63 protein-coding genes, 1 tRNA gene and 3 pseudogenes (1 of these 67 running past the window's edge) are annotated in these 55,580 nt (G+C 51.5%); 10 read left to right on the forward strand and 57 right to left on the reverse strand.

Going from position 1 to position 55,580, the window contains the following annotated elements; translation table 11 throughout:
* The 24 genes and pseudogenes from FEK47_RS19470 to proB form a co-directional block, all read right to left on the reverse strand.
* Window positions 1–251: pseudogene (locus tag FEK47_RS19470) on the reverse strand (IS256 family transposase); the annotation flags it as partial.
* Between the two features lie 73 nt (window positions 252–324).
* Window positions 325–867, reverse strand: a pseudogene (locus FEK47_RS19475) (integrase arm-type DNA-binding domain-containing protein); the annotation flags it as partial.
* A gap of 851 nt (window positions 868–1,718) precedes the next feature.
* Window positions 1,719–2,318 (reverse strand): hypothetical protein, encoded by a 600-nt coding sequence (locus tag FEK47_RS19480; RefSeq protein ID WP_069924976.1) that lies wholly within the window; start codon window positions 2,316–2,318, stop codon window positions 1,719–1,721.
* The gene (locus FEK47_RS19485; protein WP_001601654.1) at window positions 2,318–3,211 is read right to left on the reverse strand and encodes a DUF4747 family protein; all 894 of its coding nucleotides are present in this window, start codon (window positions 3,209–3,211) and stop codon (window positions 2,318–2,320) included. Before FEK47_RS19485 ends, FEK47_RS19480 begins: the two co-directional genes overlap by 1 nt.
* A 332-nt stretch (window positions 3,212–3,543) precedes the next feature.
* Window positions 3,544–3,723, reverse strand: coding sequence for a hypothetical protein (locus FEK47_RS19490; protein WP_138183328.1), 180 nt, complete (start codon window positions 3,721–3,723; stop codon window positions 3,544–3,546).
* Window positions 3,724–4,027: 304 nt separating this feature from the next.
* Window positions 4,028–4,555, reverse strand: a complete 528-nt coding sequence (locus FEK47_RS19495; protein ID WP_105455205.1) for a hypothetical protein — start codon at window positions 4,553–4,555, stop codon at window positions 4,028–4,030.
* Window positions 4,556–4,561: 6 nt separating this feature from the next.
* A complete protein-coding gene (locus FEK47_RS19500; protein WP_004027511.1) occupies window positions 4,562–5,233 on the reverse strand; it encodes a DUF2213 domain-containing protein in 672 nt (223 codons plus the stop codon).
* Between the two features lie 64 nt (window positions 5,234–5,297).
* Window positions 5,298–5,882, reverse strand: a complete 585-nt coding sequence (locus FEK47_RS19505; protein WP_138183329.1) for an NUDIX hydrolase — start codon at window positions 5,880–5,882, stop codon at window positions 5,298–5,300.
* A gap of 39 nt (window positions 5,883–5,921) precedes the next feature.
* A complete protein-coding gene (locus FEK47_RS25150; protein WP_001224090.1) occupies window positions 5,922–6,095 on the reverse strand; it encodes a hypothetical protein in 174 nt (57 codons plus the stop codon).
* A gap of 201 nt (window positions 6,096–6,296) precedes the next feature.
* Window positions 6,297–6,584, reverse strand: coding sequence for a PerC family transcriptional regulator (locus tag FEK47_RS19515; RefSeq protein WP_138183330.1), 288 nt, complete (start codon window positions 6,582–6,584; stop codon window positions 6,297–6,299).
* Complete coding sequence (locus tag FEK47_RS19520) at window positions 6,581–7,111, reverse strand: ProQ/FinO family protein (protein WP_138183331.1); 531 nt, start codon at window positions 7,109–7,111, stop codon at window positions 6,581–6,583. The genes FEK47_RS19515 and FEK47_RS19520 overlap by 4 nt, the downstream gene beginning before the upstream one ends.
* Window positions 7,112–7,937: 826 nt before the next feature.
* Window positions 7,938–8,345, reverse strand: a pseudogene (locus FEK47_RS19525) (DNA primase); the annotation flags it as partial.
* A gap of 316 nt (window positions 8,346–8,661) precedes the next feature.
* Window positions 8,662–10,413: a phage/plasmid primase, P4 family gene (locus tag FEK47_RS19530; RefSeq protein ID WP_001601642.1), complete on the reverse strand. Its 1,752-nt coding sequence runs from the start codon at window positions 10,411–10,413 to the stop codon at window positions 8,662–8,664.
* A complete protein-coding gene (locus tag FEK47_RS19535) occupies window positions 10,410–10,724 on the reverse strand; it encodes a DUF4222 domain-containing protein (RefSeq protein ID WP_001601640.1) in 315 nt (104 codons plus the stop codon). The genes FEK47_RS19530 and FEK47_RS19535 overlap by 4 nt, the downstream gene beginning before the upstream one ends.
* A gap of 4 nt (window positions 10,725–10,728) precedes the next feature.
* Window positions 10,729–10,929 (reverse strand): hypothetical protein, encoded by a 201-nt coding sequence (locus tag FEK47_RS19540; RefSeq protein WP_001601639.1) that lies wholly within the window; start codon window positions 10,927–10,929, stop codon window positions 10,729–10,731.
* Window positions 10,922–11,287 carry a hypothetical protein gene (locus tag FEK47_RS19545; RefSeq protein WP_001601638.1) on the reverse strand — a complete coding sequence of 122 codons (366 nt, stop codon included), beginning with the start codon at window positions 11,285–11,287 and terminating at the stop codon, window positions 10,922–10,924. Before FEK47_RS19545 ends, FEK47_RS19540 begins: the two co-directional genes overlap by 8 nt.
* Window positions 11,280–12,056: a host cell division inhibitor Icd-like protein gene (locus FEK47_RS19550; RefSeq protein WP_138183332.1), complete on the reverse strand. Its 777-nt coding sequence runs from the start codon at window positions 12,054–12,056 to the stop codon at window positions 11,280–11,282. Before FEK47_RS19550 ends, FEK47_RS19545 begins: the two co-directional genes overlap by 8 nt.
* Window positions 12,049–12,849, reverse strand: a complete 801-nt coding sequence (locus FEK47_RS19555) for an antA/AntB antirepressor family protein (RefSeq protein ID WP_138183333.1) — start codon at window positions 12,847–12,849, stop codon at window positions 12,049–12,051. Before FEK47_RS19555 ends, FEK47_RS19550 begins: the two co-directional genes overlap by 8 nt.
* Window positions 12,850–12,926: 77 nt before the next feature.
* Window positions 12,927–13,124, reverse strand: a complete 198-nt coding sequence (locus FEK47_RS19560; protein WP_000072422.1) for an AlpA family transcriptional regulator — start codon at window positions 13,122–13,124, stop codon at window positions 12,927–12,929.
* A gap of 220 nt (window positions 13,125–13,344) precedes the next feature.
* Window positions 13,345–14,115: a hypothetical protein gene (locus FEK47_RS19565; protein ID WP_001601635.1), complete on the reverse strand. Its 771-nt coding sequence runs from the start codon at window positions 14,113–14,115 to the stop codon at window positions 13,345–13,347.
* A 127-nt stretch (window positions 14,116–14,242) separates the two neighbouring features.
* Window positions 14,243–15,457 carry an integrase arm-type DNA-binding domain-containing protein gene (locus tag FEK47_RS19570; RefSeq protein WP_000772649.1) on the reverse strand — a complete coding sequence of 405 codons (1,215 nt, stop codon included), beginning with the start codon at window positions 15,455–15,457 and terminating at the stop codon, window positions 14,243–14,245.
* Window positions 15,458–15,623: 166 nt separating this feature from the next.
* Window positions 15,624–15,699, reverse strand: a tRNA-Thr gene (locus FEK47_RS19575).
* Window positions 15,700–15,813: 114 nt separating this feature from the next.
* Window positions 15,814–17,067, reverse strand: coding sequence for a glutamate-5-semialdehyde dehydrogenase (proA, locus tag FEK47_RS19580; RefSeq protein WP_138183335.1), 1,254 nt, complete (start codon window positions 17,065–17,067; stop codon window positions 15,814–15,816).
* A gap of 11 nt (window positions 17,068–17,078) precedes the next feature.
* The gene (gene proB, locus FEK47_RS19585; protein ID WP_001285288.1) at window positions 17,079–18,182 is read right to left on the reverse strand and encodes a glutamate 5-kinase; all 1,104 of its coding nucleotides are present in this window, start codon (window positions 18,180–18,182) and stop codon (window positions 17,079–17,081) included.
* A 287-nt stretch (window positions 18,183–18,469) separates the two neighbouring features.
* Here proB and phoE point away from each other — a divergent pair, with 287 nt between their 5' ends.
* Complete coding sequence (gene phoE, locus FEK47_RS19590; protein WP_130218396.1) at window positions 18,470–19,525, forward strand: phosphoporin PhoE; 1,056 nt, start codon at window positions 18,470–18,472, stop codon at window positions 19,523–19,525.
* 100 nt (window positions 19,526–19,625) lie between these two features.
* Here phoE and crl read toward each other — a convergent pair whose 3' ends face one another.
* The 3 genes from crl to gpt all read right to left on the reverse strand — a co-directional run bounded on the left by crl (window position 19,626) and on the right by gpt (window position 21,880).
* Window positions 19,626–20,027: a sigma factor-binding protein Crl gene (crl, locus tag FEK47_RS19595; RefSeq protein WP_135404391.1), complete on the reverse strand. Its 402-nt coding sequence runs from the start codon at window positions 20,025–20,027 to the stop codon at window positions 19,626–19,628.
* 57 nt (window positions 20,028–20,084) lie between these two features.
* Window positions 20,085–21,329 (reverse strand): esterase FrsA, encoded by a 1,245-nt coding sequence (gene frsA / locus FEK47_RS19600; RefSeq protein ID WP_130218398.1) that lies wholly within the window; start codon window positions 21,327–21,329, stop codon window positions 20,085–20,087.
* 92 nt (window positions 21,330–21,421) lie between these two features.
* Window positions 21,422–21,880, reverse strand: coding sequence for a xanthine phosphoribosyltransferase (gpt, locus tag FEK47_RS19605; RefSeq protein ID WP_001291990.1), 459 nt, complete (start codon window positions 21,878–21,880; stop codon window positions 21,422–21,424).
* Between the two features lie 260 nt (window positions 21,881–22,140).
* On the opposite strand from gpt, the gene pepD reads away from it, so the two are divergent.
* The 3 genes from pepD to FEK47_RS19620 are packed head-to-tail and all read left to right on the forward strand — an operon-like array spanning window position 22,141 to window position 24,432.
* A complete protein-coding gene (gene pepD / locus FEK47_RS19610; RefSeq protein WP_130224106.1) occupies window positions 22,141–23,598 on the forward strand; it encodes a cytosol nonspecific dipeptidase in 1,458 nt (485 codons plus the stop codon).
* Between the two features lie 48 nt (window positions 23,599–23,646).
* A complete protein-coding gene (locus FEK47_RS19615) occupies window positions 23,647–24,162 on the forward strand; it encodes a heme biosynthesis protein HemY (RefSeq protein ID WP_138183336.1) in 516 nt (171 codons plus the stop codon).
* Window positions 24,163–24,189: 27 nt separating this feature from the next.
* The gene (locus FEK47_RS19620) at window positions 24,190–24,432 is read left to right on the forward strand and encodes a hypothetical protein (protein WP_138183337.1); all 243 of its coding nucleotides are present in this window, start codon (window positions 24,190–24,192) and stop codon (window positions 24,430–24,432) included.
* An 8-nt stretch (window positions 24,433–24,440) separates the two neighbouring features.
* Here the strand turns inward: FEK47_RS19620 and FEK47_RS19625 are convergent, their stop codons facing one another.
* The 14 genes from FEK47_RS19625 to lafA all read right to left on the reverse strand — a co-directional run bounded on the left by FEK47_RS19625 (window position 24,441) and on the right by lafA (window position 36,158).
* Window positions 24,441–24,965 (reverse strand): metal-dependent hydrolase, encoded by a 525-nt coding sequence (locus tag FEK47_RS19625; protein WP_138183338.1) that lies wholly within the window; start codon window positions 24,963–24,965, stop codon window positions 24,441–24,443.
* A gap of 61 nt (window positions 24,966–25,026) precedes the next feature.
* Window positions 25,027–25,641 carry a peptide chain release factor H gene (gene prfH, locus FEK47_RS19630; protein ID WP_138183339.1) on the reverse strand — a complete coding sequence of 205 codons (615 nt, stop codon included), beginning with the start codon at window positions 25,639–25,641 and terminating at the stop codon, window positions 25,027–25,029.
* Window positions 25,638–26,777, reverse strand: a complete 1,140-nt coding sequence (locus FEK47_RS19635; RefSeq protein ID WP_138183340.1) for an RNA ligase RtcB family protein — start codon at window positions 26,775–26,777, stop codon at window positions 25,638–25,640. The genes prfH and FEK47_RS19635 overlap by 4 nt, the downstream gene beginning before the upstream one ends.
* A 245-nt stretch (window positions 26,778–27,022) precedes the next feature.
* On the reverse strand, window positions 27,023–27,475 hold the full coding sequence (locus tag FEK47_RS19640) for a GNAT family N-acetyltransferase (protein ID WP_085459378.1): 453 nt from the start codon (window positions 27,473–27,475) through the stop codon (window positions 27,023–27,025).
* Window positions 27,472–28,527: a DNA polymerase IV gene (gene dinB, locus FEK47_RS19645; protein ID WP_001226161.1), complete on the reverse strand. Its 1,056-nt coding sequence runs from the start codon at window positions 28,525–28,527 to the stop codon at window positions 27,472–27,474. Before dinB ends, FEK47_RS19640 begins: the two co-directional genes overlap by 4 nt.
* A gap of 70 nt (window positions 28,528–28,597) precedes the next feature.
* On the reverse strand, window positions 28,598–29,521 hold the full coding sequence (lafU, locus tag FEK47_RS19650) for a putative lateral flagellar export/assembly protein LafU (RefSeq protein ID WP_135404386.1): 924 nt from the start codon (window positions 29,519–29,521) through the stop codon (window positions 28,598–28,600).
* 2 nt (window positions 29,522–29,523) lie between these two features.
* On the reverse strand, window positions 29,524–30,387 hold the full coding sequence (gene motA, locus FEK47_RS19655; RefSeq protein WP_064530473.1) for a flagellar motor stator protein MotA: 864 nt from the start codon (window positions 30,385–30,387) through the stop codon (window positions 29,524–29,526).
* A 12-nt stretch (window positions 30,388–30,399) separates the two neighbouring features.
* Window positions 30,400–31,116: a FliA/WhiG family RNA polymerase sigma factor gene (locus tag FEK47_RS19660; RefSeq protein ID WP_135404385.1), complete on the reverse strand. Its 717-nt coding sequence runs from the start codon at window positions 31,114–31,116 to the stop codon at window positions 30,400–30,402.
* Between the two features lie 19 nt (window positions 31,117–31,135).
* Window positions 31,136–31,603: a flagellar basal body-associated FliL family protein gene (locus FEK47_RS19665; RefSeq protein ID WP_000725259.1), complete on the reverse strand. Its 468-nt coding sequence runs from the start codon at window positions 31,601–31,603 to the stop codon at window positions 31,136–31,138.
* Between the two features lie 7 nt (window positions 31,604–31,610).
* Window positions 31,611–32,672: a flagellar hook-length control protein FliK gene (locus FEK47_RS19670; protein ID WP_138183341.1), complete on the reverse strand. Its 1,062-nt coding sequence runs from the start codon at window positions 32,670–32,672 to the stop codon at window positions 31,611–31,613.
* The gene (locus tag FEK47_RS19675) at window positions 32,669–32,980 is read right to left on the reverse strand and encodes a flagellar protein FliT (protein ID WP_138183342.1); all 312 of its coding nucleotides are present in this window, start codon (window positions 32,978–32,980) and stop codon (window positions 32,669–32,671) included. Before FEK47_RS19675 ends, FEK47_RS19670 begins: the two co-directional genes overlap by 4 nt.
* Before the next feature lie 4 nt (window positions 32,981–32,984).
* Window positions 32,985–33,377, reverse strand: a complete 393-nt coding sequence (fliS, locus tag FEK47_RS19680) for a flagellar export chaperone FliS (RefSeq protein ID WP_000285319.1) — start codon at window positions 33,375–33,377, stop codon at window positions 32,985–32,987.
* A gap of 22 nt (window positions 33,378–33,399) precedes the next feature.
* Window positions 33,400–34,716, reverse strand: a complete 1,317-nt coding sequence (gene fliD, locus FEK47_RS19685; RefSeq protein WP_138183343.1) for a flagellar filament capping protein FliD — start codon at window positions 34,714–34,716, stop codon at window positions 33,400–33,402.
* Window positions 34,717–35,243: 527 nt separating this feature from the next.
* Window positions 35,244–36,158, reverse strand: a complete 915-nt coding sequence (gene lafA / locus FEK47_RS19695) for a lateral flagellin LafA (protein ID WP_000949083.1) — start codon at window positions 36,156–36,158, stop codon at window positions 35,244–35,246.
* Window positions 36,159–36,643: 485 nt separating this feature from the next.
* On the opposite strand from lafA, the gene FEK47_RS19700 reads away from it, so the two are divergent.
* A complete protein-coding gene (locus FEK47_RS19700; RefSeq protein WP_135486909.1) occupies window positions 36,644–37,486 on the forward strand; it encodes a winged helix-turn-helix domain-containing protein in 843 nt (280 codons plus the stop codon).
* Window positions 37,487–37,540: 54 nt separating this feature from the next.
* On the opposite strand, the gene FEK47_RS19705 is transcribed toward FEK47_RS19700, so the two are convergent.
* The 12 genes from FEK47_RS19705 to FEK47_RS19760 all read right to left on the reverse strand — a co-directional run bounded on the left by FEK47_RS19705 (window position 37,541) and on the right by FEK47_RS19760 (window position 47,950).
* Window positions 37,541–38,518 (reverse strand): flagellar hook-associated protein, encoded by a 978-nt coding sequence (locus FEK47_RS19705; protein WP_135486908.1) that lies wholly within the window; start codon window positions 38,516–38,518, stop codon window positions 37,541–37,543.
* Between the two features lie 16 nt (window positions 38,519–38,534).
* Window positions 38,535–39,464: a flagellar hook-associated protein FlgL gene (gene flgL / locus FEK47_RS19710; protein ID WP_135486907.1), complete on the reverse strand. Its 930-nt coding sequence runs from the start codon at window positions 39,462–39,464 to the stop codon at window positions 38,535–38,537.
* Between the two features lie 14 nt (window positions 39,465–39,478).
* Entirely contained in the window at window positions 39,479–40,855 is a 1,377-nt protein-coding gene (flgK, locus tag FEK47_RS19715) for a flagellar hook-associated protein FlgK (RefSeq protein ID WP_135486906.1), read from the reverse strand.
* A 303-nt stretch (window positions 40,856–41,158) separates the two neighbouring features.
* Complete coding sequence (locus FEK47_RS19720) at window positions 41,159–41,458, reverse strand: rod-binding protein (protein ID WP_135486905.1); 300 nt, start codon at window positions 41,456–41,458, stop codon at window positions 41,159–41,161.
* The gene (locus tag FEK47_RS19725) at window positions 41,458–42,558 is read right to left on the reverse strand and encodes a flagellar basal body P-ring protein FlgI (protein WP_020219107.1); all 1,101 of its coding nucleotides are present in this window, start codon (window positions 42,556–42,558) and stop codon (window positions 41,458–41,460) included. The genes FEK47_RS19720 and FEK47_RS19725 overlap by 1 nt, the downstream gene beginning before the upstream one ends.
* 14 nt (window positions 42,559–42,572) lie before the next feature.
* Window positions 42,573–43,238 (reverse strand): flagellar basal body L-ring protein FlgH, encoded by a 666-nt coding sequence (gene flgH, locus FEK47_RS19730; protein WP_000800871.1) that lies wholly within the window; start codon window positions 43,236–43,238, stop codon window positions 42,573–42,575.
* Window positions 43,239–43,320: 82 nt separating this feature from the next.
* Window positions 43,321–44,106 (reverse strand): flagellar basal-body rod protein FlgG, encoded by a 786-nt coding sequence (gene flgG, locus FEK47_RS19735; RefSeq protein WP_000990541.1) that lies wholly within the window; start codon window positions 44,104–44,106, stop codon window positions 43,321–43,323.
* Window positions 44,107–44,384: 278 nt separating this feature from the next.
* Window positions 44,385–45,122, reverse strand: coding sequence for a flagellar basal body rod protein FlgF (locus FEK47_RS19740; RefSeq protein WP_089521214.1), 738 nt, complete (start codon window positions 45,120–45,122; stop codon window positions 44,385–44,387).
* Window positions 45,122–46,324 carry a flagellar hook protein FlgE gene (flgE, locus tag FEK47_RS19745; RefSeq protein WP_138183344.1) on the reverse strand — a complete coding sequence of 401 codons (1,203 nt, stop codon included), beginning with the start codon at window positions 46,322–46,324 and terminating at the stop codon, window positions 45,122–45,124. Before flgE ends, FEK47_RS19740 begins: the two co-directional genes overlap by 1 nt.
* 143 nt (window positions 46,325–46,467) lie before the next feature.
* On the reverse strand, window positions 46,468–47,181 hold the full coding sequence (locus tag FEK47_RS19750; protein WP_135486904.1) for a flagellar hook capping FlgD N-terminal domain-containing protein: 714 nt from the start codon (window positions 47,179–47,181) through the stop codon (window positions 46,468–46,470).
* Window positions 47,181–47,612 (reverse strand): flagellar basal body rod protein FlgC, encoded by a 432-nt coding sequence (gene flgC / locus FEK47_RS19755; RefSeq protein ID WP_000010949.1) that lies wholly within the window; start codon window positions 47,610–47,612, stop codon window positions 47,181–47,183. The genes FEK47_RS19750 and flgC overlap by 1 nt, the downstream gene beginning before the upstream one ends.
* 2 nt (window positions 47,613–47,614) lie before the next feature.
* Entirely contained in the window at window positions 47,615–47,950 is a 336-nt protein-coding gene (locus FEK47_RS19760) for a flagellar basal body protein (RefSeq protein WP_000512950.1), read from the reverse strand.
* Window positions 47,951–48,031: 81 nt separating this feature from the next.
* On the opposite strand from FEK47_RS19760, the gene flgA reads away from it, so the two are divergent.
* The 5 genes from flgA (at window position 48,032) to FEK47_RS19785 (ending at window position 53,116) form a co-directional block, all read left to right on the forward strand.
* Window positions 48,032–48,769 (forward strand): flagellar basal body P-ring formation chaperone FlgA, encoded by a 738-nt coding sequence (gene flgA / locus FEK47_RS19765; RefSeq protein ID WP_135486903.1) that lies wholly within the window; start codon window positions 48,032–48,034, stop codon window positions 48,767–48,769.
* A gap of 80 nt (window positions 48,770–48,849) precedes the next feature.
* On the forward strand, window positions 48,850–49,128 hold the full coding sequence (gene flgM, locus FEK47_RS19770; RefSeq protein ID WP_135486902.1) for a flagellar biosynthesis anti-sigma factor FlgM: 279 nt from the start codon (window positions 48,850–48,852) through the stop codon (window positions 49,126–49,128).
* Window positions 49,129–49,140: 12 nt separating this feature from the next.
* On the forward strand, window positions 49,141–49,569 hold the full coding sequence (locus FEK47_RS19775; protein ID WP_135486901.1) for a flagellar protein FlgN: 429 nt from the start codon (window positions 49,141–49,143) through the stop codon (window positions 49,567–49,569).
* A gap of 127 nt (window positions 49,570–49,696) precedes the next feature.
* Window positions 49,697–50,629, forward strand: coding sequence for a lysine-N-methylase (locus FEK47_RS19780; protein WP_135486900.1), 933 nt, complete (start codon window positions 49,697–49,699; stop codon window positions 50,627–50,629).
* 48 nt (window positions 50,630–50,677) lie between these two features.
* The gene (locus FEK47_RS19785) at window positions 50,678–53,116 is read left to right on the forward strand and encodes a glycosyltransferase (RefSeq protein ID WP_135486899.1); all 2,439 of its coding nucleotides are present in this window, start codon (window positions 50,678–50,680) and stop codon (window positions 53,114–53,116) included.
* 109 nt (window positions 53,117–53,225) lie between these two features.
* On the opposite strand, the gene FEK47_RS19790 is transcribed toward FEK47_RS19785, so the two are convergent.
* The 4 genes in view from FEK47_RS19790 to fliH are tightly spaced (at most 2 nt apart) and all read right to left on the reverse strand, a layout consistent with a single transcriptional unit that may run on beyond the window.
* The gene (locus FEK47_RS19790) at window positions 53,226–53,630 is read right to left on the reverse strand and encodes an adenylyltransferase/cytidyltransferase family protein (RefSeq protein ID WP_135486898.1); all 405 of its coding nucleotides are present in this window, start codon (window positions 53,628–53,630) and stop codon (window positions 53,226–53,228) included.
* A gap of 2 nt (window positions 53,631–53,632) precedes the next feature.
* Window positions 53,633–54,067, reverse strand: coding sequence for a flagellar export protein FliJ (fliJ, locus tag FEK47_RS19795; RefSeq protein ID WP_001248919.1), 435 nt, complete (start codon window positions 54,065–54,067; stop codon window positions 53,633–53,635).
* A gap of 2 nt (window positions 54,068–54,069) precedes the next feature.
* Window positions 54,070–55,407 (reverse strand): flagellar protein export ATPase FliI, encoded by a 1,338-nt coding sequence (fliI, locus tag FEK47_RS19800; protein ID WP_138183345.1) that lies wholly within the window; start codon window positions 55,405–55,407, stop codon window positions 54,070–54,072.
* Window positions 55,400–55,580: the 3' portion of a flagellar assembly protein FliH gene (fliH, locus tag FEK47_RS19805; RefSeq protein WP_138183346.1), read on the reverse strand. Its footprint extends 530 nt past the window's final position; the window shows 181 of its 711 coding nt (coding positions 531–711); its start codon lies off the right edge, out of view; its stop codon occupies window positions 55,400–55,402. The genes fliI and fliH overlap by 8 nt, the downstream gene beginning before the upstream one ends.

Below are 55,580 nucleotides of genomic sequence, written 5' to 3' on the forward strand. Positions count from 1 at the left end.
TACATTTCTTTGAAGGCTGAGATAATTTCGCGGGTAGTCATCCCTCTGGCATACAGCGCCAGGATCTGGTTGTCCATGCCGGTAATGCGGGTCTGATTTTTTTCATGTCCCAGATGGTGAGTCAGTTCAGCGTTGAGAGCAGCCTCAACACTGATTTTCTTGAGCAGGCGATCGAACTGACTGAGATCTTCAGGGGTTTTGAGATTTTTGGCCAGTTCGTTAGCCAGAGCCTGCAATTGTTTGTCGTCTATAATCTAACCTTCATTTGATGTTGAATTGAACATATCAAAATCAGGCAATTACACAAATCTATGTACAGGCTCCGATGGCATAGCGGAAAACTTCACCGCATCGCTGACGGACTTTCTTCGCTTTCTCCATAGCACCTCGTGCTTCTATCAACCTCAGTACTTCAAGTAGTTCAAGGGGCTGAATATCGGCTATAGGTCTGTGTCCAATATGCGGAAAAATGTCTTTCTCAAACGCCTCAATTATGTCTGAAGCATAGCCCTCAGACCATTTGGGAGATTTCATTTTGTGCCACTCTAACGCCACTTCTCTGAATGGGTTAAGTGTCTCGTTCGCTGCGTTTAAAGCATGCTTCTTTGCTTTTTTCACTTCGCCAGGATCTTCACCAGCGACGAGTAGTTTCTTTGCGTCTTCGCGTTTTTGTCTGGCATCGGCGAGGGTGACTGTTGGATAGACACCAAAGGACAAGCGCTTCTCTTTACCAGCAAAACGGTACTTCATACGCCAGTAACGCGAGCCATTAGGTTCAACCTGAAGGTACAGGCCACCTCCATCAGATAGCTTATAGCTCTTCTCTTTTCCTTTAGTGGCTTCAACCTTGCGGGCATTCAGCATCATTGGGGGCACATTTCCTAGACCGAACAGAACATGCCCCCAATTGTATGTTGATTTCAAGAGATAGGGGTTGACGTCAAATGACGAAGAATCTCGTAATATCTATGTTTTTAAAGGATTTTGTTAGTTTGAGATGACTTGGAAATACTAAGGGATGGTGCGATAATAGGAACAAAACATAAACAACAAACACATTGATATTTAATGATATTTTGACATTCCATTTTTATAGATACCCCCAAAAGTACCCCCAACTAATTTTCCATTGTCCTAAATTGTGCAAAAAAACGATTCTATTGTACTATTTTTCTTCAGGTATCTGCCTCATCAACAATCAATGATGAAGCTGGTGGATGCACACGGGTAACACGTTATTGGAATCCCTATATCGACAGCATGCCCACCAGCGTGAAGTAATTTTTAATTTCGCGGATGTAAAAATTTGACGAGGCGGGTAGTCACGAACAACTGGGTTACAGAGATTATACCCGCCACCACCTATGTTGATGAGGGCAATTATTAGTTGATATATCCACGCTCGTTTTCGCTTAATAGCAGAGCGTGCACAAAATTTGCATATTTCTATCTGCATTCCTCTATCGACACAGGAATATGAGATAGTGGACATGATGAAACAAATCTGTGCTGACATGTGAACATGTTTTCCCAGTAGGAATGATCTAAAGCAGTCCATGATGCGGCCCTGAAACGCAGAAGTTATTGAAGCCACTTTAAAATGGAGTAAAAATAGCTTATGGTTACCTTATATATTTAAAGAAAAAATAGGTATTGGAATAGTTTGGTAGAAAAGTTATGACAAAAACTGACAAATAAAAGCCCATAAAAATGAGCTTTTATTCCTCCTTATTATTTTTAGAGTTATCTTGTTTGTTTCGTAAGGTCATAAAAGTATTATACCAACTAGAAACACGAAATATAGCAAAAACGGCAGCTAACGCAGAGAATACTGAGTAAATAAATATAAAGTATGCAAAGAAGCTGAATGTTAACAGTACATACCTGTAAGCAACACCTAAATAATAATACATAAAAGCGTTATTTATGAGAATGCTACTATAGGCCTTGGTGACCAAGGCCGTTATTATAGTTAACAACTGCAATAATATAAAATGAACAAAGGTTGCATTCACAGACATATAAGGGGAATATTCTACCTCTCCATTTTCACTTTCTTCATCTCCAGTTATTATTTTTTTGAAAGCCTCATCTCCAATAGCAATCCACATAGCAAAACCACCCAGTGAAAAACCCAAAAGGTTCGGCATTAACGACAGAATATCATTCCACCACCCCTGATGAGACCAAGATGGATAAAGAATCACTGTCATAAAAAAAGCACACCAAAAATAGCGACTTTTAAATACAGCCCCAGCGCCACCATAGATCTTCCAGTATCTAGCCATTGCACTGGTTGATTCTTTTACTTTACTCATTACTTTCTCAGAAGCCTCTTAAACTCATCTGCTAAAGATTTTGCTCTTAATAACAATAGCTCAGTAACTGATGTTACGTCAGAATCATATGATTCAACCCTTTGAAGTGGTAAATCGCTTGAGGCATGAACCTCAACTAATCCCGCCTCATTAATCCTACGTATGCTAACTTCGCCATTTCTCGAAGCAATAAGAGCATCCTGCTTTAACTCACTATCAGGTTTAATTTCCTGACCACGCTCAGATTTATATGTTTTATCTTCTTCAATAACGCCAATACGTTTGAAACGCTTTTGCATAATACTTTCTGCAGAAGCGAGATCATCTGGGTTAGGACGTCGAGTAACCATATTTATACACGTAATGCCTTTTAAAGAAAGCATACGTTCTACGTTATCTGGCTCGGTTAATATTGTAACATTAATCTTCCCAAACTTCTCTATAATTCTCTCATGAGAAAATATTCCATTCAGAAAATTTTCTATTTGTTTTGATGTAAGATGCCGACCTTTGTCCTGCATCTCATAAACTAAAAGATGGCTGGCAGGTAGAAAAACAAAAGAGAATCGAGCTACATTTGGTTTTAAATTCTCAGGTATACTTATCCTTTCCTTTTGCTCATCTGAGGCAATGTCTTTCTTTACAATATCGAACCAATCTCCATCAACATCAATATCTGTATACTTTAGAATTTCCCCTTCAAAAGGTTCACTAACTACCTGATCTTTCCTGTAAGGATAAAAGTGTGATAAAGTCGCGAAAGAGTCCCCCCTCAAATTAACATTTCTCGCGTTTTTTCTTGCCATTCTGAACAATTCTACATATTTTTCTGGCGAGTGGGGATGCATTGTTATATTCACCGCCCCATAAGTTAATTTTTTTGGTCTTGCCATTTTATCAGTGTTTCCTTATTGAGTTAAAAAGCAATATATACATGAAAAACATAAAGAAAACCATGTCTTAACGCACACCACTTAATAACCAAAAGGAATAAAAAACGATAGTGTTATTCAATAACAGTACAGAATGCTCTCCCCACCATGCCAACCTATTTCGTAGTACAGCTCTCATACAAGTGAATGGCATACAAAAAAGTTACCCCGAACAGGCCGTCTCAGTAAAAATGCTCCTTAAATCAACATCCAAATTAATGCCACCTGCAACAAAAAACCTTACCCTTAGGCTTAATGTTTGGCTTGGCTGTAGCCTTACCGTAACGTTCCGCTCACCGTCGCGGCCTGTCCGGTTTCCGCCACTGATACGGCCTCACATCATCATGCTGGTGGCGTTCCTGTTGCAGCACAACGGAAACAGGCGCTGAACACCTGTTAATTTTGCTTGCTGGTTGTTTGATTCTGGCAATGCCGCGGATCATCTCCAGCAAATCGGCTTCGGTGATGGTCATGATTTACACCTTAGGAAATCTTAGGGGGCTGGTTGACACTTTCCGGCTTAAGACCTTAATAAATCTTAATATCGCAGGTTGACACACTTGACACTTTTTCGGGAAAAACCTTAACAAAACTTAACCATCCCTGGCATTTCTAAGCATGGCAACTTGACACTTTTCGCGATTTTTTCGGTTTTTTGACGTGGTGAATATGGTACAAGGCCAGTAATGGCGCGGCTTCCAGCAAGGTTGACACTTTTTCGCGTTCAGAGTGTAAAGTGTCAACCTGGCAAGCTGCTCAACTTGACACTTTTTGAGGTCATTGATGGCCTGATTTTTCCCATTCAGCCAGGGCGTTTAGTCCTGCCTCACTCCATGTGTCCTGTTCATCGGGACAATCGCTGGCAACATAGCATAGTTCACAACGCAGCATACGAATTGCCAGCCAGGCATTACCCCGCAAATTGTATTGTTCAAAGTAATGCTGTCCTTCATCATCCTCAAGGCAGATAGCACCATCATCAAGAAAGTGCACTTCCCAGCCTAATTCCCCGGCTGCATTCAGCACACGCTGCCGTATGTCATCGTCCGTTACTGGTGCAGGGATTTTACCGTCTCTGGCCTTAACTGCTTTCCAGAACTCGCCCCACGTCATTTCCAGCGTTCTCTCTGGCCACATTTCAGAAACTGTGTCTTTTCCCTGTGCTGGTGGGCTGTTCCGCTGCTCTGTCGCTTCCACATCGATTTTTTTACCGGACATGACCACTTCGCCTTTCTCGATCCAGTCGTAAACTGTCTGGCGGCTTACGCCTTTGTGTTTGGCATATTCTGCCTTACTCATCAGCATTATGACTCACCCTTCTTTTTCCAGTTGAGCCAGCCGCCCGGATATTTCTTCCAGTTTTTCCAGGGCTGGCTTGCAGGCCGCATCAATAACGTCCCGGACCATTCCGGCAAGCTGCTCTTCTGCTGTCGGCGTTGTTACCTCCACACCCGATGGTTTCCCGCCCTTATCCCAAACACCAAGCGGCACGAGTGCAACGTGATCGATAAGAAATGGCGTACCCTCAATAAAAAAATTGTCCTCGCCCATTACATCAGGAACTTCAGCCCCACCGGACGCACCACAAAACACAACCGACGGGCTGGTGGATACCTCCCCCCGTGCTTTCTGGATGTAATCGATGATTTCCTGCCCGTAAATCCGGCATACGCCCCACACCTCGTCACCGCGAATATACGGCAACATGACGGTGCCAATAATGCGCGAGCGTTCGCCCACGTCTTCAAGGGTTTTGCTTTCGGGATGGTCGATAATGACGGGTACTCCGGCGCAACGTTCCAGGAACTGCGGATTGAGATAAGTTTGCGGTGAACGCCAGACAAATTCTTTTTCTTCGGCGCGGTAGGCCATGCCAGTCCCTGTAATACGCAGGTTAACCAGCCACATGTTGGAGAACTGATAAGGCGACGGTAGCTGACCGTCCCGAATCTGCTTTGCCGCCTCAATTTCTGTTAAAAGCATAATGTCACCCGGTTATAAGCAATAAGCCCCGCCAAATCAGGCAGGGCTGAAATCAGCACGTTTTTCATGCCCCCGCGAGGCTTGCAACGTTAATTTTGACCAGGCGACGGGGAGGGATTTTGAAGGCGTTCAGCCAGACGTTCGGATCGCCCTGATATTCAGTAATACGACGACCAGCTTCATCCATTCTTACGGTTTTACCCAAATGGCCCGGCGTGTTTTCCACGGCCCACTGTGCACTCTCCTGGGCAGCCTGGTAAATCTGTTCTTCCAGCACCGCCAGCGTTGCAGAATCTGAAACGGAACGAATATCCACATCTCTGAATTTTTTCGCTATCCTCTGTGCGCCAATTAATGCGCGCTTGCGGTAATCCATCGACTTTTCACCAGCAAACGGGGCCGGAGCGCGACGGCCCATATTGCTGTATGCGGAATCCGCTTTAGCCTGGGCTTCTGCCAGTGAGGATTCATCTTCGACTGACGCGACGATGTTTTGATTCGCGTTATCCTCATCTGCTTTTGTGAAATCCTGTGCGGGGATCGCATTCAGAATTTCGATAATCTCCTGCGGAGTGCTGCCCTGCGACTCTGACAGAGCGTTAACTACCTCCATCAGTTTTAATCGCAAATCTTCTTTGCTTGCTGGCATTTTTACCACCTCTCTTTTTTCACCAAAAAATCACGACCATCAGGCCGGACGTTCTACGGGATAAAGCGCCCGCTGCATTAAACGCCGGGCGACCTCATGAATGCTCGGAGCAATCCCCAGCGGAGAATTGCGGCGTTCCTCGTCCTGAATGCGCTGTAATGCTTCAATCTGATCACGAGCGAGTAAAACGGGTTTCACGCTGGCTTTTCTCATAGTCATATCTCCTGAACAAAACAATGGCTATAATTGCATAAACTGAAATAACGATCTACATCATTGCAATTTATGAAACGATAACGCATGATGATCGCGTTCTTCCCATTGACTTCAATCACCTGAAAAACAAAGCCCGCAACACTTCTGGCTGCGGGCTTTTTACTGGCACAAAAAAGCCGGGAAAAATCCCGGCCTCCGTCACTGACTGCAATTTTTCGATCCAGGATATTTCCTGAATGCCTTACCATTGGGCTGATGTAATCCCATTCCGGCATGTGCCCGGCTGATGGTTTCGCGCATCTCCCCGAAATTATCCTGCCTTGCTGGTGGGCGTGCTGCCTTGTGGATACATTCCGCGCGGCGCTTTGCCGCCTGTTCCCGTGCCTTGTCACCGTTCGCCAGCATAATGACCTCAGCCCACCGTTCCGCCGCTCTCCGGTACAGACCACGCGCTTCCAGTGCTTCGGCTTTACTGTCGCGTATCATGCGCTTTTTCCCTCCTTCATGGCCTTACGCTGGCGCTTACGCTTTTCATTCAGCGCCACCAGCCGCGTTTCTGCGTCCTGTTGTTCCTGTGGTGTCACCTCGCCGCACGGCTGGCCTTTCAGGTCGTAGCGTACCCCACCAGCCATTAAGGCGCGGTAATAGCGCGGACACTGCGCATAAGATGCCAGCGTCGCACGCAATGCCCCTGGCCCGAATGCCAGCCCCCTGACGGCGAGATCCTGCATCAGGTCGTCGAATATCCCCACCTTCAGCGGCTTCGGAGCTTCCCGGCTGAATAATTCAGGCCACAACTCAGTGAGGCGGTTAACGCGTCGGCGGTTTTTGCGCTGGCGTTTGGTCATATGCCGCCACGGTGTCGCCCCTGTGGGCTTCTGCTGCGCTTTCTGGTTACCGGGCATCACTTTATGCGCCGATGTGGTTTTATCCTGCTCTTGCGCCGCCTGCGTCGTTTTCTGCGGCGTGCCGTAAATGCCTTTCGGTTTTCTGTTAATGGTCAGCTTAGTCATGCTTTGCCCCATCGTTACAACTGTCTACCAACTGTCTACCGATATAATTGATTGATTTATTTAATGTTATTAACACATAACAAAAAAACAATCTGCAAACTGTCTACCGCATTAATACATTGATAATTAATGATTTTTACTAAATGGTAGATAGTGTAGATAGTTAAAAGAGAAATTTAAAAAATGAACCCTTAACTATCTGTTTTTTTATATACCCCCCCCGTGGTTTAGGAATATAGAAATAACTGTCTACCTCTCTACCACATTAAAAATACCTATATAATTCAAAATATTAATTAGTAGATGGTTGGTAGAGGGTTAAGTATTACTGTCTACCAACCGTCTACCTTTACGTTTCAGCTTATAAATTTCGTATTATGTTCTCCAACGGCGCTGATATAACATTCTGTTTTCATTTTTAACATCCATGATTTTTTAATTCCTCACCTGCTGCACAGTGAGAATTCATGAAGTTAATAACAGTATGATTTTAAATATATTTTTAAGTACCCACTTTTAACCCCCTATATATACGCAAAAGTGGGGTAAATAGTTAATTTTTAGTTAATATATTGCATTGATTATTTTTTAATCCCCCTATTACTTTCATCGCATAGTTTTCATTTACCCATCACTACCCATTTTTATTACCCACTTTTTCAATTTCTCACCACGCCAAAAATTGGGATTCCACGAGTTGATAATTCATTGTTTTATTTTGAATTTTTCACTCCCCACTTTTTTGTATATATACAGGTTGAAAAGTGGGGAAAAATGGCTTCTTTGGCTCTCATTGCTCACTCTCCCCACTTTTGCTCCCCACTTTTTACAGTGGGCGCACGTCATCACCGTCAATAGTGATTACGCCGTCACCTTCCAGCTTGTACAGCCAGCGCCGGAAGTGTTTCATCTCATACCCCAGCTTTTTCATGTCATCGCGCAATAACGGAATAGTGCATTTATCTCCGCGTTGCGTGCGTGAACGAATACAGCCCCATAGTGCGGCGTGATTCTCCGTCTTGTTCCCGGCTTCCTCGATGCGCTCCAGTTCAACGGGTGGGCGCGGCTTATCCACAACCACCAACGACGTGATTAACTCCCCGCCTTCATCCTTGAAAAGCTCAACCTCGCGCAAATCGCAAGCCATTTCTTTCAGTTCCTCCGCATCCTTCATCTTGGTGCATGCGATAACCAGGGCTTCACCGTCTGCACCTTCACGCCGTATCCGGTACTTTCATCTTATGGGTAGACAAGGTAGATAACAGGTAGACAACAAAGAAACGGTTATCTACCCACTTAACACAATGATAAAAAACAACTTTTATCTATTAGGTAGATAGGGTAGATAGTAAAAGTGACTTTCTTTTAACTCTCCATTCTCTAACCTGTATTTTCCTTTCGCTGCGTAAAAAAGTTTTTAAGCGAGATATTGTCTACCCTATCTACCTATTTCGCTGAATCCCTTGTGGCGCAAGGGTTTCAGCGGGTAGGCATTCATAAAACTAGCATCTACCCAATATCTACCCGTCTACCTGTTGCAGGCATTACTCTTATAAAAATTCCTCGGTTCTCTCCGTTCTTATAACGTTAGTTTGTGTTCGTCCTTTAAAACCTCTGGTCAGATATTCAGCTCCATATTCTCTTGCAGCCGCCTTCATGGCCTTACCAAAATCATTAACACTTAATTTTTCTTCTTTGCCTATGTACTCCATAAAGGCAAGATAAAGCCTGTACAGACTTGTACGTGGGTTAAGGTCAACTGTTCTCTTACCGCCACCCATCATCATTCCATGCGGTTCGTCAAGAAATGCAAGCGCCGCACATAACCCAATGACAGGATCAGTTTCCTGTTTTATTTTCAGAGCTTCGGCACCGTCACGCTGCTCAAGCAATAATTCTCGTGCTTTTTCTGGATCTGAAAAGTTAGTAAGCAGTCGACGAATAATGACAGGTATTTCTGCCGCTATCTTTTGCGGTAATTCTTTATCCTTTTCGGCCTCCCTTACAATATTATCGAACTGAAAAATTACACGTCGACGTGCAACGCCTCCGGCCCGTTCGGTGAATATCATCGGCACGTTGTTTGTTGCCAGCACGACAGCCCTGATAATTGCTGTGAAACGCTTCTCATATTTCGGGTTAATTTCCACGGGGTCGCCGCCAGTTATTTTCTTGATTCCCGATCCTTCGCCTGTATATTTCGGCTGGTCTGCCAGGACAATAAGACGACTTCCGACAACCTGTGCACGCCCGCCAGCATCATCAAGCGATGTCATTTCGGCGCTTACCGTGTTCTGTTTCCCTGCCAGAAGGGTGGCTATGTGCGTAAATGTGCTCTTGCCGCTCCCGCCGTCTCCTGTGGCCTCAATAAACATTTGCCAGTCGTACCGGTTAGCCATAATCATGTACAGCGCGGCGCATATACGCATCATCTTTCGCGGGTCTTTTCCTGCAGCGTGATCAAGCCATTTATGAAAGTTTGGCGCGTTGTCGCGGATGTTCTCCCCTGGTGCTGGTGGCGTGTACTCAATGCCGTTATGCGTGGTGATCCAGTTATCCAGCGAGTGCGGGGAAAATTCGCCAGTTTTCAGGTCAAACACGCCATTAGCGAACGGCAATAAATCACCTGACGGCTCCCCCATTGGCCTGGCCATAACTTTTAAAGCATCCACAGCATTGCTTATTGCTCTCCGGCTAAACGCTGTTCCGTTTTCTTCGTAAATAGCCACCATTTCACGACTAAGATCCAGTGTGCTTACCGGAACCCAAAAATCATCGCGCCAGACGTGGACAACCTCACTCTCCTGATTCATTGCTACATCCTGAAATCGTTCAGCTAAAAGTTTTGCCCTTTGGCTGTCCGCCATTCTGGAAAGAGATATTTTGTGTTTTTTCTCGGTCCTTCCTGACAGAATTTCTCCGCGCTCAGCCTGTTCGCGTAACCGTTGCAGGTAGTCGCGCCAGTTCTCCGGCTCCCGGTCAGGGATACCTTTGTATAATTTCGCGTCCTGTACGCCAGCCAGCGCCAGTTTTTCGGCGACAGCGTTAATCAGGATTGGCTCAATCTCCCCCGCAAGATAGACACGTGCATATAACCGCCCATCATCAACAATTCGCACGTTGTCCAGGTCTGCCAGTTGTTTTGGCCCCAGCCAGACCGGAGGGATTTTATCGGCGGCAATTTTTAGTCCCCATCCTTCCTCCCATGTTTTAGCGTGAGCAAAGGCATCAGCACCGGCAAAAATAATCACTTCAATGGATTTATCCTTCGGCTGATATTTCAAATTCGGTGCGTTTTTCACTTCTTACCTCCCCGCTCACGAATAATTTCACGTACTGTCCTGATGCGTTCCGCGCCCGTGACGCTCATGATTTTGTCGATGTCGCTTAATTCTGCTGGTGGCGCTTTACTTACAAGGATGAATTCCCTTTCAAAGCGCATATGTGACGACACGCAGGGATGCGCATACCCTTCGCGGATATAGGTCACACGATAAGCACTCACCGTTTTTACCGTTATCTGACTGCCGTATTTATCCCGGAAAATATCGCCGGGGCGAATTTCAGGCCGAGAGAGACCGCTGGCAGTAAAGCCAGAATTTTTCTTTTTCATGGTTTTATTTTCCTGTCAGCAGTTCCGGTTTTATTCCTGCACGAATACAGAGTTCAGAAAAGCCTTCTACCGTACTTACAATTTCATTATTTCGCAGTCGGCATTGTGATTTCACGTTCCCTTTATCCAGGTAAACCAGTACGCGTCCGGTGAAATCATCTGGCACATTCAGGGTAATTGTCATTGTTGCTGGCTGATTACCCATGATGCACCCCCTGAATGACCTGGTAACCGCAACTGGTCAGCAATTCGATAAATTCCGGCAGTGTGCCGAAACAGCAATCATCACGCAGCCGTTCGCGGGATACTTCAACGCCGTTTTCGTAGTGACTCACCATGCGTCCGGTAAAATGCAGATCATCATCGTGATGGCACGTTGACGGCTTAATCAGTCGCGCACGTTCCGCCATTTCCAGCAATGCTTCAACGCTTCCGGCAATTGCACCATCCGGCAGGTGGTAATTACGCACTATGCGCCCGTTCTCCACATTGACCAGTAGCTGCCCGGTAAATTTCTCGTCAAACTGAATGCTGTTAAGGTCAGAAATTGACAGGTTATGCATGGTGCACCTCCTGGCGAATACGGGCAGCGAATACCATCACGCAGCCAGCCGGGGATTGCTGGCGGGCTTCCTGTTCGCTGGTGGCCTCGATGTGAATTACGCGCGGTTGTGCCGTGCTCAGGGCGATAAAACGCCAGATGTATTTATTCAGGTTGTGCGAGTCCCGCCCTTGCGGGTGTGTGGTATGATTTCTCATAGCTACCTCGATACTTCTGCTATCGTTGGTGGTTAGACGCCCTGCATGTGTTCCAGCACTGCGGGGCGTTGTTTTTTGCGTAATGGTAAGTACAATGGTAATTACCATGTAACTATAGTAATTAAGGGTAATTACCATGTCAACACCATTAGAGAAACGATCACCACCATACCAAATGCGACTACCAGAAGAATTTAGAGCGCAACTTGAGGAGGCAGCCAAGGCAGACGGCGACACCTCATTAGCTACTTGGATTAAACGAATACTCCGCAAAGAATTACAACAGCGCGGTATCGAGCCAAAAGGCTGACGCCCAGAAAAAATCGCATCAGTCGCGCCACCAGCAAAATTTTTTGCTTTCCGGACGACGTGGCCAACGACATTTTGCAGCAAAATATTCTGCATTTCTGGCGTGCTGTAGTAACGGTGATCAGCGCCTTCACTCTGTGCGACCACAACGCTATAATCTGCCTCGTAGACAGTAAGCAATATGGTGCTACAGGTAATTCGTTCACAAAGGCGCTCCGGCAACGGGGCGCTTTCTCTTTTTGTAACGGTCAGAGCGTTACACATGGCTGTTTTCCTCCATGCGACGGGCTAACCAACGCTGCGAAAGGCGAATTAATTCAGCTTTCCGCTGGTGGTAGTCCTGGCCTAACTCAATCAGCGTGATATTGCTCTGCTCAAGGTAAGAAAGGTGCTCAAGCTGCAACGTGCTCATGTGGTCGCGTGGTTCGCCTGTGATGCCGTTCGCCTGCGCCCACTGTTTTGCAGTCATGCCACCCAGCACGATACGCGCCAGCATATTGGCTTCCGTGGTGTAGTGGTGCTGGAACGTGTTTTTACCCAGTTCAGCCCGGTACGCCTCCAGCGCGGCGCACATCGGCTTAAAGTAGCTGGCAACGGTGATACGGGCTTTCAGTTCCCGGCGTAAAGCTGCGGAACGCACAGGCGCTACCTTGTGTAGCTCCTCCTCGCATTTGATGAAGTACTGACGAACGGCGCGGCCCTGTTCGGTACGTTCGACCATCGCCAGTTCTTTCGCCATGTTCGTGGTGATGATGTACTCAAGAGCTGTTTGCTGGCGAGATTTTGCGCTCACCGGATCGGGTCGGCTCAAATATTCAACAACCTCATAATCCACGCCTTCCGTGAAGCCGTATTCTTCAATGCGCCCCTTGATCCACGAACGGAAAACGCGCCCTACACCTAACGCCTTATGCAACGCTCTGGCGCTAACAATATTGGTTTCACGCCCGCCAATAACGCCGGAAATAACCGGGATAATTTCGCCGAAATTTTGCAGATTCTGGTTTTCAGGCCGAATGAATCCCTGCCCCTGTACGGGCGTTTTTGGAAATTTCATAAAAACTCCTGCTATCGAATTAAGTTACTTTTATTTGCTGGTGGATAGCTGGGACTTCTGGCCCCGTAGCCATTTAATCAGGTAGCTGTTCCGCGTGATTCCGCAATACGCTGATTAATCCACTCGTCAATTTCACTCTCAACGAAAGCAATCGCTCGCGAGCCAATTTTAACTGATGCAGGAAATTTACCTTGCCCCATAAGGCGATAAATCCATGCCTTGCTATATCCAGTTCTACGCTGAACTTCCGTTAAACGAATAAGCGTATTTGACATATATTTACCTCATAACGTCTACTCAATTTGACGAGGTAATCATGGCACAGAAATAACGAATATTTTCATACCTTCATGCCTAATGGTAATCGGGAATATTTTTACCCTAAGGGTAATAGTAAAATTGATGGGAAAGCATACAAAAATACCCTAAGGGTGAGGTCTGATTACCCTTAGGGTGAGACGCGAACAAAACATGAGATACCACTAGGGCAAGGCTTCATCGTTTGATAGGACAGGCGACAAGCTCAATAGATGCGGCCTGTCGGGAGGTAAAACCTCGTTTTTCAAGCTCAGTAGTAATCGCGCCCTGGTTTCCCCTAGTTGCGCGATCATTCTCTGGGTCGTAATTGGCCCACTCTCTGTTTCTAATATCGATAGCCAGATACAATGGGTCATCATCACGATACGCCCTTAGCAAAATCGGGCGCTCCTTTTCTAACTGATTTACCCGCTCCCTTAACGATTCATTTTCTTTTTCCAGCATTGCAATTCGGGATAAAAAATCATCATCTGTACGCAATTCTTTATGTTCAATATTGCTTCCTTGCGCCTCGTTATTTTCAGAAGAGTCAGCACATTCCAGATTCATTAACCCGTCAAGGATTTCTGGGAAAATTTCGAAAATTTCATTTCTTCTGAATCCCATTGCCTCAAATTCGGCGTCTTCCCAATAACCAGATACCAGAAAACCACTCTCATCCCTCTCACAAGGTAAACAACCACGCTCCCTAACCGTATCCAGTTTTGCATAAAGAAAGTTAAAATCAGATCTCCACTCAAACGGATCCGAAGAATAAAGTTCCACCTCATTTAATGAATTTACTGTGTACAGGGTAATACCTGGATTTACTGTATTTATTCTCTTGAGTATCCAGGTAATGACTTCTGAAATATTAGCATCAACAACTTTAAATACATCATCAAGAAAATCACGTAAATAAATAAACTCTTTTTTGTATTCATTTAATTCGGCATGAATATCAACCATACGCACACCTCTGCGCCCTCTACCGTAGTGGCTGTGCCAGTCCGCAGAGGTGTACGGATTTTCGGGAGCGACCCTAGACACAGCCTTTTCTTAATCGCTCAAAGTCTACTACTGTATACTCAACCAGTCACCCGCATTTTCCGAACTCACCATGCACCACATTTCCGCCATGCTCGAGCGAATCCATATAATCAGCGTACCACTGAAGCATTTCCCGCCGCCCATCCAGATATTGCGCATGGTTGTATGTGCCACGAATTGAGTTTTTATCGACGTGCGCAAGCTGTGTCTCTATCCACGCGGTGTTATAGCCCTGCTCATGCAAAATGGTGCTCATAGTGTGCCGGAAGCCATGACCAGTAACCTTTCCGTTATAGCCGATGCGTTTAAATACTTGGTTTATGCTAGCCTCGCTCATTGTTTTCCTTGGATCATTACGGCCGGGAAACATAAGCGGATAATTGCCAGTTAGTTCTTTAATCTGCCCAATAAGCGAAAGAGCCTGCTCAGACAAAGGCACCACATGAGGGCGACGCATTTTCATCCGTGAAGCAGGTATCTCCCAGATAGCCTTGTTGAGATCGATTTCATCCCATAATGCACCGCGCAGTTCGCCAGTCCGCAAACCGGTGATAATCAGTAGACGAGCCGCCATAACAACCAATGCACTTCCTGAGTAACTGGACAATGCCTTGAAAAAATCAGGTAATTCTTTGGCTGTGAGGAAAGGATAATGATTAGATTCATGACCTTGCATCGCGCTGGTGAGATCCGGTGCAGGGTTATACTCAGCACGTCCAGTGACAATTGCATAGCGGAAAACTTCCCCGCATCGCTGCCTCACTTTTTTGGCTTTTTCGGTAGCACCGCGCCCCTCGATGCGCCGCAGCACATTCAGCAGTTCAAGTGGTTTGATTTCGGCGATTGGTTTTTTGCCAATGTAAGGGAACACATCTTTGTTGAAGGCTTCGAGGATGTCTGAAGCATAACCAGCAGACCATTTTTTTAATTTGCTGCTGTGCCACTCAAGGGCAATATCTTTGAAGGTGTTGTTTAACTGCGTTTCCCGGGCAATCTTTTCCTCTCGTTTCGCTTCCATCGGATCGATACCCCCAGCGATACCCCTTTTAGCTTCTTCACGTTTTGCACGAGCATCAGCCAAGGTAACTTCAGGATACACACCTAGTGCTAACAGCTTCTCTTTACCAGCTACACGATACTTGAAGCGCCAATATTTTCCTCCACTAGGTTTTACCAGGAGATACAGACCACCACCATCAGCCAGCTTGTAAGCCTTCTCTTTTGGCTTGGCAGTGTCTATTTGACGGGCATTGAGTTTCACTTGGGGGTACCTCCACTAAACCGAACAGCAAATACCCCCAAAAGTACCCCCAATTGACTGTAGATTTTGGGGTACTTAAGTAGACGTCAAAAGACTAAAAGGGGCGCTAACATGCGGATTATAAGAGGTTTTTAAATACTTGAGTAGACTTGGGGAGACATTAGAATGGTGCCGATAATAGGAGTCGAACCTACGACCTTCGCATTACGAATGCGCTGCTCTACCAACTGAGCTATATCGGCCCTGAAAGGAAATGTTCACGAACGTGAATCACGGTGGACAAGGTTAAAACTAACCGGGCGATGCGTCAATGGCCTTGTGAATCAAATGGCTACTTTTGCATCACCCGTTTTTATTTACGCACGAATGGTGTAATCACCGATGCCGATCCACTTGTAGGTGGTCAGTGCTTCCAGCCCCATTGGGCCACGCGCGTGGAGTTTTTGTGTGCTTACCGCCACTTCTGCACCCAGTCCAAACTGGCCGCCGTCGGTAAAACGCGTAGAGGCGTTAACGTAAACAGCGGACGAATCAACTTCGTTGACAAAACGCTGGGCGTTGCGCATATCGCGGGTCAGGATCGCATCGGAGTGTTGCGTGCCGTGTTCACGAATATGGGCGATGGCATCGTCAAGATCGCTGACGATTTTGACGTTCAAATCTAATGACAGAAACTCATCGTCATACTCTTCCGCTTTAACAGCCACCACCTTTGCGGGGCCTGTCTGCAACTGCACCATTGCGCCAGCATCTGCGTGTAACGTCACGCCGCTTTCCGCCATTTGTTTGCTAAATGCGGGCAGGAAGCTATCGGCGATGTTTTTATTCACCAGCAACGTTTCAACCGTATTACATGTGCTCGGACGCTGGGTTTTCGCGTTGACGATGACTTTCAGGGCTTCAGCGATCTCTGCACTTTCATCAACGTAAATATGGCATACGCCTATACCGCCTGTGATCACCGGGATTGTCGACTGTTCGCGGCACAGCTTATGCAAACCAGCGCCACCGCGCGGGATCAGCATGTCGATATATTTATCCATACGCAGCATTTCACTGACCAACGCGCGGTCAGGATTATCAATTGCCTGTACTGCACCTGCCGGTAAACCGCAGGATTTCAGGGCGTCCTGAATCACCGCCACCGTTGCAGCGTTAGTGCGGCAGGTTTCTTTGCCGCCACGCAGGATCACCGCGTTACCCGTTTTCAGGCACAGCGAAGCGACATCAACCGTCACGTTCGGCCGCGCTTCATAAATCACGCCAATCACACCCAGCGGCACGCGACGGCGCTCCAGACGCAGGCCACTGTCCAGCACGCCACCATCGATTACCTGCCCCACCGGATCGGCGAGGTTACACACCTGGCGCACATCATCGGCAATGCCTTTCAGCCGTGCGGGCGTCAGTGCCAGACGGTCAAGCATCGCTTCGCTAAGGCCATTGGCACGCGCGTCAGCAACATCCTGCGCGTTAGCGTTGAGGATGATTTCGCTTTGTGCTTCCAGTTCATCGGCGATTTTTTCCAGCACACGATTTTTTTCGCGGCTGGAGAGTTGCGCTAATTTATACGAGGCTTGCTTCGCGGCAATGCCCATTTGTTCCAGCATCAGCCTGCTCCTTAACGGGTAATCATGTCATCACGGTGAACGGCAACCGGGCCGTATTCATATCCCAGTATTGCATCAATTTCTTGCGAGTGGTGTCCGGCAATACGGCGTAATGCATCGCTGTTGTAACGACTGACGCCGTGGGCGATATCGCGGCCTTCAAGGTTGCAAATGCGGATGACTTCACCACGCGAGAAATTGCCAGTCACGCTTTTAATGCCTTTCGGCAACAGGGAGCTGCCGCGTTCAAGAATGGCGGCAGTTGCCCCTTCATCTACCGTAATTTCACCCGCAGGCGGCGCACCGAAAATCCAGCGTTTACGGTTTTCAAGCGGAGTCGCCTGGGCATGGAACAGCGTACCGACGGAAATGCCTTCCATCACATCACCAATAACGCCCGGCTTGCTGCCCGCGGCAATAATGGTGTCGATGCCCGCACGGCAAGCCACGTCTGCGGCCTGCAATTTGGTACTCATGCCGCCAGTTCCGAGGCCTGAAACGCTGTCACCGGCAATCGCGCGCAGTGCGTCATCAATGCCGTAAACATCTTTAATCAGTTCTGCCTGCGGATTGCTGCGCGGGTCAGCGGTATACAAACCTTTTTGATCGGTCAGCAGCAGCAGTTTATCGGCACCCGCCAGAATCGCCGCCAGCGCAGAAAGGTTGTCGTTGTCACCAACTTTAATTTCTGCCGTAGCGACAGCATCGTTCTCATTGATTACTGGAACGATGTTGTTATCGAGCAGCGCACGCAGCGTATCGCGAGCGTTCAGGAAGCGTTCACGGTCTTCCATATCGGCACGGGTCAGCAGCATTTGCCCGACGTGAATGCCATAAATCGAAAACAGCTGTTCCCACAGTTGAATCAGTCGACTCTGCCCTACCGCCGCCAGCAGTTGTTTTGAGGCGATAGTCGCTGGCAGTTCCGGGTAACCCAGGTGCTCACGTCCGGCGGCAATCGCGCCCGACGTCACAATGACTATCCGATGCCCGGCGGCATGTAACTGCGCGCACTGGCGAACAAGTTCAACGATATGGGCACGGTTCAGGCGGCGCGATCCGCCTGTTAGCACACTGGTGCCGAGTTTTACCACCAGCGTCTGGCTGTCACTCATGATTCTCTGCCATTCAATTTTAGGAAAAATGATATCAAACGAACGTTTTAGCAGGACTGTCGCCGGTTGCCAACCATCTGCGAGCAAAGCATAGCGTTTTGTTGCGCGGGATCAGCAAGCGTAACGGCAGTTGTTTACGCTTTTATTACAGATTTAATAAATTAGCACATTTTAAGAATATTATTAAGCTGTAATATATCTTTAACAATTTCACGTTAAAAACTTTCCTGTTTTCAACGGGACTCTCCCGAAGAATATTCGCGCGTTAATTAAAATCAGGAATGAAAATGAAAAAGAGCACTCTGGCATTAGTGGTGATGGGCATTGTGGCATCTGCATCCGTACAGGCCGCAGAAGTATATAACAAAGACGGTAATAAACTGGATATTTATGGCAAAGTTAAAGCCATGCATTATATGAGTGATAATGACAGTAAAGATGGCGACCAGAGTTATATCCGCTTTGGTTTTAAAGGTGAAACACAAATTAACGATCAACTGACTGGTTATGGTCGTTGGGAAGCAGAGTTTGCTGGTAATAAAGCAGAGAGCGATACCGCACAGCAAAAAACACGTCTCGCTTTTGCCGGATTGAAATATAAAGATTTGGGTTCTTTCGATTATGGTCGTAACCTGGGCGCGCTGTATGACGTGGAAGCCTGGACCGATATGTTCCCGGAATTTGGTGGCGACTCCTCGGCGCAGACCGATAACTTTATGACCAAACGCGCCAGCGGGCTGGCGACTTATCGTAACACCGACTTCTTCGGCGTTATCGATGGCTTGAATTTAACCTTGCAATATCAAGGGAAAAACGAAAATCGCGATGTGAAAAAGCAGAATGGCGATGGCTTCGGCACCTCGTTAACCTATGACTTCGGCGGCAGCGATTTCGCCATCAGTGGGGCCTATACCAACTCTGATCGCACCAACGAGCAAAACCAGCAAAGCCGTGGCACGGGCAAGCGCGCAGAAGCGTGGGCAACGGGCCTGAAATACGATGCTAATAATATTTATCTGGCCACCTTCTATTCTGAAACACGCAAAATGACGCCAATCTCTGGCGGCTTTGCCAATAAGACGCAGAACTTTGAAGCGGTCGCACAATACCAGTTCGACTTTGGTCTGCGTCCATCACTGGGTTACGTCTTATCGAAAGGGAAAGATATTGAAGGCATCGGCGATGAAGATCTGGTCAATTACATCGATGTCGGTGCTACGTATTATTTCAACAAAAATATGTCAGCGTTTGTTGATTATAAAATCAATCAGCTGGATAGTGATAATAAGCTGAATATCAACAATGATGATATTGTCGCGGTTGGGATGACGTATCAGTTTTAATGAATATTGCCGGATGCAGCGTGAACGCCTTATCCGGCCAACGAAAACCAATATTTCAGGCCGGAAGAGATGCTCTAACATCGCATCCGGCACATTTCACTCACGCCGTTAACTTCACCGGCTCATCGCGAAAATCATCCGCCGGTTCCAGCTTAAGATTCAGCGTCGTCAGCAATTCACGCAGCTTCTCATGAAACTCACGCAGGGTGTGCTCCAGTCGCTCAACCACTTCCGCATCTTTTACCTGAACACGCGTCCAGTCACCTGCTTTATCAAACAGACCGAACTGGTAACTGTAGGTAAAACGGGATTCCTGCGCTTCCAGTTCCATCCACCAGCCCCAGAACTCACGCACTTCCGGCGCTGGTTTCACGTTGACGCATACAGCCAGACAATCGAAAAAGAATCGATTATCTTCGCACTTACCTTCACGAATATACGGGCCTAGTGCGGTAAATTTTTTGATCAATCTGCTTTTCGGGTGTCCACTCGGTAACGTCATTGCGATCTCCTGTTGTGATGCAACTGTTTTACCAAATTGACAAAATTTAGCAAATTTTTAACACAATCGCTTTTCGATCCAGTCAGTGATTTCCTGAAGTGCCTTGTCAAAATTCCGATACACCGGGTTAAACGGAATCTCTAACAATTTACCATCAGCAGATGACGACGTGATTAAGCGTGAATCCTCTTCCGGGCTGAACGGATCGTTCTTCCAGTACCCTGATAACATTGGCGTTGGGCAACGACGCCCCAGCAATCCTTGCACTTTTAATGAGTAGCGATTCAGCTCAACACGCAACGCTTCATCAGAAGCATCATGCATTCCCAGTCGGCTTGCCAGAACGTCAAGATACATTTCTGGCACTTGTTGCTGGCACTTAAAATCACTCAGTAAAGTGTGAACCACCGGGCCAAGACAGGCCACCGCTTTCAAACGTGATGCCTCGAGATAAGCCAGGCGTACAGCAACGTTAGCACCAAAACGGAAACCAAAGGCTGCGACGCGCGTGTGATCTACCCACGGCACGTTTGGCAACGCCTTTAAGACATGTTGGTGCAGTAGGCTGGAATCCTGGGTGAGTTTCCATTTTGAGGAAAAACCGACCGAAGGCATATCAATAGTCAGCATCGCAATGCCGCGCGGTGCAAAATAGCGCTCATAAAGGGAGTAATAGTCTGTTTGCATCGCATCCAGACCACCACACATTAATACTGTCGGGAATGGGCCATCACCTTTTGGCATATGCAAAAAGCCAGTGATGGGCGCGCCCCCCGGAACGGTAAACTCCATTTGCCGCATTGTTCCAGGCAGACGTTGCGCAGCTTCTTCATACGCGCGATTTGACAACGCCTGTACCTGTTCAGCCAGATCATCGCCCTTCAAGTGCGGATAGGCGGCAATATTGTACAACGTAGCTGCGTGCAGCCAGTGACGCCCGCTGAGTTGCGGATCTTCTTCCGCACAGGCTTTCTGTTGCCACACCATCGCCTGGGTGGCCCACTCGTAAATCCAGTTGCCGCCGCGGTAGCCAATCACCGTATCGTATAAATCATTGTCGGTGCGTTCAGCATCGCTCATCACAATGCGCGCCTGGACGTCGAGGATTTCACGCGGATCAACACCGCGCCAGATCCACATCAGGCGGTTAATCATGCGATACCAATGAGGAATATTTTTGCCATCGAGGGCCGACTGCACCGACGGTTGCGCACCGTGGTTAAAACGGCGGACTAGCGTCGAGGTTTCAGGATGTTTAAAGCGGGGTTTGAACAGGGTTTCGCTCAGGTTAGCCTGTGTCATGGATGCAACCTCCAGGAATACTTACTGGAAGCTATTGTAACCTGCCTGACGTTAAAAAGAACAACGCCCGGCAGTGCCAGGCGTTGAAAAGATTAGCGACCAGAGATAGGCGGGACGAACACAACGCCCATATCCCACGGCTGCTCAATCCAGGTATCTTGTGGGATATCAACCACATAATCATCTACCAGAGGACGACCAGCCGGTTTCGCGAAGATAGTCACAAAGTGTGCTTTAGGATACATTTCACGAATCGCAACCGCAGTACCACCAGTATCTACCAGGTCATCAATGACGATAAAGCCTTCACCGTCACCTTCTGCGCGTTTCAGTACTTTCAGTTCGCGCTGGTTGTCGTGATCGTAGCTGGAAATACATACGGTATCGACATGACGAATACCCAGTTCACGCGCCAGTAACGCACCCGGTACCAGACCGCCACGGCTTACGGCAATAATGCCTTTCCATTGTTCAGAAGGCATCAGTCGGCTTGCGAGTTTACGTGCATGGATCTGCAACATGTCCCAGGTGACGATGTATTTTTCGCTCATGTGAAGTGTCCCAGCCTGTTTATCTACGGCTTAAAAAGTGTTCGAGGGGAAAATAGGTTGCGCGAGATTATAGAGATCTGGCGCACTAAAAACCAGTATTTCACATAAGTCCGCGTCTTTTTACGCACTGCTACTACCTGTCGCTAGATAAAGTGGTATTCTCAAACATATCTCGCAAGCCTGACTTGTGCTGACAACATTTTCTGCTAACCCTGTGACCTGCAATACTGTTTTGCGGGTGATCGACAAGGAGACTTAACGTGTCTGAACTGTCTCAATTATCTCCACAGCCGCTGTGGGATATTTTTGCAAAAATCTGTTCTATTCCTCACCCGTCCTATCATGAAGAGCAACTTGCTGAATACATTGTAGGTTGGGCAAAAGAAAAAGGTTTCCACGTCGAACGCGATCAAGTGGGGAATATCCTGATTCGTAAACCTGCCACCGCAGGTATGGAAAACCGTAAACCGGTTGTCCTGCAGGCTCACCTCGATATGGTGCCGCAAAAAAACAACGACACCGTGCACGACTTCACCAAAGATCCTATCCAGCCTTATATTGATGGCGAATGGGTTAAAGCGCGCGGCACTACGCTGGGTGCAGATAACGGCATTGGTATGGCGTCTGCACTGGCGGTTCTGGCTGACGAAAACGTAGTTCACGGCCCGCTGGAAGTGCTGCTGACAATGACCGAAGAAGCCGGTATGGACGGTGCATTCGGTTTACAAAGCAACTGGTTGCAGGCTGACATTCTGATTAACACCGACTCCGAAGAAGAAGGTGAAATCTACATGGGTTGCGCGGGGGGTATCGACTTCACCTCCAACCTGCACTTAGATCGTGAAGCGGTTCCAGCTGGCTTTGAAACCTTCAAGTTAACCTTAAAAGGTCTGAAAGGCGGTCACTCTGGTGGCGAAATCCACGTTGGCCTGGGTAACGCGAACAAATTGCTGGTTCGCTTCCTGGCGGGTCATGCAGAAGAGCTGGATCTGCGCCTTATCGATTTCAACGGCGGCACACTGCGTAACGCCATCCCGCGTGAAGCCTTTGCGACCATCGCTGTCGCAGCTGATAAAGTCGACGCACTGAAATCTCTGGTGAATACCTATCAGGACATCCTGAAAAACGAGCTGGCAGAGAAAGAGAAAAATCTGGCCTTGTTGCTGGACTCTGTTGCGAACGATAAAGCTGCCCTGATTGCGCAATCTCGCGATACCTTTATTCGTCTGCTGAACGCCACCCCGAACGGTGTGATTCGTAACTCCGATGTAGCCAAAGGTGTGGTTGAAACCTCCCTGAACGTCGGTGTGGTGACCATGACCGACAACAACGTAGAAATTCACTGTCTGATCCGTTCTCTGATCGACAGCGGTAAAGACTACGTGGTGAGCATGCTGGATTCGCTGGGTAAACTGGCTGGCGCGAAAACCGAAGCGAAAGGCGCATATCCAGGCTGGCAGCCGGACGCTAATTCTCCGGTGATGCATCTGGTACGTGAAACCTATCAGCGTCTGTTCAACAAGACGCCGAACATCCAGATTATCCACGCGGGCCTGGAATGTGGTCTGTTCAAAAAACCGTATCCGGAAATGGACATGGTTTCTATCGGGCCAACAATCACCGGTCCACACTCTCCGGATGAACAAGTTCACATCGAAAGCGTAGGTCATTACTGGACACTGCTGACTGAACTGCTGAAAGAAATTCCGGCGAAGTAATAACGATAGCGTCCACGCCTGCGGGCGTGGACTGTTCAAGGATGAACAATGATCCCTAAAAAATTACACCGTATCTGGTATCCGTCTCTCGAAACCTTTTCCTGTTCAACGCCATATTCCATTGATGAAGCCCGTCGGAAATTAATCAACGCTATTGATGACGACGATGAAATGAAAGGTAAGATTGGTCATGATCAATTGACTATCTCGCATACGACCTGGTATTGGGGAAGAAGCCATACAACGACGTTCCGTGGTTCCTGGCAAGAAACACCTTCGGGGGTAATACTTGAAGGCGTATATACCAACCTGGCGTTTATGTCGTTATGGTTCACAGTAGTTCTGATAATAGGCACATTTTCTGTCATAGCAGGTGTCTTCTCTCTGATATCAGCCTTAATAACATCCCCCCTGCAACAATCAGCCATCCAGGAAGCTCTGATTTTCATGTTTGCGCCGCCGGGTATGCTCGCACTGGGAACCCTTCTGATGCCCTTTATAACTGCCCATCAGAGCCACTTTAATCCAACGATCAAACAACTCATTCAGCAGGCATTAAAATAACGACCATTTACCTCAGAGAAGAATCGTATGGCAATTTACATTGAAATAACAAAGCATTATGAAACCCATGAAAAGGTCGCATATTTATATAGCTGCGACCATATTTCCTGGGGGGAGTTTTTGATCGTAAAAAACTCTTTCGCACTGGAATTCGTGAAAGAGCTTGAAGGTGAAAAGCAGAATTTTTATATGTTCAGAGCCTGGGGAAAAGTCAGAAGAACATATTTAACTACGGGAGAATTTCCCCAGGAAACATGTTACGCCGCTTAAAGTCAGAATCATTTTTCCACACATTTTACATTTACCATTTTGGCATTACGTCTGCACCACATGGCAATGGCGGCAACCACTAATGCCAGTTCCAGTAAAAACGACCAGTGTAATAAAAAATTGAGCCACCACGGATGATGCACCGCTGTAATATGAAAGAATGCAAATGGTTGGTTAACGAAAGGCATCAGCCACCAGATATCACCGACCAGCGTATCGAGTAATAAATGGGTGATACTATTCAGGCAAAACACCACACCCAGCCACGCCGGAAGTTTATTCTTCGCAATTGTGGCCCAGAATAACGTCGCCGCCAGCAGAGCAAACCATAACAATGGCCAATGTGTAGGGTAAAGATGATGATGTCGTTGCCCGTTATCCACCAGATAGCACCAGAAAAGATCAAAATCGGGCGCAACGGCCCCAACTAAGCCAATAACCATCGCCCTGCGCGCATGACAAACAATCAGCGGTAAGCGTTTCACTAAAGTACAAGTTATTAAATAACCAGCCGGAAGATGACCGATAAACATGGCGATTCCTTTCATTTTTGCCCGCGCTTTCATGTAGAAAACGGCGGGAGACATTCCTCAATTACACAGCGATAAAAGCCATCCCTGTAAACGTTCGTCGCGGGTTGCCACGTTCAATCTGGTGATGGAACATTCGCCGCTGCGATTTCAGCGCCGCGCTATTTTCCTGTTGCTGCTGTTCCAGCTTCCAGGCAATCAGCAATCGCGCCAGCCGTTTGTTAGCATGCTGGCTGCGCTCTGACTGAACCTTCACGCTAATACCGGATGCCAGATGCGTGGCACGTACCGCCGAGTCGGTTTTATTGACATGTTGACCGCCCGGCCCCGACGAACGCAGCGTCTCATACCGGATCGCATCGGATTGCCCCTGCTCATCAGCGGTAAAACGCCCAATGCCCAGAAACCAGTTTTTACGCCCGTGATGTGGGCGATACGGGCTCGGGCAAATCCACTGAATAGTGCCGCACCAGCTTTCGCTTAATGCCCATGCGTTGTCGCCATCCAGAGAAATCAGCGCCGAACGCACCGTGTCAGGATAACGCCCGGCTTCGGTTTCCAGCACCGTTACCGCGACGTCTTGTCGGGTAGCTTCTTTAATTAGCCTGTCCAGCGCCTTTTTCACTGCGAGACAACATTCTTCCGGCCCCTGCGCTGAGGAGAGTTGTAGCAAGATCATCCTTTTTTCCCTCCACTGTTTTTGAGCGTTAGCACCGGACGCAGCCGCGCGACAGGAATAATTAAACCGGCCTGCACCAGACATTGCACCACGCTTTCTGCCGATTTATAGGCTTGTGGCGCTTCTTCAAAGATGAGTTGTTTATCGCGACAAATTACCCGACTGCCAAGTTCAGTACGCGAGAGTTGCGTCGCCGTGTATTTCGCTGCCAGACGCCCTTTACACTCGGTGCGCCCCCATTTACGCCCTGCCCCATGCGCCAGCGAGTGAAGCGTTTTTTCGTTCGCAACAGGCTGTACAAGCCAGGAGTAATCACCGCGTGAACCAGGAATAATCACCAGACCGTTGTCATCCGGCGTGGCACCTTTACGATGCAACCAGCCCTGTTGATCGCCGATTTTACACGCGTTAACAAAGTTATGCGCCACATCCAGAACCGGACTTCCGGTGGCCTTAACTTGTTGCATTATGCGTAAAGCGATCAGCTGGCGATTAATACGCGCAAACGCCAGCGCATCGTCATGTTCCGCAATATACCGTAGCGCGTCGTCACTGCCTTCAGGCAAACCATGATGTGAAAACGAGGCAATATGCCGCTGTAAAATAGACTGCCCCAACCCCCTCGAGCCGCTATGAACCAGCAGTTGCAGATGCTGCGCATCCAGACCTGCCAGTGCAAACCGTTCAGCGTCGATGATTTGATCAACTTGTTGCAGTTCAGCGAAGTGGTTACCGCCACCGATAGAGCCAAGCGAGCTGCGCCACGGATGCTGTGCAAATGCTGACGGCAGGTTTTCCTCCAGCCAGCTTTCTTCAGCAACGTCATCCAAAGCTGATAATCGCTTTTCAAACTTATCGGCGTTGTATTTGCGAGCGAGAATATCTGTTTGCCATAGCGCCATGCCACAGCCGATATCATTGCCGACCAGTGCCGGGTAAAAACGATCAACAGAGAAGAACGCTGCGCCAATCGGGTAGCCGCGTCCGGGGTGTAAATCTGGCATCCCTACTACGCGCTGCATGTTGGGTAAATTTGCCGTGGTATGTAATTGTTGGATCGCTGAACTCTCGATCCACAGGTCATCAGATGCGATGGTAAATACCGCATCGGATAAGGGACGAATATAATTGCCCATATACCATTCCGTAAATAGACTCGTCATACTTCAAGTTGCATGTGCTGCGACTCGAATTATTGAGAGTAACAATTAAAAAATCAGGAAATGGCAGACGAATCCAGGGCAAGAAAAAAAGAATTAATCCTGGAAAGGTCTGCAAAGAGTCATTGATAAAGGATTTGTCATGATTTACCTCCTTGCAGTTTGTGGAATAAGAAAACGCGCACATATTAGGCGGGTGTTATTTTCATTGCAAGCTGGATTTAATGTTGCGGTTTATAACGCATATAAAAATTAATAAACCACGCTCCCCGGCATTCAACGCGCTGCTGCTTAACTGTCTGAAAACCATAACGTTCAAAAAAGGGTTTTGCGGTTATGCTTGCGTCCACCGTAAGTTCGGATTCAGACTTAATCAAAGGTTTTAACAAAGCGCTGGCAACCCCACGGCGGGTGTATTCAGGGTCAACAAATAACATATCGATATAATGTTCAATGCGGGAAATAAAACCAACCGGTTGTGCATTAATGATCGCAACCCACACTTGTGATTTCGCGAGTTTCTCCTTCCAGCGAGATTCGTCAATCTGCGCCCAGGCGGCAATTTGTTGTGGTGAATAATGCTGACTGGCGGTCATCGTAACCGCTCTAATGAAAATAGCGCATAGTTGCTGAAAATCGCCAGGCTGATAGTTTCTTATTTGTATGTTATTCATAATCCCAGCACCAGTTGTCTTTCCATTTGCGGGTCAAGCAACGTCACATGCAGCCCCACCAGTCGCACACCGCGCCCACCGCGGCGTTCATCCCAGGTTTTACGCGCGGTGGCGATTAAGTCAGCTTTATTCAGCCGCGGCCAGACATGCTCCTGAGTGGTTTGCTGAAAATCATCAAACTTTAATTTCACCCCCTGGCGAGCAATCAGTAAATCAGGTTTCACCTTTGCCAGACGGCGTTCAAGTTCCGGATACAGCCGCTCGATAATCGCTTCACATTCAGACCAGTGATGAATATCTTCCGCCATCGTGCGTTCCACGCCGACGGATTTTCGTAACCGTTCGCTGTTAACGTCGCGCTCGTCAATCCCCTGACTACGCTCCCACAAAATGCGGCCAAATTTGCCAAAGCGTTTAAGCAGAATCACCAGATCACACTTTTGTACATCACCGCAGGTCCGCAGCCCCATCGCTTCCAGTTTTGCCGCCGAGACTTTGCCGACGCCGGGAATTTTTGCCAGCGGTAAGGTTTGCAGAAATGCCGGAACTTCTGCCGGAGTAATCACAAACTGGCCGTTGGGTTTATTCATGTCGGAGGCGATTTTGGCGAGAAACTTGACCGGCGCAACGCCCGCAGACGCCGTCAGTTGCAGCTCGTTGAAAATCGTCTGGCGGATTTCCTGGGCGATGAGGGTCGCAGAACCGTGGCAATGGACGCTATCGGTGACATCGAGATAAGCCTCATCCAGTGACAACGGTTCAATGCGCGAGGTGTAGCGCGAGAAGATTTCACGGATATGATTTGAAGCTTCTTTGTAGGCGTCAAAGCGCCCCGGGAGCAAGGTGAGATGTGGGCATAATTTGAGCGCCATCCCTGTCGGCATAGCGCTACGTACGCCAAATTTACGCGCGGGATAATTGGCGGTGCTGATCACCCCCCGACGTTCGCGGCTGCCGCCAATAGCAATAGGGATATCGCGCAGGGCGGGATTGTCGCGCATCTCCACCGCTGCGAAAAAGCAGTCCATATCCACATGAATGATTTTACGCATTGCTCACCTCTCAACACTGGTAAAGTATACAGTGATTTCAGGGTTTGAGAAATGCGTAAAGATTCAGCATTTAACGCGTTCGCTGCGAAAGCACCTGCTGCTTATCCAGCTTTTGCACCAGCGGCTGCACCACTTTATCCCCATGCTGACCAAAGTATTGATACAGCGTATCGGACGCACTTTTGGTCAGCACCATAATCTCAATGCGCCGGTTGCCCGCGCTTTGCGGATTTTTGGCATCCAGCAGCATCTGGTCCGCCATTGCGCTTACCTGCATCACTTTATCTTCCGGCATTCCGGCCTCTTCAAGCACCCGACGAGCTGAAAGCGCGCGATCGCCCGAAAGGTTCCAGTTGTTGTAGATATTGTTTTTGTAGGCCATCGCATCGGTATGCCCGGTAATAATAATTTTATTATCGAGCGAGTCGAACACTGGCGCGAGCTCCACCAGCAGCGTTTTAAAGAACGGCATAATCTTCGCGCTGCCGCGTTCAAACATATTGCGGTTCTGGTCGTCTTTAATCAGCACGCGTAATCCCTGGGGAACAATCTCCATCTCCAGATTCGCTTCCATATGCGCATCACGGGCGATGGTGTTGATACTGGTTGCCAGCTCGCCAAGCTCGGTGGCGGATTTCTTCTTCAGCAGCGCCGTTTTCTCGTTGACATCACGCACTTTTTTCTCCGTCTCTTCCGGCACCGCCACGGTGGCAGGTTTTGGCGGATGAGACGGGCTGATTTTATTTAACGGCGACAGCCCACCACCGTTAAAAATCGACTGCCCGTGCAGCGCGGCGATAATGCTTTCACGCTCGGATTTACTGACGCTGTTGACAATCCACAGCGTCATAAACAGCGCCATCATTGCCAAAGTAAAGTCGGCGAACGCCACCTTCCACGCCCCGCCGTGGTGCCCGGCATGATTCTTTTTGATCTGCCGCCGGACGATGGTGGTTTTTGCCCCACGCTCGCGGCGGTTGCCCGTCTTTCTCATGCTTATTCTTGCTCCAGCATCGCATTCACCCACGCGTCGAGGTTGGCGAAGGTCGGTTTGGACGCCAGATGCAGCAGCTTACGCCCGGCGTCCACCGCCAGCAGCGTCGGTTTGCCGCCTGCCTGTGCCACCAGCACGGTGCGCACGCATTCCAGCAAAGAATGTTCCGCCCGCGCCTGTTGTTCCATGGCGTTGGCGAGCGGGTCCATCAGGCAGTAGCAGATAAAGACGCCTAAAAACGTCCCCACCAGAGCCGCCGCCACTTTCAGGCCAATCAGGGCGATAGATCCGTCAATTGACTGCATGGTAATGATGATGCCCAACACCGCCGCGCAAATACCAAATCCCGGCATCGCTTCGGCGGTACGTTGCAGCGAGCGCGATGGCGTTAACAGCGACTCTTCCGCGGTGTCCAGTTCCTGATCGAGAATGCCTTCCAGTTCATGGGCGTCAATCTTGCCCATCGCCATCAGGCGAAAGTTATCGGCAATAAAGGTCACCAGCCGCTTCTGGGTTAATACCAACGGGTATTTCTGGAAAACGGTGCTCTCTTCCGGCTGCTCAATATGCTGATCCAACATGCGCAGACCGCCGTTTTGTACCATTTCAAGCAACTCATACAGGCACATTAATAGCTGGCGCTGAAATTCCGGCCCGAGCTGTTTTTTACTGATCACGCCTTTAATTTGATGGGCAATCTCTTTCAGCACATGCTTCGGGTTACCAATAATCATCGCCCCGAAACCAGCACCTAAAATAATAACTATCTCTGCAGGTTGCCAGATAGCAATTAATTGGCCGCCCGCTTCAAAATACCCGCCGAATACGCAGCCGAGCACTACCAGTAAACCTAATATTTTTTGCATGATTTTTTCACTTTAATTCGGATAGACAAAATCACGAATTTTCTGCGCGATCTGTTTATTCAATTGACAAATTCGGGCCTCGGTTAGCCCTAATACCAGCGCAATCTCTTTGAGATTCATCTCATGCTGGTAATACATGGAGAGGATCAGTTGCTCTTTTTCGCTTAATTGTGAAAGCGCCTGTTGCAACATTTGCTGGGTGACAAACTGATCTTCCAGTTCCCGGCCAGCAAGCGGAATGCCTGGCCCTTCGCCGTTCAGCAGTTCGTCCAGGCTGGCGAGCGTTTCCGCCCCTTCCAGTTGCTGATATTCGAGATAATCTTCATGCGAGATCCCTTCCACGGCCAGTTCTGACCACTCAGGCTCGTGCCCCAGTTTTTTACGCGTTTCGCGAATCAGGTCTTTCATCTGATGATATTTCTGTCGCAGCTGGCGCGGTCGCCAGTCGAGAGCGCGCAGCTCATCAAGGATCGCGCCGCGAATACGGTGCACGGCATAGCCCGCAAAACCTTCGTCCGGCAGCCCGTAGCGGCGAATGGCGTTAAGCAACCCTATTAATGCCGTTTGTTCCATGTCCTGACGATCAATAATGCAATTACACTGCGGGGCAAGGTGCCGCACCACTTTACGCACCAGTGGTAAATAGGCCTGCAAGTAGTGGCTCTCCTGCTGCGGGGTTAATACCGGCGCGGCAGCAAATTCTTCTGACTCGAATACGTCCTGTAGCATGTTTATATCCGCCTGGTGATTACTGGAAGACCACTTTTTTCACCAGCAAATCCTTATACGGTGCGCTCATTTTGCGACGCTGAAGATCTTTCTTTAACGCGTCAGAAATCAGTTTGCGGATGGCAGATATTTTCATGCCGCGCAAATCTTCAAATTTCATTTCCGTCAGGCATTCAACCGCAATACTTTGATACAGCGGTTCCTGATGTTTTATTTTTTCCGCTTCTTTGTCACTGGCGACCACCATCACTAATTCCGCCGACAAATAATGGTCCGCGCCGTTGTTGTCATGCAGCGTGACAATGGTTTCCGGCAACGTCACAAACACGCTTTTGCTTTCATCCAGGGTTTCCACCGTTTCCGCCCGTGCAACGGCCGTCGGTTTTCCTTTTCCGGCATAATGATGCCAGACACCCCATCCAGCTCCGGCCCCCACCACCAACGCCAGAACGGCGCTGACCACGCCCGCCACCACGATTTTCTTCATATTGCCTTTACACTTTGATCAAAACGGATTCGTTCTGTTGAAATTGAGGCGCATCATCAAGCTGTAAGGCGGCACTCACCTCTTCCTGCTGATGGCCCGACTGTTGTTGCTGCTGCGACTGCCCTTCGGAGGAAACCTGTACGTTCACCTCCATAAAATTTTGCGCCGTCAGATGCTGGCGGAGATCGTCGCTAAACTGCTGTAACGCGCGGCAAACTTCACTTTGGTTCGCGCCGATGTGCACCATCAGTTTGCCGTTGTCGAGTTGTACGGCGATCTCGAGCTTGCCAAGCGACGGTGGATCGAGACGGATGGTGGAGATCTGCTGTTGTTTGTTGAGCTGAAAGTGGATCTGATCTTTCAAAAGCGTCGTCAGTTTTTCGCCCAGTTCGTCCATCGAAAGCGTGGCTGGTTTGGCGACAATCTCCTGATGATCGCTGACCAGCTCCGGCGTCTTAACCTGCAACACCGCACGCGCAATAACAGGTTCGCTGTCCGGCACTTTTTCCGTTTTACGCTCGACCTGCGGGCGCGCGGTCACACGGGTTAGTTCAGGTTTCGGGCGAGCTGGCTGTGTTGAGACGCGCGGCTGCGTCGGCGCAATGGCATGTAAATCTTCACTGGCGTAAGTCGCCAGTCTGGCCTGCTGTTCGGGTTTCGCCTGCGGCAACTGACTGATCAGTTCCAGCAACTGCGGCGGCAACGGCGTGAGTTCCTGCTGTTGCGTCGGGCGTTGCGGCGCGTTTTGCACCACCGCTTTCGTCAATTGCTGGATAACCGGCGATGTTGCGACGTTTCGCGGCTGCGGCGTGTCCTGATGCGGCGCGGCAGGTTGCGGAAGTAACAGCGCCATTAGCGCCTGCATCGCCACCGGATCGTTCTCCTGCGGGCGCGTCGCCTGTTGCTGACTGGTTTTAGCGCTATGAACGCGCTCCGCCACCGCCGCGACCGCCATTTTCGGCAGGGTAAACGCGGGCGCGTTTTCACCGCTCACCGGCGGTAAAATATCCGCTTTCAGCGACGCCGTTTCCGCAAGCGTTCCGAGCGTGGCAAGCAATGCCGGATTCATGACTTCTCCGAAAGTAAATTAACAATTGAGTAGGCCAGTACGCCTTCCTGATGCCGCTGATGCTGTTCCATACGCGCTTTCAGCACTTCTGCGCGCTGCTCGCGGCGTTTAATCAGGGCATTAAACGCGCCGTACAGTTGCACCTTCACCGCACATAACTGCGCCGCGTCGGTTTCCGCCGCCGCGTAATCGTGAAACTGGCGCATCAACTGCTGATGCAGTGCCGGAAGGCGTCGCCAGCGTTGCTTGTCGAGAGCTTCATTCATCGCATCTATCAGCGCGAAAAGTTGCCTGCGTTGTTTTTCCATCGTCTTAACCCAGCTTGCCCGAAAGCCCTTCCCAGCCTTCGCGCAGGTTGCTTAAGATCAGCATCACTTCATCGATTTTCTCTGCCGACAGTTCGCCGCTGGCCTCATACAATCGGTAAACGCAGTGGTCATAGAGGCGCGAAAGATTGACCACCAGCTCGCCGCCAGTTTCAAACTCCAGCGAACTGGTGAGCGCATTGAGAATGTCGATGCATTTATTGATGCTCTGGGCTTTCTTCTCGAAACGCCGCCCTTCAATATGGCTTTTGGCGCGTTCCAGCTCGTCCATCAGGCCAGAAAACAGCACCAGCACCAGTTCCAAAGGCGATGCCGCCGCAGTACGCGCCGCGAGATCGATCTCTTTATATTGCGAATAGCCGTCCTGTACTTGGTACATCTTTAGGGATATTCCTTCTGAGTTACGCGAATGCCGCCATGCTGGCTTTCATGGTGTACACCTCGACCAGCGTGTTGGTGTACTCCTCCAGATAACGGTCATAGTTGGCGTTATAGGTATCGGTAAGCTGATCGCCTTCGTCTTGAATTTTGCTCATCTGATCGTCAATGTTCTGCTGGCGCAGGGTGATGATGCCGTTGCTGGAGTCCGTGTAGGTGTTAATCAGGTCGTCCATCTGCGCCACCATGCTGTTGTCGCCAACGAAAATAGAGGTCAGGCCGTCAGGATTTTTCTTCATTTCATCGCTGAACTGGTCGGAGTCAATCTGTAAGTGGCCGTGAGAATCAAGCGTGATGCCATAGTCAACAATCGACACGCCGTTGTAGCTGGCATGGGCGATGTCATCGAGCTGGTTCGCCAGTGAACTGAGTCCGGCGTCCCCCGCAAATACCCCGGCGCTGGTACTGTCATCACCGTGAGTGGTCAGCGAATCAACCGTATCAATCAAGGTGTTATAGGCATCGACAAAGGTCTGTACTTTCTCCTGGCTGGCGCTGGAATCTTCGCTGATGTTAAAGGTGGTGAGATCGCTGTCAGAATCGCTGACTTCGGTGAAAGTCATGGTGACGCCGGGGATCACATCATCAAACGTATTGCTGCTGTTGGTGATCTCAGGCCCTGTGGCACTGCCGAGATGAATAATCGCGTCCTGAGCGGAGGAAACATCCGTGGCAACGGGCGCGCTGGTGCTATCGTTGCTGGCGTCATGCCCCGTTACGCTCACCGAAAACGCGCTCTGCGCCCCGGTGCTATCCGAGGTGAGCATAATCGTGGTGGTGCCGTCGGTTTTTACCAGCGCCGCCGAAACGCCCGGATTGTCATCGGAGTCGTTAATCGCATTCACCAGTTCACTGGCGTCGATAAAACCGTCGCCGTCACCGTTCTGATCCGCCGCCGACAGATCGATATCCATAGTGCTGTCGCCCATCGTCAGTTCGAAGGTGCCGGTGGCGGAAAAGGCGTCGTCGCCCATACTGAACGTGGTTTGCTGCCCCTGCGCCAGTTGCTCAACGAAAAATGAGTAGCTTCCCGCCTGTGCCTGGGAATTGGCGGAAACGGTCGCCGAGTCATTATTGCTGGTGGCGGCGAAAGTCACCGGGCCGTCGGTATCGCTATTCAGCGCATCGACGGCGCTCTGGAAATCGCTCAACGCCGAGCTGAGCGAGTCCAGGCCGCTGCTTTCGGCATCCAGCTCCGTTTGCTTCTCCTGCAAGTTTGCAGCCTGAGTGGCGACATCTGCATAAGCGATTTCTTGCGCAATGGTTCTTGGGTTGATCATTGATGACTCCGGATAACGATGTCTGGTTATTGGCAAAAGGCGTGCCAATATTTTTTATGTGAATAATCAATAGATTGAAAAACAGGCGGAAATGGCGTTTCCGGTCTGGCGGAAGAGTATCTGCCGCAGAAAGCACAACACCGCCCGCAGGCGGTGTTGTTCGTGGCCGGATAAGGCATTTACGCCGCATCCGGCAATCGGTGCACGATGCCTGATGCGACGCTGACGCGTCTTATCAGGCCTACGAGTCCGCACATATTTTTATGCTTGTACCCGTTCGTAGGCCGGACAAGGCGTTTACGCCGCATCCGGCAATCGGTGCACAATGCCTGATGCGACGCTAGCGCGTCTTATCAGGCCTACGAGTCCGCACATATTTTTATGCTTGTGCCCGTTCGTAGGCCGGATAAGGCGTTCACGCCGCATCCGGCAATCGGTGCACAATGCCTGATGCGACGCTAGCGCGTCTTATCAGGCCTACGAGTCCGCACATATTTTTATGCTTGTACCCGTTTGTAGGCCCGAACTTACTGCAGCAGGCTGGAAACCATGCTGGACATGCTGTTGGACTGTTTCAGCATGGTGATGCCAGTCTGCATCAGCACTTGCTGTTTGGTCATATTGGACGCTTCCGTCGCGTAGTCGGTATCCATAATGTTACCGATAGCAACTTCGGTGTTGTCCTGCATGCTGGTCAGGTTATTAGCCGTGTCGTTCAGACGGTTGATAGACGCACCCAGCTTGGACTGGATCTGCGAAACATCATCCATCGCGGTAGAAATGCTGGTGATCATCTGGTTAGCCGAGCCAGACGCGGTAAGCTCAGTACCGCCAGACACGCCTGCAGTACCCGTGGTGTCTGCCTGATCCGCGCTAAAGGAGTTGCTGATAGCAGAAAGGTCAGTCACCAGCGTGTTCAGTTGGCTTGAAATGTTCACAGTCATGGTGTCGGAAGATTCCGCGCCCACCTGGAAGGTTACCGCGCTCTGGAACAGACCGTCAGTACCGGTGTTGCTGGTGCCGGAAACACCGAACAGGTTGGTGCCGCCGTAAGTGGTGTTTTGCAGCATGTCAGACATCTGCTGGCCCAGTTCGTCGTATTCGTCCTGCATCGCCTGCAGATCGTCGTCGCTGTAGGTGCCGTTCGCAGCCTGAGTTGACAGGTCTTTCATACGACCCAGCACGTCAGACATTTCGTCGAACATGCTGTCAGCGGTTTGCAGCATCGCGGTGGCATCATTAATGTTGCTCAGCGCCACGCCCATACCGCTGGACTGTGCAGTCAGACGGTTAGCAATTTGTTTGCCTGCGGCGTCATCGGCAGAAGAGTTAATCCGGTTACCTGTCGCCAGGCGTTCCATAGATGTAGACAGAGAAGAGCTGCTTTTGCTGATTGCATTAACGGCGGCCATTGAGGCGTTATTGGTGTTAATAGATAACATGATACTGCTCCTTGGGATTAATCGTTTTCGTTTCGATACCCTGTAAAAACGACACCTCGGGAGCAAACTTAAAACCGCCGTTAAAAAAATTTCAGTGCGGTTTATCTGATGCCACTTTTAGCTAAAAAAAGCAGAGTTTAAATTCAGATAAAAAGATTATTAGCAATATCTGCCACATGGCCAGGCATCAAAATATGTCTTTATCAAATACTTGATATAGTTAAGATTGTCATCAATTAACGCGTTTTCTTCTCAATGTACTGATGCCAAAATTTACATTGCGTTGCAAATAGTACACATTTGGCTATTGTACCTGTCCTGTCATTTCGTTACATTTCCACGCCATATAGTGATTAAGAATAATCCTATTACCATAAAATATTAATTATCACGCAGAAAAATCATCTTCTCAGGGACGTATAAGACTGTGCTTTATGCAAAGCACTATCAGGAAACATTTATCCCTTGCTAAGGTAAACTCAACTATGAGTATTATTATCAACAACTGGCGGATGGACCCGTCGCTTAATGCCTTAATACATTGCGAAACGGGTGAAACACGTCGTCTCGGCGAATACCATTTTATTTTGCTGGAAACATTAGCAAAAAATGCCGATGTGGTTTTATCGCGATCTTATTTATGTGCCGAAGTATGGAAGAACCGCATTGTCGGCGGTAACAGTCTGCCGACGGCGATCCATGCATTGCGCGTTGCTATCGACGATGATGGCAAACAACAGAACATTATCAAAACCATCCCGAAAAAAGGTTACTTGTGCAATAAAGAGTATGTGTCTTTGCCGGAGTCATCGCCTGCGGAAGCGCTGATTATTACCGACCAGATACAGGAAACAGTGCCAGAAGAGATATCTTCGACAACACCGCCTGTACCTGGTAGAAAAAAACATAAAGGACTGATGGGGTTAGCGTTAACCGCGGCTGTTATATTTATTGGCTCGACCGTGGGGTATTCACACTTAAAAAATACACCTGACGCCCCGCAACTGGTAAAAGAGTCAATTAACAGTCCAAGAATAAAAATATTTCACCTTACTTCTGGAAAAGAAAATAGTTCCATACCGTTACTGTCACAAACCCTCGCACCAGGAAAAGACAAACTCGATAATTTATTGTCAGCGCATAATATGACCATGACAACCTATTATAAATATGTTCGTAACCGACTGGAGAGTGATATTGTTCTGCGCAACCAGTGCAACGGTAGCTGGCAATTAACTTTTAATGTGGAAGGCTGGCAGAATAGTGATATTAATAGCGCGATGTATCAGAATTTAGAGAAGTTGTTAAATACTGTGCAGAAGTGCTGATGAGTGCCAATATATGCCGGATACGACGCTAAAGGCGTCTTATCCGGTTGATAATTACCCCAATAAATTCCTCACCGTCTGGCTGGAAATTCGCGCCTGACCGTTCACCGCCTGCAATAAAATCTGATAGTTATGATTGGCGCTATCGAGCACGCCGCCGAGGTTTTCCGATGCCTGCACGGCGTTTTCCGTTTGCGGGAAGCGGGACATACCGTCGATCAGCTGCCGCGCCTTTTCCTGCTGCACCGCCATTTGCGCGCGCTGCTGATTAATGTTTTCCAGCATTTGAGAAATCCCCGCCCCGCCTTGTTGCAGGCTTTGCGCAAAGCGGTCCGCCTGTGACGGTTCGGCAAAGGTTTTTAGCGGCATAAACGCTGATTTATCACCATCGGTGCGCACGCTTAAGGTGCTTTCAATGTTGGGCCACTGTTTTTCGGTAGTGGAGAAACTGATGCCGTCCGCTTGCTGATGCAGCTGCACGCCCACGCGGCGCAGGGCGTTGGTCAGCCGCGTCTGGTACTGCGCGGCGCTGTCATCCTCAGACAGCATCACCGCCGAAAGCTGGGTCTGCCGCCCGTCAGTGACACTGAACATACGCGTTCCCGGCGTGGGATTGTGCACGAGATTCGCCAGTTCCGGCGAGTGAAAGGTCACCCGCGCTTCCCCCTGCAACACCGGCTGCAACTGGCGGTCCACCGCGCCGCCGGAAAGCGCGGTGCGCTTGTCCAGCATCTGCATCAGCGCCGAACTCTGCGCCTGCCCGCCCTTACGCTGGCTGTGACGATAATCGAGCAACTGCTGTTCCAGTTGCCCGAGGTAGTGATCCGCCTGCTGCAACGTGGTGAGCTGGTCGTTAAGCTGCACGCTGTAACGCTGCGGGCGAGTGGTAATCAGCGGCGAGGCCGGATATTCACTCGCCGTCGCCGGGAGTTTTTGCCGCACCGCCTGAGTGGGCGCAACGGTTGACGACGATACCGCAGCGCTATGCGCGCCGCCGGTGGCGAGTGACGAAGAAGTAAGTCCGACCTGCATACTGTTCCTGAAAGAGTTAGAGAACGCTGAACAAATTCAACTCACTCACTTTCGAGTAAGTCTTGAGGGTAGCTTCCATTGCCACTTCCAGTCCGGTAAAGGTGATCGACGCCGGACCGTAATCGAGATCCTGTAAAGAACCAATCAACTCATCATTAGAAGTGGAGATATCGGTCTGCGCATCGCTCAGCATCGACATGGTGTTCTGCGTCTCGCCGAGCGACGCAATCGAGGCGTTGAGGTCGTCCGAGGCGGTATCCACCACATCAACGGCGTTCTGAATATCGCTCTGCACCTGCGGATCTGCCGGGTCAACGTTGGGGTCTTGCAACTCCTGAGAGAGCGAATTGAGCGTGTTGAGCACGTCTAAATTGCTACCGAAGAAATCGCTCGCCGCCACGTTGGTGTCCACTTCCACGCCGTTCGACACAGTGGTCTGGCGGTGGTCGCTGTTGCCCTGATAACTGTAGCTGTCGGTCACGCCATCGCCGTCGTCGTCCACCGCCACAATCGGCGGCTGATCGTTGATGGTACCGCCAAACACGTAGTGCCCGTCTTCGTCCTGATAATTGAGCGCCGCGACCATTGATTCGGTGAGCGACTCAATATCCTGCCCGAGACTTGCGAGCGAATCGGCGGTATTGGTGCCATTCGCCGCTTCCAGCAGGTCGTCGCGCACCGCCAGCAGGCTGTTGTTGACGCCATCAAGGATTGATTCCTGCTGACTTAACCCCGCCGACGCGGAGTCGATATTGCTCTGATACTGCTCAATCGCCGACTGTTGGCGGTTTAACTGGGTAATGCGCGTGGCGGCGATCGGGTCATCCGACGGCTGCAAAATCTCCTTGCCGGTTGCCATCTGCTCGACCACATGCGCCAGATCGCCGGAGAGATTATTAAAACTTTGCGTCATCGAGACGTAGGTTTGTTGGGTGGTTACTCGCATTCTCGCGCTCCCGCTTAGCTGCACATTTCCAGCACCGAATCGAAAATCTCGGCCCCGGCGGAAATGACTTTCAGATTGGCTTCATAAATTTGTTGATAGGTGATCAGGTTCACCGCCTCTTCGTCCATGCTGACGCCGCTGACGCTGCTCTGCTGGTTTTGCGCTGCGGAATAGACATTGGACGCGGCATCGACTTCCGTCTGATTTTGCTGACTGTAAATGCCGATATTGCTGATGATTGACGAGCACGCCTGCCCGACCGTCACGCTGCCGAGGTTGGCGATCTCCAGTGGTTCGGTGGAGATATTGATCAGCGCCTGCAGGTTGTCGCTGTTACCGCTTTCGTCCGGCGAACTGGAAAATGCCAGCTCGTCGGCGGTGATATCCGGGTTGACGGTCAGCGGGCCATCGGCATTACTGGCATCGTAAATAAACAGCGGCTCGCCGGGGTTACCGTTGAGATCGTAGCCCTGCGCCAGCTGGTTGTTGACCGCATCGGCGAACTGCGACGCCATGCTGTTGATGGTATCGGTCAGCGGCGTCAGCACATCGTTTTGATAATCAAACAGTGCGCCTAATGAACCGCCGGTGTCGGTGGTCATCGTCGAGGTGGTGCCAGCGAACGTCAGCGACATGGTTGGCGTGCCATCGGCGTTGGTTTCCAGCGCGATGGTCGAGCTTTGCTGCCCGCTCACCAGCGGCTGGCCGTTTTGCAGCGTAACGTTGTAGTTGCCCTGGTCGTCGATATTGACCTGCACATCCATCATCCCGCTAAGTTCTTCCACCATCTGATCGCGAGCGTCGTACAGCGCGGAGGCATTATCACCGTTGGCTTCAGCCTGGGCGATTTGCTGGTTATAGCTGGCGATGCCGCTGGTGAGCGTGTTGATTTGCGACACCATCGCCTGCTGCTGGCTGATGATTTCCGTACTTTGCGAGTCGACGTAATCGAGCGTGTTGTCGATACGCAACGACAGCGCCCCGGCTTCGCTGATCACCTGCTCGCGCAGGGCGGAATCATCGGGGCTGGTGGTCGCTTCATTAAGGGCGGCGAAGAAGTTATCGAAGCCGCCGCTCAGGCTGCTGTTATCGTCGCTTAGTACCGCTTCCAGTTGGCTGAGATACCCCTGCTGGGTGCTGTAATAGCCGTAATCGCTGGCGGCATACCACACCTGATTCACCTGATACTGGTTGGAGACGCGGCGAATGCTGTCGACCTGCACGCCGTTACCAGCGCTGTTCGGCGAACCACCGCTGGCACCGATGGTGCTGATTTCCGCCACCTGACGGGTGTACCCCGTGGTCATGGCGTTGGCGGTGTTTTGCGCCGTGACGTTCAGCTCCACCTGCGCGGTTGATGCGCCGCTGTAGCCGATGTTAATCATGTCCATGTTGGATCCTTACCGGTAAATCGTGCCGGTTAAAAGCGGCGTAAAGATGGGGATTCTTAAGTTCCGTAAACCGGGTGCCGAACGCCTTATCCGGCCTACAAACAGGCGCAAACATAAAAATATGCGCGGACTCGTAGGCCTGATAAGACGCGACAGCGTCGCATCAGGCACCGTGCACCGAACGCCGGATGCGGCGTAAACGCCTTATCCGCCCTACATACGGGCGCAAACATAAAAATATGCGCGGACTCGTAGGCCTGATAAGACGCGACAGCGTCGCATCAGGCACCGAACGCCGGAACCTCATTTATGCTTCGGCGACAACTGCTTCACAATCATCGCCGCAATCCCAATTCCATGCTGCTGCGCCAGGGTGTTACACAACTCATCGTCATAAAACCCCTGCATCATGCGCACCGAATCGCTGTTAAACGGGTTATCTTTTGAATCAAACAACTCGTTGGTTTTACGCATCTCTTTCAGCATGTTGCGTAAAAAAATCGCCTCAAACTGCTCCGCGGCCTGCTTGATATCATTGCCCTGAACCTTCGGCCCCATTAACGCATCGCTGCCGCCAATCCCGCCGCTGGCATTCACTTTCATCAGATCACCTCCAGGTCGGCATCCAGCGCGCCCGCCTCATGCAGCGCCTGCAAAATCGACATAATGTCGTCCGGCGTTGCGCCTAAACTGTTCAACGCATTAACCAACGTTTTCAGGCTGCTCGACTCCGGCAAACTCACCACGCCAGGGCGCGCATGATTCACCGCGATATTGCTCTGCGGCGTTACCGCCGTGCGCCCGCCCGCAAAGGCATTCGGCTGGCTGACGTTGCTGGTTTCGTTAATCGAGACGGTCAAACTGCCGTGCGACACCGCCGCCGCGTGTAGCGCAACGCCATCGCCCATCACCACCGTACCGGTACGCGAGTTAAACACCACGCGGGCGCGGATTTTCTCCGCCTGCACCTGTACATCGTCCAGTTGCGACATAAACGCCACCCGCGCGCCGGGGCTGGTGGGCGCGCGCACGGTAACGTTGGTGGAACTCTGCGCCGTGGCAATGCCGCCAAACGAGGCGTTAATCGCCGCCGCAATGTTGTTAGCATCTTTAAACGACGGGCGTTTCAGGTTAAGGGTGATAGTGTCGCCCATCTGAAAATCGCTGGGGATCTCGCGCTCCACCGTTGCGCCGTTGGGAATTAACCCGGCAGTCGGCGTATTAACCGTTACGCTGGAACCGCTGGCCCCGGTGGCATTCATCCCGCCCACCACCACGCTTCCCTGCGCCAGGGCATAAACTTCGCCATCCGCGCCGTGCAACTGAGTCAGCAGCAAGGTGCCGCCACGAATACTTTTGGCATCGCCAATCGACGAAACGGTGACATCAATGGTCTGCCCGCGCGAGTACATCGGCGGCAGCGTGGCGCTCACCGCCACCGCGGCGACGTTTTTCACCTTCGGGTCGATTTTATTCGGCAGTTGCACGCCAAACTGGCGCAGCATATTGGTGATGGTCTGGTTGGTGAATTTGACCTGGTTTTTATCGCCCGTGCCGTCGAGGCCAACCACCAGGCTGTAGCCCACCAGTTGGTTTTCACGCACACCTTGTACGTTGACCAGCGACTCCAGTGATTGCGCCAGCGCCACGCCGGGCAGCGCCAGGCTTACGGCTACCACCACCGTTTTTATCCAGTTTTGCATTGCACTCTCCGGCATTAGATCGGGAACAGAGGATGGTTAAACAGCCGCGTCAGCCAGCCTGCGGCGTTGGCGTCGCTTAACGCGCCGCGTCCGGCATAGGAGATGCGGGCATCGGCGATCCGCTGGGAGGAAACCGAGTTGTCGTTCTGGATGTCGTCGGCGCGCACCAGGCCGCTTAAACGGATGTACTCATCGCCCTGGTTGAGGGTCAGCCATTTTTCGCCGCGAATTTCCAGGATGCCGTTGGGCTGCACCGCATGAACGGAAACGGTGATCTCCCCGCGCAGGCTGTTCTGCTGCTGGGAAGTGGCGCTGCCGTCAAAGTCGCGGTTGGCGTCGATAGAGCCGGAAAGCTTATCTTTAGTGTGTCCAAAAATAGTCGGCGCGCCGATATCGACGGTGTTGCTTTTGCCGAAGTTGGTTTTCGCCTGTTTGCTCGACTGGGTGGATTCTTCGAGGATCACCGTCAGAATATCGCCCACGCGGTAAGCCCGCCGGTCGGCGGTCAGCGACCAGTTGTAGCCAGTTTCAAACACGCCCCCGGCACGCCCGTCTGCCGGAGGCGGCGCTTCGGTGGTTGGTGGCGCAAAGTATGCGTCGTCTTTTTTGACCAGAATGGCCTGCGATTCACACCCGCTAAGCAGGGGAAGCAGCGCCACCAGCCAGAGATAATTTTTCACGTTCTGCCTGTTTTAAATACAGTGAGTTATGTGCTCTTGTAGGTCGGATAAGATGCGTCAGCGTCGCATCCGACATTTCGCCTTACAGCGTCTGGCTGATGTACTGCAACATATCGTCCGCCGCCGACACCATTTTGGCGTTCATCTCGTACGCGCGTTGCACCGTAATCATCGCCACCATTTCGTTGACGATGTCCACGTTCGAGCCTTCCAGCGCGTTGTCCTGCAAAGTGCCAAGCCCATCTTCGCCCGGTACACCTTCGGTCGGCTGTCCGCTGGCGGCGGTTTCCAGATAGAGGTTGTCACCCTCGGCAGAAAGCCCGGCCGGGTTGGCGAAGTTCACCAGCGTCAGTTGCCCTAACTCGGTCGCGTCGCTGTCGCCGGGTAAGATCGCCGTCACCGTGCCATCCTCACCAAACGCGACGCTGGTCGCCCCCGCCGGAACGTCGATTTCCGGCTGCAACGGCAAGCCCTGCGAGTTGGTCAGTACGCCGTCGGCGTTCACCTGCAAGTTGCCGTCGCGGGTATAGGCGATATCGCCATTGGCCTTTTGCACCTGCAAAAATCCCTGCCCCATAATGGCGACATTCATGGCGTTGTCGGTGGTTTCGACGTTGCCTTCGGTGAAGGTTTTCTGAGTGCCGACAATGCGCACGCCGCTACCGAATTGCAGCCCGGTCGGCATGATGTTGTTCTGGTCTAGCATCGCGCCCGGCGCTTCCTGGGTCTGGTAAAACAGATCCTGAAACATCACCCGGTCGCGCTTAAAGCCGGTGGTGTTAACGTTGGCGATGTTGTTGGCAATCGCGCTCATTTCAGCATCCTGCGCCGAGAGGCCGGTTTTGCTGATCCATAATGCTGCGTTCATGGTGGTAAATTCCGTGTTATTTTTGGGCCGCGGTTGCCGGATGCGGCGTGAACGCCTTATCCGGCCTACGGTTTGGGCACAGGCTTGTAGGCCTGATAAGACGCAAAGCGTCGCATCAGGCACCGCCGCATAACTGCCGGATGCGGCGTAAACGCCTTATCCGGCCTACGATTTGGGCACAGGCTTGTAGGCCTGATAAGACGCAAAGCGTCGCATCAGGCACCACCGCATAACTGCCGGATGCGGCCTGAGCGCCTTATCCGGCCTACGATGTGCGGTTACGAGCCGCGCAATAAGCGGTTGCCCGCGTCGCTGATATCTTCGGCGGTTTTCATCATTTTGATCTGCGCTTCAAACTGGCGGTTCATGGCGATGGACGACATCATCTCGCTCACCGCCGAGACGTTGCTGCCTTCGAGAAAACCGCCGCTGACTTTGATATTTTCATCGCGCTGGGCCGGAACGCCGTCGGTAGTCACCAGCATCCCTTCAGGATTTTTCGCCAGGTTAGCGACCGGGATATCCACCAGCTTCAGGCGGTCGATATCCATCGTCGCGGTCACGTCGCCGTCATCGGGCGTCACCGAGAGCGTGCCGTCACTGCCAAACGAAGCAATGGCGTTCGGCGGCAGAATGATCGGCCCGTTATCCCCCAGCACCAGATTGCCGTCGATAGTCAGTTGCCCCTGATCGTCCTGCTGAATGTTGCCGTTGCGGGTATAAACTTCGTTGCCGTTTTTATCCTGCACCGCAATGTAACCCGCGCCCTGAATCGCCACGTCCAGCGGGCGCTCGGTTTTCTCCGCCACGCCCGTGCTGTCGTTCACGCCGCTGGCCCCTTCCTGCGCCATATAGCGCGTGTCGAAGCCGCCGCCTTTCACCTTGTCGTTGGTCGCCATCGCCATGTCGGCGCGAAAACCGTTGGTATTGACGTTCGCCAGGTTGTTGGCGCTAATCTGCTGCTCGTACAGGGTCTGAGAAGCACCGCTCAGGGCGGTATAAATCAGGCGGTCCATTACATTGCCTGGAACAGCGCGTCATCGAGCTGCGTGCTGGTGGCGATAACTTTGGTGTTGGCCTGATAGTTACGCTGGGCGGTCATCAGGTTGACTAACTCGCTGGTGATATCGACGTTAGAGCTTTCGAGCACGCCCGACGAAAGCGTGCCGCAGGTGCCGGAGCCGGGAACGCCAATCAGCGGGGTGCCGGATTCGCCGGTTTGTACCCACGCGGTGCCGCTCACCGCTTCGAGGCCGTTTTCATTCGGGAAGGTCGCCAGCACCACCTGCCCCTGCAACATGCGCTCGCCGTTGCTGTAGGTAGCGTAAACTTTGCCATCGTCATCGACCTGCACACCGTTTTGCGTTGCGGAGGCGTAGCCGTTGGCGGCGTTGGTGGTGACCGAGAAGTCCGAGCCGTATTGTGTACAGGTGGAGTAATCGACGGTTAAGTCGATGGGCGCGGCGGCGTCGGTCTGAAACTCAATGGTCTGTGGCGTGGTTGGCGAAGTCAGCTTCCCGGTATTCGGGTCGAAGGTTAAGGTGGTCGCCGGAACGCCAGTCTGCTGCTGACCGTCGAAGGTGTACTGCACTTCCCAGGTGTTATCGCTGGTTTTGGTGAAGTACTGGCATACCGAGTGTTCGTTGCCTAATGAGTCATATACCGTGGTGGTGTAGCTGTCGGTATAGGAGCTGCTGTTGGTCGCGTCGAACGGTACGGTTGTACGGTCGATAGCCGCGTCGCTGGCATCGAAGTTGGCGGTAAAAGTCAGGCTGCTGCTGGCCTGCGCCGGAATATTGCCGGTTTTGATCTGGATATCTGTGACTGTACCGGTTTGCAGGGTGCCGCTGTCATCGACCGGATAGCCCTGCAAATAAGCGCCTGAGGCGTTAACGATATAGCCGTTTTTGTCGGTTTCAAACGATCCGGCGCGGGTATAAGAAATGTTGCCCGCGCTGTCGCAGGTAACAAAAAAGCCATCGTTGTTAATCGCCAGATCCAGCGCGTTGCCGGTGGAGACCAGCGAACCGCCGCGCGAAATGCTCTGCGCCGTACCCGCCACGCTGACGCCCATCGCCTGGCTTCCGGCATACATGGCTGAAAACTGGGTTGTCATCGACTTATAGCCCACCGTTCCGGCGTTGGCGATGTTGTTACTGATCCCGTCCAGCTGTTCGTTAACGGCATTCAGCCCCGTTGCGGCAATTTCATAACTCATTGTTTCGTCCTGTTAATTCAAATTTTGACAGCGTGCCCATTGTTTTGCCGGATGCGGCGTGAACGCCTTATCCGGCCTACAAAACTATGCAGATTCATGTAGGCCTGATAAGCGAAGCGCATCAGGCAATTTGGCACCGGACATCACGCCACATCACTGTCGGCATCGGGTACGCCAAACTGGCTAATCATGGTGAACGGCACTTCACCCACACCAGCAACGTTGAGCACCGGAGAGCTGCCGTCGAGCGGGATGCGCACATCTTCCACTTCGCCGGAGACTTCAATCGGCACCTCTTCTTCCCCGGTGTTGGTGACCACCGAAACGTCGTAATCGCCAGGCGGGATGCCGTAATCGGCGGGATCCACCGAGAAATCAACCTGACCTGGCCCGACGGAAGAACTCCCCTCCGGGATAAGCGACACCGTGTAGTCATCGCCTGCGGCATCGGTAAAGTGGAGATCGGCGGTGGTACAGGCGCCGTCAAGCGTGGCGCGACCGTTAATGGTCTGGTCGCTCACCTGCAAGGCGGTGGTCTGCACCATAATGTCGTCGCCCACCAGGTTGCCGAGCGCCATCACCTGAATGTTGCTCATCAGCACCGCGTTGGTGTTGGCCTGCACGCTCATCTCTTCCATCATCGCCACCTGCGCCATCGACGAAAGCTGGTCGATATATTCGGTGGCGTCGGTCGGGTCGGTCGGGTCCTGGTTTTGGATCTCGGCAACAAAAAGCGTCAGGAAAGTATCGACGGGCGAGCTATCACTGCTGCTTGTCGTGTCGCTGGCCGCCACGTTATTGCTTTCCGCCGTGGCGGTCGGCTGCGGCGATTGCGCATTCAGCGCCAGGGTATTCATCAGGCTTCTCCCAGTTTCAGCAGGCTTTGCTGCATACTTTTCACGTTGTTGAGCACATCGACGTTGGTTTCGAAATCGCGCGAAGCCGACATCATGTCCGCCATCTGTTCCACCACGTTGACGTCGGGGTACCAGACATCGCCGTTGGCGTCGGCGAGCGGCGAATGCGGTTCATAGCGTTTCACCGCCCCGCCGGTTTGCAGCACGTCCTGCACCTGCACGCTGGCACCGTCGATCGCATGACGATGCGTTCCCGCCAGCAAACTGTGGTGATACACCGCCGCAAACACCGGGCTGCGCGCTTTATACGCCTGCGCCTCGCTGCTGGCGGGCGCATTGGCATTCGCCAGGTTACTGGCAACGGTATTCAGACGTAGCGTTTGCGCCGTCATCGCCGAGCCGGAAATCTGATAGATATCAGTAAATGACATGCTTATTTCCCTTCAATGGCCTCTCTGATGCCGCTGATTTGCAGATTCAGAAAGGTCAGACTGCTTTGATAATCCATACTATTTTGTGAAAACCGCGCCTGTTCGCTGTTCAGTTCCACGGTGTTGCCATCTTCCGACGGCTGCATCGGTACGCGGTACTGGACATCCACCGCCGCGTTATTTGCCCGTTGCATCTCCCTGGCAAAATCAATATCTTTAGCCTTGAAATTTGGCGTATCGACGTTCGCCAGATTCGCAGTCAGTAGCTCGGTCCTCTCAAGACGTAACTTCACTGCCTGCGGATGCACTCCCAATGCTTGTTGAAAACTGATCCCCATTTCCTGCGTCACTCCTGCTTCAATCCGCATACGCTAAGCAATCGCCGTGCCATTTTTTAAGTGACTGAAGAGAAAGGGTTTATGAGTTTTCAATTTTGCAGGCGGAAGTTTTATTTCCTCCTGGCGCTGGCCTTACCGGGCTACGCCGCCGTCCATCCCGTGCAACACAGCGCGCGGGAACAAGTCAACGCCCAGGTGCTGAACGCCGCCAGCCAACAGATTGAATCGCTGGCGCAACAGCGGCAGTGGCATGACTATCGCTACACCTTTAAGGTCTATATTCCCTCGCAGATTGCGACCGCCGCCCCCTGTGCTGCGGCACCCGGCGTCACGCTGACTTCGCCTGCGGAAATCGCCCTCAACCGGATGAATTTCACCGTTAGTTGCCCGCAAAGCTGGCAGATGAACGTGGCGGTGCGCCCGGATGTACTGGTGCCGGTGGTGATGGCAAAGTCAGTGGTTGCCCGCGACACGCCGCTCACGGCAAATGATGTGGAGTTGAAGCCTTACAACGTCAGCGCCCAGCGTCGAGAGGTGTTGATGGAGCTCGATGACGCGATTGGTTTCAGCAGTAAACACGCGCTGCAGCCGGGCAGGCCCATCACCAAAGAAGAGCTGGTTTCGCCTGTGCTGGTCGGGCGCGATCAGCCGGTGATGATTATTTACCAGAGCGCGGGGATCACCGCCTCGATGCCCGGCGTGGCGCTGAAAAATGGTCGCAAAGGCGAGATGGTGAAAGTACGTAACGCCAGCAGCCAGCGGGTCATCAGCGCGATGGTGGCAGAAAGTGGCGTAGTGACAACGGTAAGCGCGGAGTAATTTGCGCAGGCGATTAAAGTTTTGCCGCCTGTTAACCGCTTTACCGGAGTAACACACCTTCAAACAGAGACGAGGTTGCGATGAAAATCACCCCGACTATGCCAGGCAATCGCCCGACAGCCACGACGGCAGGCTCCAGCCAGTCGCGCAAAAGCACGGCGACCACTACCACGACGCTGAGCGCCGACGACATTACCCAAGCGGGATTACAGTCCGCCCAGCAAACGCTGAACGACCAGCAAGAGAGCGATATCGACAGCGACAAAGTGGCGCAAATGCAGGCGATGCTGGCCTCCGGCAGCCAGCAAGTGGACACCGAACAGTTAGCCAGCGACATGCTGAGCTTTTTCCAGAACTAAGAGGCCGATGAAGTGAGTATCCGGTTACAACAGGTGAAGGCGTTGCTGCAGGGAATTCGTGACGACGACGTGCTGTATGATTCCCTGCGCGAACGTCTCCAGCGCCAGCGGATCTGCATGATTCGCCGCGCCAGCGAGGAGCTGCTGGCAGTAAACGAGGAGATAACCCATCACTATGAGCAGTTGCATGGACATAGCCATCAACGGCACAGCCTGCTGAAAATGCTCAACGTTAGCGTAAATCGTGACGGTCTGGCGCAGGTTTTCGCCTGGCTTCCGGCGGTACAAAAAGCGGCAGCACAGCAGTTGTGGCAACGCCTTGAGCAAAAAGCGGAACGCTGCAAAGCCTACAACGATAAAAACGGCGAGCTGTTGATTCGCCAGTATGAATTTATTCAGTCGTTTTTAGGCAGCGAAGCGGATTTTCTGTACCAGGAATAACGACAATACCTTCCCCCATAGCGGAAACGGATTTTCCGCCTGATTGCCAATCCCTTGTTTTTGACTACAAAAAATCCCGGCACGCTTATTGCATATCCTGCACAGCATTAAAGACTAGAAGCCACCTATGAGTTTTATTGAATGTTACGAACCGGAATACGTACGCAATTTTATGACGCAACACCCCGGTTCGCCTTTATACGTCCGCAAGGTGTGGAAAAACGAGATTCGCCTGAGCCTGATGCTGACAGAGCCAGTAAGCTGTGAAGCGGTGCTCAACGATGCCAGGGCCTTTGATTTACAGCTCACCTACCGTCCTGTGGAAGAAAATTCCGCAGAGCTTTCCGCGCGCGATGCGATAGTAAACCAGGTGATTTTGAGCACCCTTACGCTACCCGGTTTAACACCAGAGCTTTCACTGTATGCCGTCGGTATCCTGCTCTCCCGCGCCAGTAAAATGCCAGGCAGGGATGGCGATACTCTTGCCCGACTGACAACGCTGCCACAGGCGCTGGCCGATCATGCGAAAAAAGGCACGCTGCAGGCACAGTTCGCCCAGCTCCCGCCCGTGCCTCAGTTGGCACGGCAGCTGGTGACGCTGCTCGGAAGTTTTGCATTTGACTGGTCGATTCTGCCGGAAAGCCCGCGCAAAGCCTCGCTGCCGTTGCAGGTTACCTTACTGACGCTGCATGACGCCAACAGCGAAGCCCTGTTACAACAGCAGCTTCAGGCGCAGTGGCAAACCACCTGGCAACAGCATTTTGCCGCCGCACCGTGGATGATGCGCAACTGGCTGATTTACCGGGTTTACCACGATGTGATTGGCCAGGCTGACGGGGCGGATTATTTCCTGCTGGTATGTGATTTTTATCTCATCCGCACGTTAATCAGTTTGTGGACGCTGGATGATTCACCGCTACGACAGGAGGATATTTTCGCCCTCTTCGCGGTGTTTGAACGCTGGCGAGAGAGTGAAAATGCGCTGCTGATTCGCCAACAAATTCAGGCTGAATGTTGTGCAGAGCCGCTGCTTTATGCGTTTTCGCTGCTACCTTGCTAACGCTTTCAGGCCGGTTTTTCCCGGCCTTATCTACTTCGTAAACATATCATGCAAACCGTCATCAAAACACTCGCCACCCACCGCGAAAAACCGTTCGTCAGCGTCGTCACGCCAACCTGGAACCGCGGCGCATTCCTGCCGTACCTGCTTTACATGTACCGCTATCAGGATTACCCGGCAGACCGCCGCGAACTGGTCATCCTCGACGACTCGCCGCAAAGCCATCAGCACATCATCGACCGTTTGACCGATGGCACGCCGGAAGCCTTTAACATCCGCTACATCCATCATCAGGAAAGACTGCCGCTGGGCAAAAAACGTAACATGCTCAATGAACTGGCAATGGGGGAATATATCCTCTGCATGGATGACGACGACTACTATCCGGCAGATAAAATCTCCTGGACCCTCGCCATGATGCAAAAACACCGGGCGCTCATCTCCGGTTCCGACCAGATCCCTATCTGGTACAGCCATATCAACCGCATCTTTCAAAGCCGCAGCTTTGGCCCGCATAACATCCTCAACGGCACCTTTTGCTATCACCGTAACTACCTGAAAAAGCACCGCTACGATGACGATTGCAATTTGGGCGAAGAGAAAAGTTTCACCGACAATTTCAGCGTTAACCCGCTGCAACTGCCCGGCGAGCGCACGATTCTGTGTATTTCGCACAGCCACAACACCTTTGATAAAGACTTTATTCTCGGGGCCAGCACGCCAGTAAACGCGGCGCTTGCGGATATCGTCCGCGATCCGCTGCTACGCAACGCTTATCTGAGTCTGCATAACGCCACTCATCATCAGGGGATCAACCATCAGGCGATCGATCAGATCGTTCTGCTGAATCTGGATAAACGCCCGGATCGCTTACAGCAGATCCGTGAAGAACTGGCATTGCTGCATATTCCGCCCGAGAAGATCACCCGCCTTGCCGCCAGTGAAGATGAAAACGGTCAACGGGGTCGCCGTCAGTCGCACTTGCAGGCGCTGCGCATGGCGCAACAGCACGGCTGGCAAAACTATCTGTTACTGGAAGATGACGCGGTCATTCTCAAGCAGGAGAAACATATTCAGGTGCTGAACACGCTGCTGGCGAGCCTGGCGAAAATTCCCTGGCAGGTGATGATCCTTGGCGGCGAAATTTCGCAGGGAACGATGCTAAAAAGTTTGCCCGGGCTGGTGCACGCGCGGGACTGCCGCAAAGTGTGTGCTTATCTGGTAAACAGCCGCTACTACCCGCAACTGGCGCAGCAGATGAGCAACGATGAGCACTCCCTTGAAGACGGCTGGCAGCCGCTGCTACGCGCCGACAAATGGCTGGCCTGTTACCCGAGCCTTTGTTACCAGCGACCGGGCTTTAGTGATATCGAGCAAAAAACGACCGACAACATTAGTCACTACTTCAATAAGTTACCCGTAGCCACCAAGCCATCTACATTACCCGTCGCCGATACCATCGGCTTTTTTATGGAAACCTCATTCCACTACGCACTCTACCGCCCAATCATCACCGCCCTACAGGCGCAGGGGCAGAGCTGCACGCTGGTGATCAACGACCGCGTGTTTAAACCGTTTCTTGATGAAATGCTGGCGACGCTAAAAAGCATCGACGATCCGCAGCTCAAAGGTATGCGCTTATCTGAAATGCAGGCACACGGTCAGAGGGTAAAATGCCTGGTCAGCCCCTACCACACGCCCGCGCTCAATGGCCTGGCAGCGGTGAACGTTCGCGCCATGTACGGCTTAGCCAAAGAGATGTGGAACCACGCCGACTGGAACCGTTTTTATCAGCGCATTTTATGTTACAGCCACTACAGCCAGCAGGCGCTGGCGCATTTCGGCAGCGCGAAAATGATCGGCAACCCACGCTTCGACGCCTGGCATAACGGCACGTTCGACCGCGCTCTGCCGGAAAATATCCAACCAGATTACCGTAAACCTACGGTGCTCTACGCCCCCACGTTTGGCACATTAAGCTCCCTGCCCCACTGGGCAGAAAAATTGGGCCGCTTAAGCGGCGATGTGAACCTGATTTGCAAACTGCATCACGGCACCTGCTCGCGCCCGGAAGAAGCTGCATCGCTGGCCCTGGCGCGCAGGCATTTAAAACAGCGCACCGACGCCGCCCGCCACACGCTGGCGCTACTGACAAAGGCCGATTACGTGCTCACCGATAACAGCGGTTTTATTTTCGATGCTATCCACGTTAATAAGCGGGTGATCCTGCTCGACTTTCCGGGCATGACGGAACTGCTCGACGGTGAGAAAAGCTACTCCACGGCAGAGAGCGCCGACCAGCGAATCCGCGAAATATTGCCGGTGGCTCATGATGTTGCGGAACTGCGTCATTTGTTGTCAGAGGCGTTTGACTGGGGTGCGGTGCAGGCGAAGCTTACGGAAATTCGTCATCACTATTGCGATGCGTTTATGGATGGCAAGGCGGGAGAACGGGCGGCGATGGTGATTGTGGAGGCGTTGGGGTAAACCGCAGAAGTGCCTGATGCGCTTCGCTTATCAGGCCTACGGATCGATCACGTCTTGTAGGCAGATAAGGCGTTTACGCCGCATCAGGAAAGAAACAAACATCTCTGTGTTAGTACTTTATATAATCCCCCCTAATCACCTCAATAATCCCCGTCGTCGACACCGATGGCGTGCGGGGAAAATACACCACCTCACAAATATACGCGAAGCTGTCAAACTTCCCGGCCCAATCATCGCCCATCACTAAAATATCCGCACTGTACCCCCGCAGATACTCCGCTTTCTGCTCCAGCGATTCCTCCAGAAATACACCATCCACGCACGCCAGCCCGGCGATAATCGCCATGCGGTCATCCTGATGGTAAACCGGCGCCCTGCCCTTTTTGGCAATATTTAAGGCGTCGGACGATACGCCGACCAGCAGCCGCGCGCCCAGCGTGCGGGCGCGTTGTAAAAGGCGCAGATGACCGACATGAAACACATCAAAGGTGCCGAAGGTGATGACCGTTTTCATGGCTACTCCGCTAATTTGTGCCGCAGCCAGCACTGAACGGCGATGTCGTCCACCGCTTTTTGCGCTTTCGCGGTGGCGCTTTCTTGTTGCTCGCGGCGTTTGTCGTCCAGCGTCAGGGCCACCACTTTCTCTTCGCACGCCGCCGCCGTCAGGTTTTTCTGCATTCGCGTGGCTTTGATGTTAGCCAGCGTTTTTTCCTGCTCCTGCCAGGCGATTACCTTGCGCAAAGTGCCTTTGTAGCCGCTGACGTTTTTCAGCGATTCCACCGACGCCGCCGCGCCCGCGGACGTTTTCTCCACCAGGTAGCCTAACGCCTTGATATTGTTGTCATAGCCTGCGCAAATCTGTTTTTGCTTTGCCAGTTCGACGGTTTTGTCTTTGACCGATTTATCCCGCAGGCGCTGCAACTGCGCCAGGGTGTCGATGATTTGTCGCATAGTTACTGTTCTGCCTTTTTGGCACCAGGAAAGAGAATTTGCAGGCGGCTTTGCACCAGTTCGAGGGAGGCGGGTTCGCGCATCTCCTGGCGCAAAAATCGCTCGATAGCCGGGAACATTTTCACCGCTTTATCGACGCTGGCGTCCGCGCCTGCCACGTAGCCGCCGAGCGGGATCAGCGGTTTGATCTCCATATAGGCGGCGTAGTTTTGCTTTAACGCGCGGGCGGATTGCTGATGTTCCAGGCTGGTGACCTGGTTCATGCAGCGGCTGATCGACTGGCCGATATCAATGGCCGGATAGTGCCCCGCTTCCGCCAGTTTACGGGTTAATACGATATGCCCGTCCAGCACCGCGCGGGCGCAGTCGACAATCGGATCTTGCTGGTCGTCGCCTTCCGCCAGCACGGTGTAAATGGCGGTCATCGATCCGGCGCTTTCGCTGTTGCCTGCGCTCTCTACCAGTTTGGGGATCATGCCGAATGCCGATGGCGGATAGCCTTTGGTGGCGGGTGGTTCACCGAGTGAGAGGGCGATTTCCCGCTGGGCCATCGCGTAGCGGGTCAGGGAATCCACCAGCAGTAAAACGTGATACCCGCGGTCGCGAAACCAGGCGGCGATGGAGTGACACAGTTCGGTGGCTTTCAGGCGCATCAGCGGCGATTCATCGGCAGGCGCGACGACGACGATAGACTTAGCCAGCCCGTCCTCGCCCAGCGAGTGGTCAATAAACTCTTTCACTTCGCGCCCGCGTTCGCCAATGAGCCCAACCACCACGATGTCGGCTTTGGTCTGGCGGGTGATCATCCCCAGCAGCACGCTTTTCCCGACGCCGCTGCCCGCCATTAGCCCGACGCGCTGGCCTTTGCCGATGGTCAGCAGGCCGTTGATCGCTTTCACACCCACGTCTAACGGTTCGTCCACTGAACGGCGGGTTAAGGGGTTGACCGAGGGCGGCAGCGGCGGCAGAAGGTCGTTGCCGTTCAGGCGGCCTTTGCCATCCAGCGGTTCGCCGAGGCCATTCACCACGCGGCCTAACCAGCTTTCGCCAATCAGGATGTCGTGGGCTTTTTCTTCCGGGAAGACGCGTGCGCCCGCCATCAGGCCGACCGGCTGTTTAAACGGCATTAAGTAGGTGATGTCGCGATTAAAGCCCACGGCCTGCGCGTCGATCAGCGTGTGATTGGCGCTTTCGATGCGGCACAACTGCCCGGTCATTAGCGGGCAGCCGACGCTCTCCAGCAGGATGCCGTTAAGGCGCACCAGCCGCCCGGCGACGCGGGCCAGCGGGATCGACTCCAGCGAGCGCAGCGCGTTATCGAAAGCGGAAAAATCACTCACCCTGCGACTCCGGCGTTAGCGTCTCTTTCAGCGCGGTCATGCATTGTTCAAGACGATGCTCGCAGCCGATATCCAGTTCAGATTTGTCGGTGATCACCCGGCATTCCCCCGGCGGCAGATCCGGCGAAGGCATCAGCCCCCATTCGCTGACCTTTTCCGGCTCCGCGTCGCGC

Source organism: Escherichia sp. E3659 (assembly GCF_005781135.1).
Classification (GTDB): domain Bacteria; phylum Pseudomonadota; class Gammaproteobacteria; order Enterobacterales; family Enterobacteriaceae; genus Escherichia.

Bases quoted from the DNA above. Each gene is read 5' to 3' on its own strand.
- FEK47_RS19480 (WP_069924976.1), bottom strand. From the start codon at position 2,318: ATGAGTAAAGTAAAAGAATCAACCAGTGCAATGGCTAGATACTGGAAG.
- FEK47_RS19485 (WP_001601654.1), bottom strand. From the start codon at position 3,211: ATGGCAAGACCAAAAAAATTAACTTATGGGGCGGTGAATATAACAATG.
- FEK47_RS19490 (WP_138183328.1), bottom strand. From the start codon at position 3,723: ATGACCATCACCGAAGCCGATTTGCTGGAGATGATCCGCGGCATTGCC.
- FEK47_RS19495 (WP_105455205.1), bottom strand. From the start codon at position 4,555: ATGCTGATGAGTAAGGCAGAATATGCCAAACACAAAGGCGTAAGCCGC.
- FEK47_RS19500 (WP_004027511.1), bottom strand. From the start codon at position 5,233: ATGCTTTTAACAGAAATTGAGGCGGCAAAGCAGATTCGGGACGGTCAG.
- FEK47_RS19505 (WP_138183329.1), bottom strand. From the start codon at position 5,882: ATGCCAGCAAGCAAAGAAGATTTGCGATTAAAACTGATGGAGGTAGTT.
- FEK47_RS25150 (WP_001224090.1), bottom strand. From the start codon at position 6,095: ATGAGAAAAGCCAGCGTGAAACCCGTTTTACTCGCTCGTGATCAGATT.
- FEK47_RS19515 (WP_138183330.1), bottom strand. From the start codon at position 6,584: ATGATACGCGACAGTAAAGCCGAAGCACTGGAAGCGCGTGGTCTGTAC.
- FEK47_RS19520 (WP_138183331.1), bottom strand. From the start codon at position 7,111: ATGACTAAGCTGACCATTAACAGAAAACCGAAAGGCATTTACGGCACG.
- FEK47_RS19535 (WP_001601640.1), bottom strand. From the start codon at position 10,724: ATGAAAAAGAAAAATTCTGGCTTTACTGCCAGCGGTCTCTCTCGGCCT.
- FEK47_RS19540 (WP_001601639.1), bottom strand. From the start codon at position 10,929: ATGGGTAATCAGCCAGCAACAATGACAATTACCCTGAATGTGCCAGAT.
- FEK47_RS19545 (WP_001601638.1), bottom strand. From the start codon at position 11,287: ATGCATAACCTGTCAATTTCTGACCTTAACAGCATTCAGTTTGACGAG.
- FEK47_RS19550 (WP_138183332.1), bottom strand. From the start codon at position 12,056: ATGTGTAACGCTCTGACCGTTACAAAAAGAGAAAGCGCCCCGTTGCCG.
- FEK47_RS19555 (WP_138183333.1), bottom strand. From the start codon at position 12,849: ATGAAATTTCCAAAAACGCCCGTACAGGGGCAGGGATTCATTCGGCCT.
- FEK47_RS19560 (WP_000072422.1), bottom strand. From the start codon at position 13,124: ATGTCAAATACGCTTATTCGTTTAACGGAAGTTCAGCGTAGAACTGGA.
- FEK47_RS19565 (WP_001601635.1), bottom strand. From the start codon at position 14,115: ATGGTTGATATTCATGCCGAATTAAATGAATACAAAAAAGAGTTTATT.
- proA (WP_138183335.1), bottom strand. From the start codon at position 17,067: ATGCTGGAACAAATGGGCATTGCCGCGAAGCAAGCCTCGTATAAATTA.
- proB (WP_001285288.1), bottom strand. From the start codon at position 18,182: ATGAGTGACAGCCAGACGCTGGTGGTAAAACTCGGCACCAGTGTGCTA.
- phoE (WP_130218396.1), top strand. From the start codon at position 18,470: ATGAAAAAGAGCACTCTGGCATTAGTGGTGATGGGCATTGTGGCATCT.
- crl (WP_135404391.1), bottom strand. From the start codon at position 20,027: ATGACGTTACCGAGTGGACACCCGAAAAGCAGATTGATCAAAAAATTT.
- frsA (WP_130218398.1), bottom strand. From the start codon at position 21,329: ATGACACAGGCTAACCTGAGCGAAACCCTGTTCAAACCCCGCTTTAAA.
- gpt (WP_001291990.1), bottom strand. From the start codon at position 21,880: ATGAGCGAAAAATACATCGTCACCTGGGACATGTTGCAGATCCATGCA.
- FEK47_RS19615 (WP_138183336.1), top strand. From the start codon at position 23,647: ATGATCCCTAAAAAATTACACCGTATCTGGTATCCGTCTCTCGAAACC.
- FEK47_RS19620 (WP_138183337.1), top strand. From the start codon at position 24,190: ATGGCAATTTACATTGAAATAACAAAGCATTATGAAACCCATGAAAAG.
- FEK47_RS19625 (WP_138183338.1), bottom strand. From the start codon at position 24,965: ATGTTTATCGGTCATCTTCCGGCTGGTTATTTAATAACTTGTACTTTA.
- prfH (WP_138183339.1), bottom strand. From the start codon at position 25,641: ATGATCTTGCTACAACTCTCCTCAGCGCAGGGGCCGGAAGAATGTTGT.
- FEK47_RS19635 (WP_138183340.1), bottom strand. From the start codon at position 26,777: ATGGGCAATTATATTCGTCCCTTATCCGATGCGGTATTTACCATCGCA.
- FEK47_RS19640 (WP_085459378.1), bottom strand. From the start codon at position 27,475: ATGAATAACATACAAATAAGAAACTATCAGCCTGGCGATTTTCAGCAA.
- dinB (WP_001226161.1), bottom strand. From the start codon at position 28,527: ATGCGTAAAATCATTCATGTGGATATGGACTGCTTTTTCGCAGCGGTG.
- lafU (WP_135404386.1), bottom strand. From the start codon at position 29,521: ATGAGAAAGACGGGCAACCGCCGCGAGCGTGGGGCAAAAACCACCATC.
- motA (WP_064530473.1), bottom strand. From the start codon at position 30,387: ATGCAAAAAATATTAGGTTTACTGGTAGTGCTCGGCTGCGTATTCGGC.
- FEK47_RS19660 (WP_135404385.1), bottom strand. From the start codon at position 31,116: ATGCTACAGGACGTATTCGAGTCAGAAGAATTTGCTGCCGCGCCGGTA.
- FEK47_RS19665 (WP_000725259.1), bottom strand. From the start codon at position 31,603: ATGAAGAAAATCGTGGTGGCGGGCGTGGTCAGCGCCGTTCTGGCGTTG.
- FEK47_RS19670 (WP_138183341.1), bottom strand. From the start codon at position 32,672: ATGAATCCGGCATTGCTTGCCACGCTCGGAACGCTTGCGGAAACGGCG.
- FEK47_RS19675 (WP_138183342.1), bottom strand. From the start codon at position 32,980: ATGGAAAAACAACGCAGGCAACTTTTCGCGCTGATAGATGCGATGAAT.
- fliS (WP_000285319.1), bottom strand. From the start codon at position 33,377: ATGTACCAAGTACAGGACGGCTATTCGCAATATAAAGAGATCGATCTC.
- fliD (WP_138183343.1), bottom strand. From the start codon at position 34,716: ATGATCAACCCAAGAACCATTGCGCAAGAAATCGCTTATGCAGATGTC.
- lafA (WP_000949083.1), bottom strand. From the start codon at position 36,158: ATGTTATCTATTAACACCAATAACGCCTCAATGGCCGCCGTTAATGCA.
- FEK47_RS19700 (WP_135486909.1), top strand. From the start codon at position 36,644: ATGAGTATTATTATCAACAACTGGCGGATGGACCCGTCGCTTAATGCC.
- FEK47_RS19705 (WP_135486908.1), bottom strand. From the start codon at position 38,518: ATGCAGGTCGGACTTACTTCTTCGTCACTCGCCACCGGCGGCGCGCAT.
- flgL (WP_135486907.1), bottom strand. From the start codon at position 39,464: ATGCGAGTAACCACCCAACAAACCTACGTCTCGATGACGCAAAGTTTT.
- flgK (WP_135486906.1), bottom strand. From the start codon at position 40,855: ATGGACATGATTAACATCGGCTACAGCGGCGCATCAACCGCGCAGGTG.
- FEK47_RS19720 (WP_135486905.1), bottom strand. From the start codon at position 41,458: ATGAAAGTGAATGCCAGCGGCGGGATTGGCGGCAGCGATGCGTTAATG.
- FEK47_RS19725 (WP_020219107.1), bottom strand. From the start codon at position 42,558: ATGCAAAACTGGATAAAAACGGTGGTGGTAGCCGTAAGCCTGGCGCTG.
- flgG (WP_000990541.1), bottom strand. From the start codon at position 44,106: ATGAACGCAGCATTATGGATCAGCAAAACCGGCCTCTCGGCGCAGGAT.
- FEK47_RS19740 (WP_089521214.1), bottom strand. From the start codon at position 45,122: ATGGACCGCCTGATTTATACCGCCCTGAGCGGTGCTTCTCAGACCCTG.
- flgE (WP_138183344.1), bottom strand. From the start codon at position 46,324: ATGAGTTATGAAATTGCCGCAACGGGGCTGAATGCCGTTAACGAACAG.
- FEK47_RS19750 (WP_135486904.1), bottom strand. From the start codon at position 47,181: ATGAATACCCTGGCGCTGAATGCGCAATCGCCGCAGCCGACCGCCACG.
- flgC (WP_000010949.1), bottom strand. From the start codon at position 47,612: ATGTCATTTACTGATATCTATCAGATTTCCGGCTCGGCGATGACGGCG.
- FEK47_RS19760 (WP_000512950.1), bottom strand. From the start codon at position 47,950: ATGGGGATCAGTTTTCAACAAGCATTGGGAGTGCATCCGCAGGCAGTG.
- flgA (WP_135486903.1), top strand. From the start codon at position 48,032: ATGAGTTTTCAATTTTGCAGGCGGAAGTTTTATTTCCTCCTGGCGCTG.
- flgM (WP_135486902.1), top strand. From the start codon at position 48,850: ATGAAAATCACCCCGACTATGCCAGGCAATCGCCCGACAGCCACGACG.
- FEK47_RS19780 (WP_135486900.1), top strand. From the start codon at position 49,697: ATGAGTTTTATTGAATGTTACGAACCGGAATACGTACGCAATTTTATG.
- FEK47_RS19785 (WP_135486899.1), top strand. From the start codon at position 50,678: ATGCAAACCGTCATCAAAACACTCGCCACCCACCGCGAAAAACCGTTC.
- FEK47_RS19790 (WP_135486898.1), bottom strand. From the start codon at position 53,630: ATGAAAACGGTCATCACCTTCGGCACCTTTGATGTGTTTCATGTCGGT.
- fliJ (WP_001248919.1), bottom strand. From the start codon at position 54,067: ATGCGACAAATCATCGACACCCTGGCGCAGTTGCAGCGCCTGCGGGAT.